The sequence below is a fragment of the Alcanivorax profundi genome (genome assembly GCF_003597125.1).
Lineage (GTDB): Bacteria > Pseudomonadota > Gammaproteobacteria > Pseudomonadales > Alcanivoracaceae > Alcanivorax > Alcanivorax profundi.
On the sequence record NZ_QYYA01000005.1, the window covers coordinates 169427 to 225170 of the forward strand.

General features: G+C 58.3%; 54 protein-coding genes and 1 tRNA gene (1 of these 55 only partly in view). 35 read left to right on the forward strand and 20 right to left on the reverse strand.

From position 1 onward, the window contains the following. The 8 genes in view from waaF to D4A39_RS14760 are tightly spaced (at most 4 nt apart) and all read left to right on the forward strand, a layout consistent with a single transcriptional unit that may run on beyond the window. Positions 1–406: the final stretch of a lipopolysaccharide heptosyltransferase II gene (gene waaF, locus D4A39_RS14725; RefSeq protein ID WP_022984751.1), read on the forward strand. It extends 638 nt beyond the left edge of the window; 406 of the gene's 1044 nt are visible here — the last part of the coding sequence; its start codon lies beyond the left edge, outside the window; its stop codon occupies positions 404–406. A 4-nt stretch (positions 407–410) separates the two neighbouring features. Next, positions 411–1181: a lipopolysaccharide kinase InaA family protein gene (locus D4A39_RS14730; RefSeq protein ID WP_022984752.1), complete on the forward strand. Its 771-nt coding sequence runs from the start codon at positions 411–413 to the stop codon at positions 1179–1181. A 3-nt stretch (positions 1182–1184) separates the two neighbouring features. After that, positions 1185–2210 (forward strand): lipopolysaccharide heptosyltransferase I, encoded by a 1026-nt coding sequence (gene waaC, locus D4A39_RS14735; RefSeq protein ID WP_022984753.1) that lies wholly within the window; start codon positions 1185–1187, stop codon positions 2208–2210. Further along, positions 2207–3298, forward strand: coding sequence for a glycosyltransferase family 4 protein (locus D4A39_RS14740; protein WP_031226177.1), 1092 nt, complete (start codon positions 2207–2209; stop codon positions 3296–3298). Before waaC ends, D4A39_RS14740 begins: the two co-directional genes overlap by 4 nt. Next, on the forward strand, positions 3295–4140 hold the full coding sequence (gene rfaP, locus D4A39_RS14745) for a lipopolysaccharide core heptose(I) kinase RfaP (RefSeq protein ID WP_022984755.1): 846 nt from the start codon (positions 3295–3297) through the stop codon (positions 4138–4140). The genes D4A39_RS14740 and rfaP overlap by 4 nt, the downstream gene beginning before the upstream one ends. Next, on the forward strand, positions 4140–5501 hold the full coding sequence (locus D4A39_RS14750; protein WP_022984756.1) for a lipopolysaccharide kinase InaA family protein: 1362 nt from the start codon (positions 4140–4142) through the stop codon (positions 5499–5501). The genes rfaP and D4A39_RS14750 overlap by 1 nt, the downstream gene beginning before the upstream one ends. A gap of 3 nt (positions 5502–5504) precedes the next feature. Beyond that, entirely contained in the window at positions 5505–6272 is a 768-nt protein-coding gene (locus D4A39_RS14755) for a polysaccharide pyruvyl transferase family protein (protein ID WP_022984757.1), read from the forward strand. Next, complete coding sequence (locus D4A39_RS14760) at positions 6247–7773, forward strand: hypothetical protein (protein WP_147393929.1); 1527 nt, start codon at positions 6247–6249, stop codon at positions 7771–7773. Before D4A39_RS14755 ends, D4A39_RS14760 begins: the two co-directional genes overlap by 26 nt. On the opposite strand, the gene lpxL is transcribed toward D4A39_RS14760, so the two are convergent. Together lpxL and D4A39_RS14770 are read right to left on the reverse strand one after the other, a co-directional pair. Beyond that, on the reverse strand, positions 7767–8681 hold the full coding sequence (gene lpxL / locus D4A39_RS14765) for an LpxL/LpxP family Kdo(2)-lipid IV(A) lauroyl/palmitoleoyl acyltransferase (RefSeq protein ID WP_022984759.1): 915 nt from the start codon (positions 8679–8681) through the stop codon (positions 7767–7769). The two genes, D4A39_RS14760 and lpxL, sit on opposite strands and share 7 nt — an antisense overlap. A gap of 15 nt (positions 8682–8696) precedes the next feature. After that, entirely contained in the window at positions 8697–9863 is a 1167-nt protein-coding gene (locus tag D4A39_RS14770) for a hypothetical protein (protein ID WP_022984760.1), read from the reverse strand. Between the two features lie 190 nt (positions 9864–10053). On the opposite strand from D4A39_RS14770, the gene hldE reads away from it, so the two are divergent. Continuing rightward, the gene (gene hldE, locus D4A39_RS14775) at positions 10054–11487 is read left to right on the forward strand and encodes a bifunctional D-glycero-beta-D-manno-heptose-7-phosphate kinase/D-glycero-beta-D-manno-heptose 1-phosphate adenylyltransferase HldE (RefSeq protein WP_119918476.1); all 1434 of its coding nucleotides are present in this window, start codon (positions 10054–10056) and stop codon (positions 11485–11487) included. A 146-nt stretch (positions 11488–11633) separates the two neighbouring features. On the opposite strand, the gene D4A39_RS14780 is transcribed toward hldE, so the two are convergent. After that, complete coding sequence (locus D4A39_RS14780; RefSeq protein ID WP_119918477.1) at positions 11634–12641, reverse strand: AraC family transcriptional regulator; 1008 nt, start codon at positions 12639–12641, stop codon at positions 11634–11636. Between the two features lie 150 nt (positions 12642–12791). On the opposite strand from D4A39_RS14780, the gene D4A39_RS14785 reads away from it, so the two are divergent. Continuing rightward, a complete protein-coding gene (locus tag D4A39_RS14785; protein WP_119918478.1) occupies positions 12792–14321 on the forward strand; it encodes a flavin-containing monooxygenase in 1530 nt (509 codons plus the stop codon). 75 nt (positions 14322–14396) lie between these two features. Here D4A39_RS14785 and D4A39_RS14790 read toward each other — a convergent pair whose 3' ends face one another. From D4A39_RS14790 to D4A39_RS14810, 5 genes are all read right to left on the reverse strand, one after another. Further along, positions 14397–15188 (reverse strand): M48 family metallopeptidase, encoded by a 792-nt coding sequence (locus tag D4A39_RS14790; protein WP_022984764.1) that lies wholly within the window; start codon positions 15186–15188, stop codon positions 14397–14399. A gap of 120 nt (positions 15189–15308) precedes the next feature. Then, positions 15309–15384, reverse strand: a tRNA-Phe gene (locus tag D4A39_RS14795). A gap of 53 nt (positions 15385–15437) precedes the next feature. Beyond that, a complete protein-coding gene (locus D4A39_RS14800; RefSeq protein ID WP_022984765.1) occupies positions 15438–15722 on the reverse strand; it encodes an oxidative damage protection protein in 285 nt (94 codons plus the stop codon). A 33-nt stretch (positions 15723–15755) separates the two neighbouring features. Beyond that, the gene (gene mutY / locus D4A39_RS14805; RefSeq protein ID WP_119918504.1) at positions 15756–16844 is read right to left on the reverse strand and encodes an A/G-specific adenine glycosylase; all 1089 of its coding nucleotides are present in this window, start codon (positions 16842–16844) and stop codon (positions 15756–15758) included. 91 nt (positions 16845–16935) lie between these two features. Beyond that, a complete protein-coding gene (locus D4A39_RS14810; RefSeq protein WP_022984767.1) occupies positions 16936–19149 on the reverse strand; it encodes an AsmA family protein in 2214 nt (737 codons plus the stop codon). A gap of 250 nt (positions 19150–19399) precedes the next feature. Between D4A39_RS14810 and D4A39_RS14815 the strand changes: the two genes are divergently transcribed. Continuing rightward, entirely contained in the window at positions 19400–21244 is a 1845-nt protein-coding gene (locus tag D4A39_RS14815) for a sensor histidine kinase (RefSeq protein ID WP_022984768.1), read from the forward strand. Positions 21245–21322: 78 nt separating this feature from the next. Here D4A39_RS14815 and D4A39_RS14820 read toward each other — a convergent pair whose 3' ends face one another. After that, complete coding sequence (locus D4A39_RS14820) at positions 21323–21634, reverse strand: GNAT family N-acetyltransferase (protein ID WP_022984769.1); 312 nt, start codon at positions 21632–21634, stop codon at positions 21323–21325. 153 nt (positions 21635–21787) lie between these two features. Between D4A39_RS14820 and hisB the strand changes: the two genes are divergently transcribed. The 5 genes from hisB to D4A39_RS14845 all read left to right on the forward strand — a co-directional run bounded on the left by hisB (position 21788) and on the right by D4A39_RS14845 (position 25916). Further along, positions 21788–22396: an imidazoleglycerol-phosphate dehydratase HisB gene (gene hisB, locus D4A39_RS14825; protein ID WP_022984770.1), complete on the forward strand. Its 609-nt coding sequence runs from the start codon at positions 21788–21790 to the stop codon at positions 22394–22396. Beyond that, entirely contained in the window at positions 22389–23030 is a 642-nt protein-coding gene (gene hisH, locus D4A39_RS14830) for an imidazole glycerol phosphate synthase subunit HisH (protein ID WP_022984771.1), read from the forward strand. Before hisB ends, hisH begins: the two co-directional genes overlap by 8 nt. An 86-nt stretch (positions 23031–23116) precedes the next feature. After that, entirely contained in the window at positions 23117–23857 is a 741-nt protein-coding gene (gene hisA / locus D4A39_RS14835; RefSeq protein WP_022984772.1) for a 1-(5-phosphoribosyl)-5-[(5-phosphoribosylamino)methylideneamino]imidazole-4-carboxamide isomerase, read from the forward strand. Between the two features lie 15 nt (positions 23858–23872). Further along, positions 23873–24649, forward strand: a complete 777-nt coding sequence (gene hisF / locus D4A39_RS14840) for an imidazole glycerol phosphate synthase subunit HisF (RefSeq protein WP_022984773.1) — start codon at positions 23873–23875, stop codon at positions 24647–24649. 385 nt (positions 24650–25034) lie between these two features. Then, positions 25035–25916, forward strand: coding sequence for a bile acid:sodium symporter family protein (locus tag D4A39_RS14845; protein ID WP_102792637.1), 882 nt, complete (start codon positions 25035–25037; stop codon positions 25914–25916). Here the strand turns inward: D4A39_RS14845 and D4A39_RS14850 are convergent. From D4A39_RS14850 to D4A39_RS14860, 3 genes are all read right to left on the reverse strand, one after another. Then, on the reverse strand, positions 25901–26668 hold the full coding sequence (locus D4A39_RS14850; RefSeq protein ID WP_031226521.1) for a divergent polysaccharide deacetylase family protein: 768 nt from the start codon (positions 26666–26668) through the stop codon (positions 25901–25903). The genes D4A39_RS14845 and D4A39_RS14850 overlap by 16 nt on opposite strands. After that, positions 26665–27990, reverse strand: coding sequence for a S41 family peptidase (locus D4A39_RS14855; protein WP_119918479.1), 1326 nt, complete (start codon positions 27988–27990; stop codon positions 26665–26667). Before D4A39_RS14855 ends, D4A39_RS14850 begins: the two co-directional genes overlap by 4 nt. A 69-nt stretch (positions 27991–28059) precedes the next feature. Next, the gene (locus tag D4A39_RS14860; protein ID WP_022985563.1) at positions 28060–29211 is read right to left on the reverse strand and encodes a murein hydrolase activator EnvC family protein; all 1152 of its coding nucleotides are present in this window, start codon (positions 29209–29211) and stop codon (positions 28060–28062) included. A gap of 112 nt (positions 29212–29323) precedes the next feature. On the opposite strand from D4A39_RS14860, the gene D4A39_RS14865 reads away from it, so the two are divergent. Genes D4A39_RS14865 through secB form a run of 3 tightly spaced genes read left to right on the forward strand, consistent with a single transcriptional unit; the run spans position 29324 to position 30490 of the window. Continuing rightward, entirely contained in the window at positions 29324–29740 is a 417-nt protein-coding gene (locus D4A39_RS14865; RefSeq protein WP_022985564.1) for a rhodanese-like domain-containing protein, read from the forward strand. Continuing rightward, entirely contained in the window at positions 29740–30006 is a 267-nt protein-coding gene (grxC, locus tag D4A39_RS14870; protein ID WP_022985565.1) for a glutaredoxin 3, read from the forward strand. The genes D4A39_RS14865 and grxC overlap by 1 nt, the downstream gene beginning before the upstream one ends. A gap of 10 nt (positions 30007–30016) precedes the next feature. Next, on the forward strand, positions 30017–30490 hold the full coding sequence (secB, locus tag D4A39_RS14875; RefSeq protein ID WP_119918480.1) for a protein-export chaperone SecB: 474 nt from the start codon (positions 30017–30019) through the stop codon (positions 30488–30490). 137 nt (positions 30491–30627) lie between these two features. On the opposite strand, the gene trmL is transcribed toward secB, so the two are convergent. Next, positions 30628–31098 carry a tRNA (uridine(34)/cytosine(34)/5-carboxymethylaminomethyluridine(34)-2'-O)-methyltransferase TrmL gene (trmL, locus tag D4A39_RS14880; protein WP_022984386.1) on the reverse strand — a complete coding sequence of 157 codons (471 nt, stop codon included), beginning with the start codon at positions 31096–31098 and terminating at the stop codon, positions 30628–30630. 60 nt (positions 31099–31158) lie between these two features. Between trmL and D4A39_RS14885 the strand changes: the two genes are divergently transcribed. Both D4A39_RS14885 and D4A39_RS14890 read left to right on the forward strand, forming a co-directional pair. Continuing rightward, on the forward strand, positions 31159–31479 hold the full coding sequence (locus D4A39_RS14885) for a DUF4377 domain-containing protein (protein WP_022984387.1): 321 nt from the start codon (positions 31159–31161) through the stop codon (positions 31477–31479). Positions 31480–31517: 38 nt separating this feature from the next. Further along, the gene (locus D4A39_RS14890) at positions 31518–32504 is read left to right on the forward strand and encodes a putative signal transducing protein (RefSeq protein WP_233552494.1); all 987 of its coding nucleotides are present in this window, start codon (positions 31518–31520) and stop codon (positions 32502–32504) included. Here the strand turns inward: D4A39_RS14890 and typA are convergent. Continuing rightward, positions 32501–34309: a translational GTPase TypA gene (gene typA, locus D4A39_RS14895; protein WP_022984389.1), complete on the reverse strand. Its 1809-nt coding sequence runs from the start codon at positions 34307–34309 to the stop codon at positions 32501–32503. The genes D4A39_RS14890 and typA overlap by 4 nt on opposite strands. 281 nt (positions 34310–34590) lie before the next feature. Between typA and D4A39_RS14900 the strand changes: the two genes are divergently transcribed. From D4A39_RS14900 to D4A39_RS14910, 3 genes are read left to right on the forward strand one after another with little or no spacing between them, the layout of a single operon-like run. After that, positions 34591–35187 (forward strand): ATP-dependent zinc protease family protein, encoded by a 597-nt coding sequence (locus tag D4A39_RS14900; RefSeq protein ID WP_022984390.1) that lies wholly within the window; start codon positions 34591–34593, stop codon positions 35185–35187. Beyond that, positions 35187–36722 carry an inactive transglutaminase family protein gene (locus D4A39_RS14905; RefSeq protein WP_022984391.1) on the forward strand — a complete coding sequence of 512 codons (1536 nt, stop codon included), beginning with the start codon at positions 35187–35189 and terminating at the stop codon, positions 36720–36722. The genes D4A39_RS14900 and D4A39_RS14905 overlap by 1 nt, the downstream gene beginning before the upstream one ends. Continuing rightward, a complete protein-coding gene (locus D4A39_RS14910; RefSeq protein WP_022984392.1) occupies positions 36722–37717 on the forward strand; it encodes an alpha-L-glutamate ligase-like protein in 996 nt (331 codons plus the stop codon). The genes D4A39_RS14905 and D4A39_RS14910 overlap by 1 nt, the downstream gene beginning before the upstream one ends. A 3-nt stretch (positions 37718–37720) precedes the next feature. On the opposite strand, the gene D4A39_RS14915 is transcribed toward D4A39_RS14910, so the two are convergent. Beyond that, positions 37721–38668 carry a metallophosphoesterase gene (locus D4A39_RS14915; protein ID WP_119918482.1) on the reverse strand — a complete coding sequence of 316 codons (948 nt, stop codon included), beginning with the start codon at positions 38666–38668 and terminating at the stop codon, positions 37721–37723. Between the two features lie 173 nt (positions 38669–38841). On the opposite strand from D4A39_RS14915, the gene D4A39_RS14920 reads away from it, so the two are divergent. From D4A39_RS14920 to glnG, 6 genes are all read left to right on the forward strand, one after another. Beyond that, positions 38842–39927: a tRNA (5-methylaminomethyl-2-thiouridylate)-methyltransferase gene (locus D4A39_RS14920; RefSeq protein ID WP_119918483.1), complete on the forward strand. Its 1086-nt coding sequence runs from the start codon at positions 38842–38844 to the stop codon at positions 39925–39927. A 4-nt stretch (positions 39928–39931) separates the two neighbouring features. Next, complete coding sequence (locus tag D4A39_RS14925; RefSeq protein WP_022984395.1) at positions 39932–40183, forward strand: sulfurtransferase TusA family protein; 252 nt, start codon at positions 39932–39934, stop codon at positions 40181–40183. 229 nt (positions 40184–40412) lie between these two features. Further along, positions 40413–41819 carry a glutamate--ammonia ligase gene (gene glnA / locus D4A39_RS14930; RefSeq protein ID WP_022984396.1) on the forward strand — a complete coding sequence of 469 codons (1407 nt, stop codon included), beginning with the start codon at positions 40413–40415 and terminating at the stop codon, positions 41817–41819. Positions 41820–41998: 179 nt separating this feature from the next. Next, positions 41999–42733, forward strand: coding sequence for a DUF4124 domain-containing protein (locus D4A39_RS14935; RefSeq protein WP_022984397.1), 735 nt, complete (start codon positions 41999–42001; stop codon positions 42731–42733). 168 nt (positions 42734–42901) lie between these two features. Further along, the gene (glnL, locus tag D4A39_RS14940) at positions 42902–43981 is read left to right on the forward strand and encodes a nitrogen regulation protein NR(II) (protein WP_199699472.1); all 1080 of its coding nucleotides are present in this window, start codon (positions 42902–42904) and stop codon (positions 43979–43981) included. Positions 43982–44015: 34 nt separating this feature from the next. Further along, entirely contained in the window at positions 44016–45449 is a 1434-nt protein-coding gene (gene glnG / locus D4A39_RS14945; protein WP_022984399.1) for a nitrogen regulation protein NR(I), read from the forward strand. Positions 45450–45781: 332 nt separating this feature from the next. Here glnG and D4A39_RS14950 read toward each other — a convergent pair whose 3' ends face one another. Beyond that, complete coding sequence (locus tag D4A39_RS14950; RefSeq protein WP_022986176.1) at positions 45782–46240, reverse strand: nuclear transport factor 2 family protein; 459 nt, start codon at positions 46238–46240, stop codon at positions 45782–45784. On the opposite strand from D4A39_RS14950, the gene pip reads away from it, so the two are divergent. From pip to D4A39_RS14975, 5 genes are all read left to right on the forward strand, one after another. Further along, complete coding sequence (pip, locus tag D4A39_RS14955) at positions 46239–47162, forward strand: prolyl aminopeptidase (RefSeq protein WP_022986175.1); 924 nt, start codon at positions 46239–46241, stop codon at positions 47160–47162. The genes D4A39_RS14950 and pip overlap by 2 nt on opposite strands. Then, on the forward strand, positions 47159–47596 hold the full coding sequence (dtd, locus tag D4A39_RS14960) for a D-aminoacyl-tRNA deacylase (RefSeq protein WP_022986174.1): 438 nt from the start codon (positions 47159–47161) through the stop codon (positions 47594–47596). The genes pip and dtd overlap by 4 nt, the downstream gene beginning before the upstream one ends. Positions 47597–47771: 175 nt before the next feature. Then, on the forward strand, positions 47772–48254 hold the full coding sequence (locus D4A39_RS14965) for a DUF3015 domain-containing protein (RefSeq protein WP_022986173.1): 483 nt from the start codon (positions 47772–47774) through the stop codon (positions 48252–48254). Between the two features lie 94 nt (positions 48255–48348). Continuing rightward, positions 48349–50187, forward strand: a complete 1839-nt coding sequence (locus D4A39_RS14970; protein ID WP_022986172.1) for an Lnb N-terminal periplasmic domain-containing protein — start codon at positions 48349–48351, stop codon at positions 50185–50187. Next, on the forward strand, positions 50166–51113 hold the full coding sequence (locus tag D4A39_RS14975; RefSeq protein WP_022986171.1) for an alpha/beta hydrolase: 948 nt from the start codon (positions 50166–50168) through the stop codon (positions 51111–51113). Before D4A39_RS14970 ends, D4A39_RS14975 begins: the two co-directional genes overlap by 22 nt. Positions 51114–51213: 100 nt before the next feature. Here the strand turns inward: D4A39_RS14975 and acs are convergent, their stop codons facing one another. From acs to panB, 4 genes are all read right to left on the reverse strand, one after another. Beyond that, positions 51214–53151 carry an acetate--CoA ligase gene (gene acs / locus D4A39_RS14980; RefSeq protein WP_022986170.1) on the reverse strand — a complete coding sequence of 646 codons (1938 nt, stop codon included), beginning with the start codon at positions 53149–53151 and terminating at the stop codon, positions 51214–51216. Positions 53152–53495: 344 nt separating this feature from the next. Next, the gene (gene panD, locus D4A39_RS14985) at positions 53496–53876 is read right to left on the reverse strand and encodes an aspartate 1-decarboxylase (RefSeq protein WP_022986169.1); all 381 of its coding nucleotides are present in this window, start codon (positions 53874–53876) and stop codon (positions 53496–53498) included. Positions 53877–53963: 87 nt separating this feature from the next. Further along, a complete protein-coding gene (gene panC / locus D4A39_RS14990; protein WP_119918484.1) occupies positions 53964–54821 on the reverse strand; it encodes a pantoate--beta-alanine ligase in 858 nt (285 codons plus the stop codon). 94 nt (positions 54822–54915) lie between these two features. Continuing rightward, positions 54916–55704 carry a 3-methyl-2-oxobutanoate hydroxymethyltransferase gene (gene panB, locus D4A39_RS14995; RefSeq protein WP_022986167.1) on the reverse strand — a complete coding sequence of 263 codons (789 nt, stop codon included), beginning with the start codon at positions 55702–55704 and terminating at the stop codon, positions 54916–54918. Between the last annotated feature and the right edge of the window lie 40 nt (positions 55705–55744).

The following is a 55744-nucleotide window of genomic DNA, read 5'->3' on the forward strand; positions in this document are numbered from 1 at the left end:
CGGTGGTCAGGTGTGGATCTTCGGTTCTGCCAAGGATAAGCCGGTGGCTGAGACCATCGTCAATTCCCTGACCGAGGAGAGCCGTGAACGGGCCGCGGTGCTGGCGGGTAATACCTCCCTGGAAGAGGCGGTAGACCTGCTCTCGGCCACAGCCTCCGTGGTCAGTAATGACTCGGGCCTGATGCACATAGCCGCAGCCCTTAAGCGACCGCTGGTGTCGGTGTACGGATCCACGTCGCCGGGATTTACACCGCCTTTGGGAGAGCGCGTTGCTGCAGTTCGTCTGGGGCTGGAATGCAGTCCTTGTTTCAAACGTGAGTGCCCATTGGGGCATCTGGATTGTTTGCGCAAATTGCCTCCTCAACAGGTTGTTGATGCATTAGGGCAGCTGACAGGAGATGAGTAATCAAATGGAATTGAATGCCAGTTATGTGCACCCTCACTGGCGGGTGACGCTGCAGGATAGCGGGCTCAATGCAATGTCGGACTGGTTGGCGCTGGATCGGACACTGGTTGATGAGCCAAACCGTCGAGGCAAGGGTATCAGTGAGGTATTCCAGGCCAACATTACGGGGCCAGATCATCACGAAGTGACGGTGTATATCAAGTATCAGCGCAATTATCAGCGCCGGAGCCTGCTGCATCCGTTGGTGGGTCAGTCCACGCTGTATCAGGAATACAAGGCGCTGATGCGTTGTTGGCAGGCCGGCGTGCCGGTGGCAGAACCGCTTTTTTTTGCCGCCAGCACGGAAGGGGAGGATCGACAGGCCATGTTGGTCAGCCTTGATCTCAAGGGCTTTGAGAGCCTTGATCGGATTGATCCGGGGAGTCTCGAGGAGGGGCGCCGCCAGGTCTTGATTCATGACGTTGCAGCGACTGTGCGCTTGCTGCATGAAAAAGGTCTGGTGCACCAGAATCTCTACCCCAAACACATTTTCACCGCTTGGCACGAACAGCAGCAGCGCTATGATGTCCGATTTATCGATATGGAGCGTTGCCGTCCCCACTACCAGCGCTGGCGGCCAAGGTTACGGGATCTGGATACTCTTGCAAGGCGCGCGAAGCACTTTTCGGCCCTTGACCGGGCGCGGTTTCTTCGCACTTATCTGGGGTCCCCACTGAGTCAGGGTAAGGGCCGTTTTGTGGTGAGCCGCCTGAGTCGTCATCTCAAGAGTGCCTGATTAATGCATGTGCTTTTGGTAAAAACTTCCTCGATGGGTGACGTGATCCATACCCTCCCTGCCCTCACTGATGCCCGGGCTGCGATTCCCGGGCTGCGCGTTGACTGGGTTGTGGAAGAGGCATTTGCCGAGCTTGCTGCGCGACACCCCGCTGTGGCCAACGTTTTCCCCTGCGCACTGCGTCGCTGGCGCAAGCATCCAATCAAAGCCCGCCGCACAGGCGAATGGGCTGACTTCAAGTCAGCGATGCAAGCGGTTAACTATGATGCGGTCATCGATGCTCAGGGGCTGATCAAAAGTGCCTTTGTCACTCGCCTGGCTCGTGGCCCGAAGTTTGGTCTGGACAAGCATTCCGCTCGTGAGGGGCTGTCTGCAAGAGTGTTGGATCATCCCCTGTCGGTGGTGCGCGGGCAGCACGCCATACAACGTGTGCGCCAGCTGTTTTCGCAGGCGCTAAATTACCCCTTGCCTGACTCCGCTCCGGATTATGGATTGCCTCGCGCCCATGTCCCGGCCCCGCTCAGTCAGCCGGGGGAGCTGGTGTTTTGCCATGGCACCACCTGGCCGACCAAGCATTACCCCGAAGCGTTCTGGCGGCAGCTGCTGGAACTGGCCACGGCAGAGGGCCATCGGGTGCACCTGCCCTGGGGCAATGACGCGGAGAAAGCCCGGGCCGAGCGCCTCGCTGCGGGGCTGGAGAGGGTGGAGGTGCTGCCGAAAATGGGGCTGGATTCCCTGACCGACAAGCTGCTTGGATGGGATGCCTTCATTGCTGTCGACACGGGCCTTGCGCACCTCGCTGCAGCCGCCGGCTTGCCCGGGGTCGCACTGTACGGTCCCACCGACCCGGTGCTGACCGGTGTGCAGGGGGTCCGGGCGTCGTCATTGGCGGCGGACTTCCCCTGTGCCCCCTGTGTGCAGGAGAGTTGCACCTATCGGGGGGAGTTGGGCAAAGGGGTGGAGCCGCCCTGCTTCAGTACCCTCAAGCCGGAAACCGTTTGGCGGGCGTTGCGGAGGCAGAGCCCGTGAAGTGCGTGATGGTGCTTTACCACTATTTCCCCTGGGGCGGGCTGCAACGGGACTTTGCCCGTATCGCCCGTGAGGCCGTTGCCCGTGGACATCAGGTCCAGGCGCTGGTGAGCGAATGGCAGGGCGAGCCCCTGCAGGGCGTCACCATCACAACGGTGCCCGTACGGGGGCAAAGTAACCATGCACGGATGGCCCGTTTTGCCGCAGGCGTACAGCAGTATCTCGCCGAGACCCCCCATGATCGGGTGCTGGGCTTCAATCGTTTGCCGGGTCTGGATGTTTATTTCGCTGCGGACAGCTGTTTTGCCGAACACGTGGCAGGCAAACCTGGTGTGGTTCGCTGGTTGCCCCGTTATGCCACCTACCTGAAACTGGAGCATCAGGTGGTCGCAGAGTCGGGGCCGCGGCTGTTGTTTCTGAACGAACACCAGCGAGATCAGTACCGGGCGCATTATGCCTTGCCGGAAAGTCGCTACCAGGTATTGCCGCCGGGCGTGGAAGCGGATCGTCGTCGCCCGGCTAATCATGCGGCGTTGCGCGAACAGATTCGCACGGAACTGGGGGTCGGTTCGGGGGTGCCTTTGCTGTTGTTTTTGGGCTCCGGGTTCAAGGTCAAGGGACTCGACCGCGCGCTGGCGGCTTTCGCAACGTTGCCGTCGCAGGCGCATTTGATGATTGTTGGCAATGACGAGGCCGCACCTTACCTGCGTGATCTGCAGGTGGCCACCCGTGAGCGAATTCATGTACTGGGTCCCCGTGATGACGTGCCCGCGCTGATGCAAGGGGCGGATCTGTTGCTGCATCCGGCCTATCGGGAGTCGGCGGGTATGGTGTTGCTGGAGGCAACGGTGGCTGGGTTACCGGTGTTGACCACCGATACCTGTGGTTATGCCCGCTATGTGCAGGAGGCAGGGTCTGGAGAGGTGATTGCCACGCCGTTCAAGCAGACCGCATTGAATGCGATGCTGCAGACCATGGTCGAACGTGTGCCGGGTGAATGGCAGGCAAATGCGTTGCGTTATGCCGAGTCTCCGCTGTTATATCAGCTTGCTCAGAATGTAGTGGATGCGGTGGAGGCCGGGCGATGAAACTGTTCCTTCGCGATGATATGTCGACCCTGTGGGGCGAACGCGATCCCTTCGCACAGGCCGCCGCCCAGCAGGGTGAGATTTTCCGTGCCCGGGAAGGCCGGCGTACGCTACGATTTGAGGGGAATGGACGCAGTTACTTTCTCAAGTATCACGCGGGTATCGGCTGGAAAGAAATCTTCAAGAATCTGACCCAGGGAAAGCTGCCGGTGCTTGGGGCCATGGATGAAGTCAGGGCGATCGAAGCGGTAAGAAATGCCGGGCTGGACACCATGACGGTGGCGGCCTTCGGCAGCCGTGGCGTTAATCCGGCCGGGGTCGAATCCTTTATCGTTACCGATGATCTGAGCGGCACCCTGAGCCTGGAAGACGTCGGCGAAGAATGGGTGTCGAGTGGGCACACTCCTGTGCTGTTCAAACGCGCCTTGATTTTGCGGGTCGCACAGATCGCTCGCGATATGCATCGCGCCGGGATCAATCACCGGGATTTCTATCTGGCGCATTTCTTGATGTCGGAACAGGATGTGCGACGGGAAAACAGCGATGCACCCCTGTTCCTGATTGATTTGCACCGTTCCCAGGTGCGCCGGTCGGTGCCTCGTCGCTGGCAGGTGAAAGACCTGGGAGGGCTGTATTTCTCGACGGCTCGCTTTGGCATGACACGCCGTGATCTGCTGAGGTTCATCCGAGCCTATAGCGGCAAGCCATTGCGTGAGGCTCTGTCTGATGCGGGCCTTTGGCAGTCTGCCCGTCGCGAGGCAGAAAAAATCTATCGCCGTTATTTCGAAGTTGAGCCGCAATTACCGCTGCAGTTCAACGAACATCCAGGCAAGGATATCTGATGGCATTGCTTCAGTATCTACAGCATGGCATTGATGAGAAGGACCTGCCGCAGACGGCTGCAGGTTTAACGATCACAGCTGTATTGCGTTGGTTGCCTGGAAGCCGCTTGGTGGTTGATGGTTACTGGAATGGGCAGCCTGTCGTTGCCAAGCTGTTTTGTCCCGGAAGCAAGGGGAAGCGCGCACAGCGAAAAGAGGTTCGGGGTCTGCAGGCAATTGCCAAATGCAACGTCCATTGTCCAGCGATTAAGGACGTACTGACCCTGGATGAGGGCATCCATTTGCTGGTGATGGAAAAACTGGAAGGGGAAACTGCCCTCCGCTATTGCCTGCAAGGTTCCAGAGCCCAGAGGCGCTCGCGCATTCACCGTCTGGCCTGCTGGGTGCGGGAAGTACAGCAGAAGGGCGTTGTTCAGACCGATATCCATCCGGGCAATTTTTTCTTTACTGCCGGTGGCTGGGCGCTGCTGGATGCAGCAGAGTGCCGCTTTGGTTCGCCGACACCAGTGCGTGCAAAAGCCAACCTGGCCGCCTTGTTGGCACAGTTTCCGCCGCTGGATCTTCCGGATGTGAGGGATTGCTTTGCTGAGCTTGGGGAGTATCAGGGTGCCTTGCGCGTTGCCAGGCGCCGGCGCTACCAGATGATCCTGAAGAAAGCCTTGCGCCCATGCACTGAATTTGCGGCGTTCAGGCAGGGCGATGTTCGCGGTATGTGCCGTAGAGAACTGCTGCCTCAGGTGGAAGCGCTTCTTGCTCGAGGGTTGGATGATGTGATGCAAACCACGGACAGTCTCAAACTCGGAGGGGCTTCCACCGTAGTACGGGATGGGCAATCCGGTTGGGTTATCAAGCGTTACAACATCAAGTCATTCGTTCACCGGATTAAACGACAATGGGGGGCAACCCGTGCCCAAAAGGCCTGGCTTGGTGGCGTCTTTCTGCGTGAAGTCGGCGTACAGACCCCTTTGCCGGTGGCCTATTTGGAAGAGCGTCGCCACGGGTTAAGGCATCGAGCCTGGATTATTAATGCTTATCAATCGGGTAGGGGGCTGGATGAGCTGTCACCTGAGCAAGCGCCACCTGAACCGGTTGTGCTGTCCCTGCAGGATTACTTCTTGCTGATGGCCCAGCTTGGGTTTCAGCATGGAGATATGAAATCTACGAATATTCTGGTTTGCAATGACAGGATTTCTGTTATCGATCTTGATGCGTTCAACCCTTTTCCCCGAGATCCTGAAGCAAGTTACCGCAAGGATTACAACCGGTTCATGAGGAATTGGCCAAAAGGGTCAGTGTTACGGACAAGTCTGGAAAGGGCGATAGCTGAAGCCGGACTGAGTGATCATAACCAAGGTGTTTAGCCAATGAGTACTGCCATTCGGTTGCACTGGGCTCGTTCAAAGCCAAATTTTGGTGACTGGCTCTCTCCACAAATCGTTGAATGCGTGTCTGGCCGGCCAGTGAAGTATGCCAAAATAGATCAGTGTGATCTGGTTGCTATCGGCAGCTTGCTGCAAAGAGTGAAAAATCGTTTCTGGACACGCCCCGTGCATATCTGGGGGGCGGGCTTCATTGAGCAGGGGAAGGGGGTAAAAACCCGACACCATATCCATGCGGTCCGTGGGCCCGCTTCCTTGGCTCGCCTCGGCAAGACGCGGGAGGGGGTGGCCTTTGGCGATCCCGGATTGCTGGCGGACCGGTTATTGGATGGTACGGTCATAGCCAAGCGGCACCGGCTTAGTGTTATTGCTCATTACAAGGATAAAACGTCAGAAGGGCTGAAACGATTTTGCCAATCTAACCCGGACGTCAATGTCATTGACGTGTTTTCTGATACGAATACCGTGCTGCGAGAAATAGCGGCATCCCATTGTGTGGTGTCTTCTGCGATGCATGGGCTCATCGCTTCTGATGCGATGGGTGTGCCTAACTGCCGGGTAGTGTTTAGCGGAGACTTGAGGGGTGGGGAGTTCAAGTTTGATGATTACTATAAAGGAACAGGGTTTCAGCCATTTCTCTGTCAGCCGGAGAGCTTTGACAAGACGCAGTATGAAACTTTGCTCAATCATTACCGCCGGCCTGGGCTGCCCGGGGTAAAAGCCGCGCTTGAAGCCGCGTTTCCGGACATGTAGATCATGGCGAATACAGGGGAAAGGGGTGTCTGCTAGTAAGGAAAACGCATCTTTGAATTTGCTGTCAAAGATGTCTCCGGTCTGGGTCGTCATCGTGGGCAGCGTGGTGCTGTCTTTTATTGCGCAGAGTTTTGAGCCTGTGCTTGGACGGGATTCTGCATTTTATGTGGATAACGCCCAGGCCTTTGTGGAAGACGGTGCACAATCATTATTGGATCGATTTAGCTGGCCCTGGTTTTCAGCAATGATCGGGGTGGTGCATCGCTTGTTAGGCCTGTCTTATGAGACGAGCGCCTATGTACTGGTGTTTGCGCTGAGCGCTGGCACCTGTGCCTGCCTGGTCCGTACCGTTCAGGAAATTAGCCCCCGTGCCGCTTGGCTGGGGGTGTTGGTGGTCTTGTCGATCCCCGCGTTCAATGAATATCGGAGTGCCTTGCTGAGAGAGCATGGTTACTGGTTCTTCTCTTCGCTGTGTGTGCTTTTGATGGCGCGCTACCAACTGGCTAGAGGGCGTTATCAGGTTGCTGGAGCCGTGGTTGCTGTGTTCGCTGCAGGGTTGTTTCGGCTTGAAGCATTGTATCTCCTTGCTCCGATTGGTGGCTGTGTCGTCTGGATGCATCGGCAGAAATTAAAGGAGAATTCGCTGCCGGTTGTCCTTTCGATTATTGCTCTTCTACTGGCTGGGGTTGCCTTGTTATGGGCGCTGGATGCCTTGGAAATGTCCAGGGCAGAACGGTATCTGGGTTACATCAATCCGATCCGGTTCTGGCATGCTCTTGACGGTATTGCGGCAACGCTGGCGGATTCGACGCTGCGCTACTCTTCCCGGGAGCTGGCGCCGTTGATTATTGCATCGGGTTTCCTGGCTGCCATTCTTGTCAATGTGCTGAAGTTAATGGGGGTCTATCTGGTGCCGTTTGTATGGGCGTTGCACCGTGAGAGACGGGAAACGATTTTTGGCAGCAATGTCTTTGGGGTTATTGCTGCATCAGCGTACATTCTTGTTCTTCTCGTTTTCTTTATCCAGAGCCGCTTTACGCTTGACCGTTATACCGCGTTAATCCATATCTTGTTACTGCCTTCGCTGGTGCTCGCACTGGCACGCTTCAGGACTGCCTACCCTGGCATGACACGCTGGATCTTGTTGGTGGCTGTGTTGATGGGGGTTGGCAATGTCATGTCCTCATCCCCAAAGCGTACCCATTTCTTTATCGCTGCTGAGTGGGTTAAGGAGCATGGAATTGGGCTGGAGCGAACCTATTTTCATGATGCCCGAATCCCCTATTACAGTGGGCTGGGGTATCGAGAGGAGGATGTGGACAGTAAGGCTGCATTGACGACGGACATGGACCGCTACGATGTCTTTGTTGTCAGTTTGACGGCCGCACATCCTTTGGTGAAAACAAAGCTGGCTTCCGGGGAGCTGGTGCTATTGGCCGAGTTTGATAATGGCCATGACCGGCATATGATGATTCTGGCCCGGCCAGACTGGAATCAGTAACGCTTTGCCTGCCCAGCAGGTTGATGCTTGAAACGTTTGTGCACCCAAAGATATTGCTCGGGGCACTTTCGGACATAGTATTCAATGGTTTGGTTGATTCTGGCGGTATCCTGTTCGTCGTCGCTAGAGGGAAAGTCTTCCAGCGCTGGGCCAAATTCAATCACGTATCGCCCCCCGGGAAGACGGTAGTGGGCGCAGGGAATAACGGCAGCCTTTCCCATACGCGCGATACGAGAGGTGGCGGTAATGGTTGCGGCAGGGATGCCAAAAAAGGGAACGAATACCGCGTGAGCAACGCCGTAGTCCTGATCCGGGGCGTACCAGAGCACTTCTCCATTCTTCAGCAGCCGCACCATCTGGCGAATGTCTGAGCGCTGAACGGATCCTTTCATGTAATTGCAGCGCCCCTTGTCGATAAGGCGGTCTATCACCGGATTGTCATTGGGGCGATAGACACCATAAAAATCCAGCACATATCCGAGCAGGCGAGACCCTACATCAAGGCTGTTAAAGTGCATGCCAAGTAGCAGCACTCCCAACCCTTGGGCACGGGCATGCTGGATATGCTCCATGCCTTCAATGGTTAGCCGCTTGTCCAGGTCGATACGGTGATTATTGAAGCTTCCGGCCATCTCCAGAATGGCTTCCCCCGTACTTACGACACTGCGCTTGGCCAAGGCCACCTGCTGTTCCGCGGTGAGCTCGGGAAAGCACAGTTGGATATTGGTCAGAGCAACATGGCGGCGCTTTTTGACAAGATGCCAGCCAAGATGTCCTACCCCGCGGCCAATGGCCAACAGTGCATTCCAGGGCAGCTGGCCGACCAGCCAGAACAGCCCGGCGCCTACCCAGCTGGGAATAAGCCGGGGGTCAGACAGTCGGGTGGGGCGCTGTTTTCGTTTTCCCATGCATCACTCGGTTGGCTAGCGTAAGGCTGGCTGGGCGGAAGGTCGCTCACAAAGGCGGGCGAAAAGGAGTGCCAGGGGAAGCCACAGGCTTAGCCAGCTGGCATGAAACGGTGCCACCAGATATGACCCTGCGGCGAAGGTCACGCACAACCCGGGGATTGCCGCGATAGTGTAGGCATTACCACCGCTCCAGAATTCCCGACGCTGGAGGAGACCGATAATTGGGCTGGCCCAGCTGGCAACAAACAGGATCAGTCCGATCAGGCCCAAATTGTGAACCAGCAGGAGAAAGATATTGCGCGGATGAGCCAGGTTTTCGAGCTTGCCATTATGATGGGCAAGTACGCCGTTGAGATATTCCTGATTCAGTCCCGTACCGATCAAGGGGTTCAGAAAATATTTACTTAGCGTGACATCCTTGCTGCCTTCAACCATCAGGTAGAGCGCGGCCAGGAGCGGGATAACAACCAGCCAGGGTCGAGAGCTTCTGGCGCTGATCCAGGCGACTACCAGGAACAGGCTCATCAACCCCAGCGGCAATGAGACAAGGCCGAGAAACAGCATACCGACTGCAGCACCCACCAGGCGACGTGCACCTTTGCCGTTGACGCCTTCATCAATACCTTGGGCGACCAGGATAAAGGTGGGGGTCACCATGGCCATCAACGCGAGTGACGGATCCAGCGAGGGCATTCTGAATATCAGGTTGGCCGGTTCACTGAACAACGGACTGTTGAGGGGTTGGGTCGTGTAGTAGCTGATTATCACCATGAAGGCGATCACCATGGCGCAGAGGGCGCCGTTGGCCATGGCCTGCCGGAAGGTGTTGCGAAAATACATATGTAGCCAGCGGAAGATGCCCACCATCACAATAATCTGAACTACCCCGCGTACGGTTCTGGAGGTATTGGGCTCTTCTGCCCAGGCCATACTCAACAGTGCCCAGCCCAGCAGCAGGTAAAGCGGTACCAGTAATGGGGATACCATCAACCGGTAATCCCCGCTGACAATGGCCCGGGTCAGCAAGGTAAGGGACGGCAGGAAGAACAGCACGTCCAGTACGTTGAGCAGACCAATGCGGGAATTGAACAAAAAGGTGCCGCTGAACATGACGGCGAAGGACAGGGTCAACCACCAACGTAACCAGCGACCTTGCATGATGTTGGGGGGTAAAGGTGGCATAGGGGCCTGTCGCTCCTTGGTAGTGGTTAGCCGCATGATACCCCGTGAACCAGGGTGTTGGCATGTTGCGGTGCGCAAGTTTAATGGCTCGGCTTGCGGGCATCCAGCTCTGTGCCGGTTGGGCGCCTGATGTTGTGCCCGCTATGCTACACTGCGCCGAAATCCGGCTCTGTTGTGTTTTGGAGACCCTATGCACAATCCGCACATTCCTGCTCTTGCGAAGGCCCGTGTTCTGGTGGCCGGTGACGTCATGCTTGATCGCTATTGGCATGGCCCCACGGGACGGATTTCGCCGGAAGCGCCCGTACCGGTGGTGCGGGTTACCGAGCTGGAAGACCGCCCGGGCGGGGCGGCGAACGTGGCCTTGAACATGGCCGCGCTGGGCGCGCGTGCCGAGCTGGTGGGGGTCACTGGGGACGACGAAGCCGCAACCATCCTGGAAGAACGACTGAACGCCGCCGACGTGGGATGCCATTTCCAGAAGGTGGCCGGGCTGCCGACCATTACCAAGCTGCGGGTGATCAGTCGCCAGCAGCAATTGTTGCGGCTGGATTTCGAAGAAGCGTTTCACGACCAGGACCCCGCGCCCTTTGCCGAGAAGGTCAAAGCCCAGCTGGCCCATTGTGGCGCACTGGTGTTGTCGGACTATGCCAAGGGTGCCCTGCGTGATTGTCAGGGGCTGATTGCACTTGCCCGCGAGGCCGGCGTGCCGGTGCTGGTAGACCCGAAGGGGACGGATTTCAGTCGCTACCGCGGGGCCACCCTGCTAACTCCTAATTTGAGCGAGTTTGAAGCTGTTACCGGGCCGGTGAAAGACGAGCAGGACCTGATCAACAAGGGGCAACAACTGATCCGGGAGTTCGATCTGCAGGCGCTGCTGGTGACCCGCAGCGAGAAGGGCATGACCCTGCTGCGCGACGGCAAGCCGGAACTGCATTTGCCGGCCCGGGCCCGAGAGGTGTTCGATGTCACCGGCGCCGGTGACACGGTGATTTCCGTACTGGCGGCCTCGCTGGCGGCGGGGGCACCCATGGAAGATGCTGTGGCGCTGGCCAATATTGCTGCCGGTATTGTGGTCGGCAAGCTGGGCACGGCGGTGGTCTCTGCGCCTGAGTTGCGCCGTGCGGTGCACCAGGAGGGTGGCCTTGGTCGTGGGGTCATGAGTGAAGAGCAACTGTTGATTGCCATTGAGGATGCGCGTGCCCAGGGGGAGAAGATCGTGTTCACCAATGGCTGCTTCGACATCATCCATGCCGGCCACGTGGGCTATCTGGATTCCGCCCGCCGCCAGGGCGACCGTCTGGTGCTGGCGGTGAACGGAGATGACTCCATCCGCCGCCTGAAAGGCCCGGGCCGCCCCATCAACCCTCTGGATCGCCGCATGGCCGTCCTCGCTGCGCTGGAAGCGGTGGACTGGGTGGTCGCCTTCGATACCGATACCCCTGAGCCACTGCTGGAAGCCATCAAGCCGGACGTGCTGGTGAAAGGCGGCGACTACAGTGTGGAAGAAGTGGTCGGCCATGAGTTTGTGAAGGGCTACGGCGGAGAGGTGAAGGTGCTCGACTTTATTGATGACATCTCGACGACGAAAATCGTGGAACGAATCAAGAAAGACAGTGAATAGTTAATAGTGAACAGTTAACAGCGACGCGTGCTCGCGCTCTGCATGTTGAAACGTAAGAGGCCGCGCCCACCCTTGGGCGCGGCCTCTTACGTTTGAAAAATCAAAAACGGCTGCTCGCGCAGCTGTTAACTGTTCACTATTAACTGTTAACTGCCTTTCCTGTGTTTTGCCGGTGTCACCCCCGTCCACCGTTCAAACGCTCGCACGAATGCTGCGGATTCACTGTAGCCCAGTAGTTCTGCGATGTCGGCGATGCTTCGGTCGGAGTCGGCCAGATAACGTTTCGCCTTGTCTTCACGGACCTTGTCCATGATGCCCTGGTACGGGTGGCCTTCCTTGCTGAGTTGTCGGCGAAAGCTGCGTTCCGGGATGCTGAAGGCCTGGGCGACCTGTTCGGCAGTGGGGAAGCGGCGGGCGAACAGGTTCAGATAGGCACCAACCCGGGCCGCCAGGTCATCAGTGGGGGCTTCGCGGCGGGCGAGCATGGCGTCGCACTGTTCGCGGTACATGTCCTGTGCCATGCGGTTATAACCTGGCAGGCGGATGGCCATGTCCTCGTTGCGGATTACTGCCTTGCAGTGGGGCTGGTCATAGCGGATCGGGCAGCCAAAATAGGCCTCGAAGCGGTCGGCACAGCGCGGGCGCGGGTAGGGCATCCACACTTCGACGGGTTTCAGGTTCAGGTTAAGTTGGGTCTGTATGTCGTTGACCAGCTTGAAGGTGCCGACCATGTCCCGGTCAATCAGGGTGCGCGACACTTCCGGCGGCAGCGGGATCGGGTAAAGCTCCAGGGCGGTGGTGTGTTCGCCGGGGATCAGGGCGATTTCGCCGTAGAGGTAGGTCAGGGCCTGATATTGCACCCCGAACTGAAACCCCTGAAAGGCGGTTTCGCTGGTCATCAGCAGCATGGCCAGTTGTCCGTAACCGGCAAACCCGAAGCGGCTGCCCATTTCGAACCCCAGCATGGGGTCGTCGACCTGGGGTAGTAGCTCGGTGAGGATCAGCAGTTCCCGGTCACGGCCGATCTCACTGCTTGGGTCCAACTTGTCCTTATCCAGCCCATGACGGGCCAGCACCGGGCCACAGTCGATCCCCTTCTCGGTCTCGAGCAGTTCGATGGTGTAGATGAGGGCAAGAATGGAGCGTGCTGACATTGGCCGAAATTATCAATTTTTGGTCAGGTTAACACGTATTCACAGGGGGCTGGCAAGGCTAGAGTGCTGCCATCAAAGGGAACCGCTGAGCATGCAAGGCGTTATTCAGCGGTTCCCAAGGAGCCCGTGAGCGTCCCGAGGAGAATACCAATGACAAGTCAGGCCCGTATCAACGTTAAAACCCGTCGCGTCAAAGTCGCCATTGTTGGTGGCGGCTTCGGCGGCCTGTGCATGGCGATCAAGCTGCGTGAGGCCGGCATCGATGATTTTGTGATTCTGGAAAAAGGCGATGGCCTGGGGGGGACCTGGTACCACAACAGCTACCCGGGCGCGGCCTGTGATGTGCAGTCGCACATGTATTCCTTCTCGTTTGAAGCGAACCCGGACTGGAGCCATCGCTACAGCGAGCAGCAGGAGATTCACGATTACATTCAGGGAGTGACCGACAAGCACAACATTCGTCAGTTCACCCGCTTCAATGCCGAGGTGACCGGTGCCCATTTTGATGACCAGGCCGCCCTGTGGACCCTGAATCTGGCCGACGGCAGCCAGCTGATCTGTCAGCATTGGGTGCTGGCCAGCGGGCCGCTGCATGTGCCGTCCTTCCCCAACTTCAAGGGCATGGAGAACTTCAAGGGCAAGATCATTCACTCCGCCCAGTGGGATCACGATTACGACATGAGCGGCAAGAAGGTCGTGTCCATCGGTACCGGTGCCAGTGCGATCCAGTATGTACCCCATGTGGCGCAAGAGGCCGGTCATCTGACGGTGGTGCAACGGACCCCGCCGTGGATCATCCCCCGCGATGAGCGTGCCTACTCTGGCATGAGCAAGTGGTTGTTCCGTCGGGTGCCAGCCCTGCGCCAGCTGCATCGTTTGCGCCTGTATCTGAGTAATGAAGCCCGGGTAATGCCGATCTTCAACCCGCGCATTGCGCGGCTGGCCGAGCCCGCTCTGAAGGCCTTTATCCACTATCAGGTGAAAGACAAGGAAACCGCTCGCAAGCTGGTGCCCAATTACACCCTGGGGTGTAAGCGCATTCTGATCTCCAATGCCTATTACCCGACCTTTAACCGCGATAACGTGGCGTTGGTGACTGAAGGGGTGAAGGAAATCCGTGAGCACAGCGTGGTGTTCAGCGATGGTTCCGAGCAGCAGGCGGATTGTCTGGTGCTGGGCACCGGCTTTGTGGTGGACCCGCGGATCTACATGAAGGATTTCGAGATTACCGGGCTGCCCGGGCGCCGTTTGCAGGACGACTGGAAAGACGCGGCCCAAGCCTATCTCGGCACGACCGTGAGCGGTTACCCGAACATGTTCCAGCTGGTGGGGCCGAATACCGGCCTGGGCCACAACTCCATTATCTTCATGATCGAAAGCCAGGTGCGGTACATCATGGATGCCATCGGCAAGCTGGATGCCCGTGGTGATGCCTGGCTGGATGTGAAGCAGGAAGTGCAGGATCGCTACAACGACAAGCTGCAGGACGAGCTGAAAGGCACCGTATGGCAGAACGGCGGTTGCACCAGCTGGTACCAGCAGGCGGATGGCCGCAATACAGCCCTGTGGCCCCATGCAACGTTCCAGTTCATGGCTCGCACCTGGAATGTGAACATGAAAGATTACCGTTGGCAGCCGGCGGTTAAAAACTCTGCTGCGGTGGGTGCCGCCAGAGCATAGTGGCCGGTTCGCCTTGTGAACCGGGCTCCAACGGTGGTTTTCGTACTGCTGGAGCCTGGCTTGCAAGGCCCGGATTTACGGGTTGCAGGACACTGGCGAGCTTTGTTGATAAAGCCGAAGCGCGGCGTCCATCTTTTCTCCCAGCATTTCAATGCGCGATTCGTGATTGGGGTGAGTAGACAGAAACTCCAGCGGTTGTGCGCCGCTGGCGGCGGCCATGTTGCGCCATAGCTGGGTGCTGTGTCGGGGATCAAAACCGGCGCTTGCCATTAACTCCAGTCCCATCACATCGGCTTCTTCCTCGTGAGCGCGGCTGAACGGCAGGGCAATGCCCAGCCAGGCGCCGACGCCCAATGCCTGCAGGATATTCTCGGTATCCGCGTCCCCTTCACTGAACAGCCCGATCAGAAACAAGACAGCCTTGATACCCAGTTCCTGGGTCAGGCGCTCGTTGCCGTGGCGTGCCAGAACATGGGCAATCTCATGGCCGATCACGGCGGCCAATTGCGCATCGTTATTGGCGACCTGAAGCAGCCCTTCATTGACGCCGATCTTGCCGCCAGGCAATGCGAAGGCGTTAGGGGTGGCATCGGCAAAGACCACGATCTCCCAGCTGTCTGGCAACGGCGAGCCCGGAAACCGTGCCGGGATGCGGCTTATCAGATGCTCAGCGACACACTGAACCTGGCTGTTGGCGTTGTCATCCTGACTGGCAGGCAGTTGCTGCTGCATTTGCACGAAGGCTTGCCGGCCAAAGTCGGCCATCAGGGTGTCCGGTACCAGAGCCAGTTGTTCACGGCCGGTGGGGGTGTTGTCGCAGCCGGATAAAGCCAGAAGCGAGAGTAGTAGAAGCCAGGGTCGTTGCACGGCGCATTGCCAGGTTGTGGGTCGAACATTCACGGTAACGTAGCGCGACAGGCTTGGGTAGCCGGTGGTGGTGGGGAACGGAAACGAAAAAGGCCTCGCGAAGCGAGGCCTTTTCGAAGATGGTGCCCGGAGGCGGAATCGAACCACCGACACGGGGATTTTCAATCCCCTGCTCTACCGACTGAGCTATCCGGGCAATCAGGGCGCGTATTAAAGCCGCTGGAGACGGGTGCGTCAAGCCATGCGGGTTTATTTGTTCGCATCGTGAGCAACGGGGGTGTAACCCTCGGCTTTTTCGTAGCTCTCGTTGTTCAGAAAACGATCACGTTGTTCGTCGAGAAAGGTCTTGGCCTGTGGGTCCATCACGTTCAGGTGCTTCTCGTTGATCAGCATGGTCTGCTCGTGGAGCCATTCCTGCCAGGCTTTCTTCGACACGTTATCGAAAATGTCCTGCCCCTTCGGGCCGGGGAAGGGCGGGCGATCGAGTCCTTCCAGTTCGCTCTGGTATTTGCGGCACAGTACCGTGCGGCTCATGGCAACTCCGTGGCTGTGTGAGTGTGTTGGGGACTATACCATGCGTGGCTGACGCGGGGCGTCCAGCGTGGCCAGCAGCTTTTTCACCGGTGCGGCCAGCCCGAGCTTGCCGGGGGCCCGTGGATCCACCCAGCGACCGTCTCCGAGGCTCGTCGTGTCGCGGGTGCCTGCCGCCTGCACGGTCACTTCCAGTGGTGAAATATCCAGGTGGTAGTGGCTGAAGGTGTGACGAAACGACGCGAGCGGTTGCGGCGCGTCTACCGCGGAAAAGGCGCGGGCGCTGAGGGCCTCGGCCAGTGGGTGTTCCGTCTCGGTCTGGGGGAAACACCAGAGCCCGCCCCAGATGCCTTGCTGCGGGCGTTGCTCCAGCCAGACCCGTCCTGTCGGGTCTCGCAGAATGAGCATGGTGGTGGCACGGACGGGCAGGGCTTTTTTCGGTTTCTTGCCGGGGTAATCCTGCGGATTACCGTTGGCATGGGCCTGGCATCCGCGCTGGAGGGGGCAGGCGCCGCAGTCCGGGGTGCCTCGGCGGCACAGGGTGGCGCCCAGATCCATGATTGCCTGGGTGTAATCCGCCAGCCGGGTATCGGGGGTGTAATGCTCGGACAGCTCCCATAACCGGGTTTCTACCGGTTTCTTGCCGGGCCAGCCGGGCACGGCGTGATAGCGGGCCAGCACCCGTTTCACATTGCCATCGAGGATGGCGGCGCGCACCCCGCGGCTCTGGGCAAGGATGGCACCGGCGGTGGAGCGGCCAATGCCGGGCAGGGTGGCCATCTCGTCCACGGTGTTGGGGAACTCTCCCTGATAATTTTCCAGCAGCTGCCTGGCGCACTTGTGCAGATTGCGCGCGCGCGCGTAGTAGCCCAGCCCGGTCCACAGGTGCAGCACTTCATCCTGCTCGGCCAGGGCCAGGGTCTGTACATCCGGGAAGCGTTCCATGAAGCGCTCGAAGTACGGGATCACCGTGGCGACCTGGGTCTGCTGCAGCATGATTTCAGAGATCCACACCTGGTAGGGCGTGCGCGGATGCTGCCAGGGCAGGTCCTGGCGACCGTGCTGGTCGTACCAGGCCAGCAGTGCCTGACTGAAACGTTTTGGGCTAAGAGATTCGATGGGCATCAGGTTCTGGATGGTCATGGCGGAGATGGGCTTTCGCCCATTTCCGCCCTACGCGTGATTTTGGTTTTTGGCGTGCAGTGTGCCGCCTCTTTTATTTAAACAGCTTTTTCAGGCCATCCTGGAGTTGTTTGTTGACCTCTTCCCTGGCTTTCTTCTGGGCGGCATCCTTGATGACTTCTTCGGCGGTATCGCCTTCGCCTTCAATGCCGAGCTTTTCCTTCAGTTTGTCCTGGGTGGCCTTGGCGGCGACCTGTTTGCCGATGTCCTTGAAGCCATCCTTGTCGGGGCCGCACCACTTGGCAGGGCTGCCCGCCAGATTGCCTTCGCAGCGCAGAGGCCAGGTGGTGCCCTCCAGATACTTGGATTTGCCGAGTTCCGGGGACTGCATGCCAATCTTCAGATCGAAATCCTGATTGAGGATATTCATCCAGCCGTTGCCGCTAATCTCGCCTTTGCTGAGGGTCGCGTTGAGGCTGTCCAGGTAGGCGACATTCTTGTCCAGCCGCGCTTTGGAGGCGAGATCAAGGATCTTGGTATCTTCGGACAGGGCGGAGGGCAGTTTACCGGATTCCTGCCCGGGGATGAGCGCGGTGGCAAGCCCCTGGAACTGGCCAAGCATGTCGTTCACGCCGCCGACCAGAGTGTGGTACAGGTTCAGGCCGCGCACAGTGGCATCGGTCAGATTCAGGTCGATATTGCCCTTGGCGGAGTTCATCAGTGCTTTCTCGCTGTTGCCGCTGGCGCTGTAGTTGCCCGACATGGAGAAAATGCCTTTGGCCAGATCGTCTTCCAGGGCCATCTGGGCAATGGGCTGGATTTGCACGGTGCGGATCGTGTTGCTGGCGGACAGTTTCGGGGTGCTGCCGGAGGCGTCCAGGGTGGCGTTGGCACTGAAGTTGCCGCCGAGAGTGCTGCCGGTGGCCTGGGTCAGTTTGAGGACACCGTTTTTCGCGGTGACCGCAAATTTCATGTCGCTGGCATTGATGCCGTCGTAGCTGAGTTGGCCAATGGCCAGCTTGCCGTCCAGCAGCAGCGGACGCAGGGTGTCCACCGGAATCAGCTCTTCCTCGCTGAGGCTGTTGGTGCCGCCGGTCTTGCCGCCGCCGGCGGCAGCGGTGACGGGTTCTTCGGTGTTGCTGGCCGGCGGCATGTAGCCATCCAGTGCAATCTTGTCGAGGATCAGATCGAAGACGATCTTGCCGCTCTCCAGGCTGGCCAGACCGGCGCTGCCGCTGAGCGTGCTGTCGTCCAGGGTGATCTGCAACGGGCTGACCATGATGCTGCCGGGCTCGCCGCCAAGGGTGGCATCCAGAGCGACTTTGCTCAGGGCCTTGTCATCGCTGGTCTCGATGGGCGCTTCGCCAATGGCTTCCAGTGCCTTGTTGGCATCGAACGGCTCGGTGGTGAGCTTGCCGCTGAGCTGGAGATCGCCGGTCAGGGCTTTGACGTCCACATTGCCGCGGGTTTGCGTGCCCGCGGCGGTTAGCAGCAGATCCTTGATGCTGAGGGTGTCTTCATTGAGGTTTACATCCAGATTCTGCTCCAGATGCACCTCCACCGGCATGGTGGTGGCGCCGGCAATGTTGGCGTCCAGCTTCATCGGGTTAAGAACAAAGTGGCTGTTGTCGATATCTGCTGCCAGCACGGTGTCCAGGTTCAGGTCCACGCGCATATCGCTCTGGTCCTGATAGCGCAGGGACATCTGCAGCGGAAACGGCGCGTCCAGGTTCACGTCCTGGGCGTTCAGATTGAAATGCTCTACCACGATGTCGGTGCCATCGGCGGTGTTGCGATAGCGGACCTTGCCATCGGTGACGGCCACACTGGGAATGGTCAGCGGGATATCCATGCTGCCGCTGCTTGTGTCGTCTTCAGCTGGGCTTTCTTCAGCGGCGGTTTCTGCCTCGGTTTGCGGGCCAATTTGTTCCCAGTTGGCACCTTCCGGGCTATCGACCAGGTTCACTTCGACACCGCTGATGCTGATGCCATCCATTTCTACTTGCCCATAGAACAGGGGGAGCACGGCCACGCTGAGGCTGGCGTCATTGAGGGCGGCGAACAGGTCGTCCTCGTCAGCAATGCGTGCTTCGGTGCGACCGATGCTGACGCCGAGCGAAGGCCAGAACTGCCAGGCGAGATCTCCCTGGATATCCAGGGTCAGGTTGGCCTGTTCGCGGGCCTGTTTTTCGATCTCGGGTTTGAATTCATTGGGATCAATGACCTGGGTGATCACAAAAATGGCAATCGCTAATAGCAGGATGATGGCAAAAACCGTGATCAGCAAAATTTTTAGCAGGCGTCCCATGTAGCTCTCCTTGCGCGTTGGCCAGATGACACGGATTATAGCAGTCGGAAGTGACAGACTATACGACGCAGCTGTAAAACTCCCTGTGCATTCCCGGGCTGCCTGGGTAAGAACGGCGTTATACAGCGGCGCAGTTAAAATAATTATCGATGTGATGTTAGGGGAAGGGCGCTTGCGAAAGTTCCACACGCTATTGCTGTTGTTGCTGGTTTTTTTGTCACGGGCAGCTTGGGGGGTACAGGTATCACCTGTGTCTCTCGCAGAAGCCGGTGAGCGCGTTTCGCTGGGCGAGAAGATGCAGATACTGGAGGACCCGGAAGGGAACTGGTCCCTGGATCAGGTGCGAACCCATTTTGCCAGCCGGTTTCGCAACAACGATAGCAGTGCGCTGAATTTTGGTTTTACGCAAAGCACCATCTGGTTGCGCTTTGCGGTAGATGCTTCGCAGGCGCAGGGGAGCTGGTTTCTGGTAGAACGCTATCCCATTCTGGATGAAATCACCCTTTTTGTACCGGATGGTGAGGGGGGCTTTCAGGAGTATGCAGTGGGGGATACCCGTGCGTTCTCTCTACGCCCGATGAATCATCGTTCTTTCGTGTTCGCGTTGGAGACAGACTCAGGAGGGGTTACCGAGTATTACATCAAGATCCGGGGCAAGGGGGCGCTCAACATGCTGCCCATGCTCTATAGCGCCAAGGGGTTGGTAGAGTTTACCTATCTGGAGCAGTTGCTTCAGGGCCTTTTTTACGGCTCGCTGGTGATCATGCTGGTCTACAACCTTCTGTTATACCTGTCGTTACGAGATAACGTGCACTTGCATTTCGTGATGTTTCTCGGTGGTGTGATTTATTTCAATATTTGTGTCAGTGGTTTCGGGTTGCAGTACCTGTGGCCGGAATGGCCCAAGGTCAATGAGTACTTCTGGTTGGCCACCTACATCATCGCCCTGTCTCTGTCGCTTTATTCCCGGCAATTTTTGCAACTTGCCCAACGTTTCCCCCGCTATGAGCGTCTGTTACAGCGCTATCAAATTCTGATTGGCGTGGCCTTCCTGTTGCAGTGGTTGCTTGAGCCGCCGTATTCCTACCACCTTTCGACCATTGTCGCGCTGATAACAGTGGTGCTGTTCAGCTGGCTGGGCTGGACCGTGTGGCGGCAGGGGTTCCGGGTGGCCCGCTTGTATGTGTTGGCCTGGTCTGTCTTTTTGCTCACGATTTTCCTGTTTGCGCTGGGCAACCTTGGGCTGATGCCTTACAGCGTCGTGGTGCCTTACTTGCCTCACTTCGGGGCCCTGTGGGTGGTAGTCATGCTGTCTCTGGCGCTGGGAGACCGGATCCGTTTTCTTGAAAATGAGCGCAAGCAACTCGCACAGGAGGCGCAACATACACTGGAGCGCCACCTTGCGGATATCGAGCAGATGAACCAGGACAAATCCATGTTCCTGCAGTACATCAGCCACGAGCTGAATACCCCGATCAACTGGATCGGAGCGGCGGATACCCTGGGGCAGGGCAGTCAGGGTGAAAGTGAAGCAGATGTATGGGCCATGGTACGCAAGGGGCAAAAGCGCTTGACCGGTATTGTCGGTACGTCGCTGCGCTATTTTGACTTGTCTGACCGAAATCAGCCTCCCCTGATGGGGGCGTGCCAGCCTATGTGGGTGCTGGATGCGCTGATTCGGGATCTTGATGAACAGATTGAGCGTGCCGGGCTGACAGTGAGGAACAGGGTGTCACCGAACTTGCGGGTCCGGGCCTGCGAAAGCGAGCTGAAAGAAGTGTTTGCCATGGCGTTGGATAATGCCCTGCGTTTCAGTGCGGAGGGGGGGAGTGTTGAAATTACCTCTGACGTGGATGTGCCGGCAGGGCATGCGGATATCTGCATTCGCGATGAAGGGAAGGGTGCGACCAGTGAGCAGCTGGAACATATCCTGGAGCCCTTCTTTGTGATGGGCTCGCGCCATCATGAGGAGGGCTTCGGGCTATCGCTGGCCATGGGCAGGGTCATGATCGAGCAGGTCGGCGGGCAGCTTTGGGCGGAGAGTGCCGGGCCGGGCCGGGGCTTTACTCTGCACTTGCGATTGCCACTGGCCTAGGGAACCTATGAATAACGCCTTGCAGGATGAGCACGCCAGGCGTTGCCAAACGGCCCCCCTGCTGAGCGAGTAACCCTGTCAGCCGGTGCAGTGGTCCGGCAGCGTCAGTGGCTCGCCCAGGGCCTTGCCGATCAGACGAACGAAATCCTTGCCAACGCCCCGGCCGCGAGTGGCCGGATGAACCACCATCCAGTCCAGACACGGTTGGTTTTCTTCTATCAGGGCGATAGCCACCCGCTGGCCGTTGAAGTGGGCCACAAACAGCCTGCGATCGCCTGTAGACAGCGCGGATGCCAGCTTTTCACGGTATTGCGGGTCTTCGCGAAGCACCTTGTCAAAGGTGTCACATTCTTGCTGGGTCAGGGGGTGGGCCTGAACGCTGATCGGCATGGGGGCTCCTTCGCTGGTTCGGGGCTGTCGGGCTGCGTATAATAGCCGCCCCTGGATCTTCTGAATAACCCCTTTGTGTATTCCGGGCACCGTTGTTGGTGCGTTGGGCGGGTGGGATGACGATGCAGAGGCTCTTCAAACCGGGAGAAAGAGATGAGCAAGCGAAGCGCTACTGTTGAGCGCAACACCCTGGAAACCCAGATTCAGGTCACGATCAATCTGGATGGCACTGGCCAGTGCAAGCTGGACACCGGCCTGCCGTTTCTCGAGCACATGCTGGATCAGGTGGCTCGCCATGGTCTGGTCGATCTGGAGATCAAGGCCAAAGGGGATTTGCACATCGATGCCCACCACACGGTGGAAGATATCGGCATCACCCTGGGGCAGGCCTTTGCCAAGGCGATCGGTGACAAGAAAGGTGTTCGCCGCTATGGGCATGCCTATGTGCCGCTGGACGAAGCCCTGTCGCGCGTGGTGATCGACCTGTCGGGCCGCCCCGGTCTGGAAATGTTCGTGGATTTCACCCGCGGCAGCATTGGCGGCTTTGATGTGGACCTGTTCTACGAGTTCTTTCAGGGGCTGGTCAACCACGCCATGGTGACCCTGCACATCGATAACCTGCGTGGCAAGAATGCCCACCACCAGGCCGAGACGGTCTTCAAGGCTTTCGGGCGCGCCCTGCGCATGGCGGTGGAGCCTGATCCGCGCATGGACGGCATTACCCCTTCCACCAAAGGTACGTTGAGCGAAAAAGATGACTGAAGTGGTTGCCGTCATCGACTACGGCATGGGTAATTTGCACTCTGCGAGCAAGGCGCTGGAGAAAGTGGCCAGCGGCCAGACGATTTTGATTACCAGCGACCCGGACCAGGTTCGCGCGGCGGACCGGGTGGTGTTTCCCGGTGTCGGCGCGATCCGGGACTGTATCGCAGTGCTGCGCGACACCGGGCTCGATCAGGCCATCCACGATGTGGTGGCGGCGGGCAAGCCATTGCTGGGCATCTGTGTCGGCATGCAGGCCTTGCTGGCCCGCAGTGAAGAAAACAACGGTATTGACTGTCTGGGCGTGTTCAGTGGTCAGGTGAGTTTTTTCGGTGAGATGCTGGGTGAAACCGGTAACAAGCTGAAAGTGCCCCACATGGGCTGGAACCAGGTCCAGCAGGGCATGGCTCACCCCATGTGGGCAGGCATTGCCGATAATGCCCGTTTCTACTTTGTCCACAGCTACTGCGCCACCGACGTGCCGGAGTCTGACGTGGCGGGCTACTGTGACTATGGTCGCCGTTTTGCCGCTGCGGTCACGCGCGATAATGTCTTTGCGGTGCAGTTCCACCCGGAGAAAAGCGCAGATGCCGGCCTGACCCTGCTGGAAAATTTCCTGCGCTGGCAGCCTTGAGATCCATTGATAGTGGACAGTTGACAGCGATAACCCCGTTTCATCCGTTGCCTTCCTGTAGGGCAACCCAGTTTTGAGAAATCACGATGCTTTTGATTCCTGCCATTGATTTGAAAGACGGTAAATGTGTTCGCCTCAAGCAGGGGCGTATGGAAGACGACACGGTATTTTCCGACGATCCTGTGGCGGTGGCCACCCACTGGGTAGAGCAGGGGGCTCGCCGTTTGCACCTGGTGGACCTGAATGGGGCGTTTGCCGGTGAGCCGGTGAATGGCGATATCGTCAAGGCGATTGCCCAGAAGCATCCGGATCTGCCGATTCAGATTGGTGGGGGGATCCGCAGCCCGGAGATTATCCAGGCGTATCTGGATGCCGGTGTGCAGTGGGTGATCATCGGTACCAAGGCGGTGAACGAACCCGAGTTTGTGCGTGACATGTGCAAGCAGTTCCCCGGCCACATTATCGTCGGACTGGACGCCAAAGACGGCAAGGTGGCGACCGATGGCTGGGCGAATGTTACTGATGTTGATGTGATCGACCTGGCCCGGCAGTTTCAGGATGATGGTGTGTCTGCCATCGTCTACACCGATATCAGCCGTGACGGCATGCTGCAGGGGGTGAATGTGGAAGCCACCTTGCGCCTGGCCGAATCCATTTCCATTCCGGTGATTGCTTCTGGTGGTATCACCAATCTGGAAGATGTGCGTAACCTGTGCGCGGTGTCAGAACTGGGTATCAGTGGTGCTATCACCGGCCGAGCTATCTACGAGAAAACGCTGGATTTCGCTGAAGGCCAGGCGCTTTCCGACGAGCTGATCGGTGCCTGATCGGAGGATATTGTCATGGGCTTAGCCAAACGGATTATCCCCTGTCTGGATGTGGACGACGGGCGAGTGGTCAAGGGAGTCCAGTTCGTGGATATCCGCGATGCGGGGGACCCGGTGGAAGTGGCCAAGCGTTATAACGACGCCGGTGCCGATGAAATTACCTTTCTGGATATCACCGCCAGCCATGAAGGGCGTGATACCACCCTGCACACGGTGGAGCAGATCGCCAGCCAGGTGTTTATCCCGCTGACGGTGGGAGGCGGCGTTCGCACCCTTGAAGATATCCGTAACCTGCTTAACGCGGGGGCGGATAAGGTAGGCATCAACTCCGCTGCGGTGCACAACCCGGAGTTTGTTCGCGAAGCCGCTGAGCGCTTTGGCTCACAGTGCATTGTGGTGGCCATCGACGCCAAGAAAGTCAGTGCGGAAAGCGAGCCTAACCGCTGGGAAATTTTCACTCATGGTGGCCGCAAGCCCACCGGGCTGGATGCGGTCGAGTGGGCAAAGCGCATGACGGATTACGGAGCTGGCGAGATCCTGCTGACCAGTATGGATCGCGATGGCACCAAAAACGGGTTTGATATTGCCCTGACCCGTGCCATTTCCGATGCGGTGCCGGTGCCGGTGATTGCCTCCGGTGGGGTGGGTAACCTTCAGCACCTGGTGGATGGTGTGATTCAGGGCGGGGCGGATGCAGTGCTGGCGGCCTCGATTTTCCACTTTGCCGAGTACACCGTGGCAGATGCCAAGCGTTACATGCAGAACGCCGGTGTGGAAATGCGATTGGATTGAGGTGATTCGCGTCAGCCGTCGCGGTCTGTAGCCGTGAGGGAGCCCCTGAATAACTCCTTGCACGCTCAGCGTGACCTGGAGCGTGCAGCTTTTGTGTCTTGTCTCGACGGTAAGGGTGGTTCCCTTTCCTAGAGGCAAGGCGCAGCAGATGTGCGCTCCAGGCCGCGCCCTTTGGGTCTTTCAGGCTGGCCCACACTCGTTGTTGCGCTTTCTCGATGGATGGACATACACCTTCAAAACCGCGCCTAGATTGTGAGCCAGCCTGAAAGACTGAGCGTGCAAGGAGTTATTCAGGGGCTCCCTAATACTGGCCATAAATGGAACCCTGTTTTACTCTCGATGTTTTGCGACAACAAAACATAAGAAGACCACGGGAGAGTAAAACATGGGTTCCAGCGCATTGATTGATATCGGGTTGCCGATATCCCTGTTTCTGATCATGGTGGGGATGGGGATGACCCTCACCCCGCGCGACTTCCGGGAAGTCGCCATCGCCCCGCGAGGTACCGCCTACGGGCTGGTTTGCCAAATCCTCCTGCTTCCCTTGATTGCTCTGGGCGTGGCCCATGCCATGGATTTGTCTCCGGCATTGGCGGTTGGCCTGATCGTGATTGCGGCCTGCCCGGGGGGAACCACGTCCAACCTGTTCGTCTATCTGGGGCGCGGGGATGTGGCGCTGTCCATCGTGCTGACGGTGCTTGCCAGTCTGATCACGGTGTTGACCTTGCCCGCGTTCACCGGCTGGGCACTGGAGCGCTTTCAGGACTCGTCACAAAGCTTCGAGTTGCCGGTGCTGCGCACCATCATCACCCTGATCGTCATCATTCTCCTGCCTGTCGCGATCGGCATGGCCATTCGGCATTTTCGTCAGTCCTGGGCGGAAAAAGGAGAGAAAGCCGTCGGTCTGCTCGGGTTGCTGGTGTTGGTGGCCGTGATTGCGTTGCTGTTGATCGAGCTGGGCGAAGAGGCGCTGGATCTGTTCAAGAAGGCGGGTGTGTCTGCCATCATTCTCAATGTGGCCGGCATCGTGCTCGGTATGGTCGGCGGGCGTCTGATTGGCCTCAGCCGTGATCAGGCTTTTACCGTGGCTATCGAGCTTGGCATCAAGAATGGCACGCTGGGGTTGATGGTGACACTGACGTTACTGCAATCCGAGGCGATGTCAGTGCCGTCAGCGGTGTATGGGGTGCTGATGTTTGTGTTCGGCTTCCTGATGATTGGCTATGCGCGCCTGACCGGGATTGGCCGGGCTCAGGATTCTGCCTGAGCCTGTGGGGAGGCATCGGCGGTGTTCACTGCCGGCGCCTCCAGCAGGTCCGAGACCGGCACGACTTCAATGCCCGCTTGCTCCATCAGGGGCAACACTTGCTGCAGGTAGTGCACGGTTTCCGGGTAGGGGTGGCCTATGGCGATTGCCTGCCCGCGCTGTCGTGCCAGCTGGAGCAGCTTGTTGAACTGACGATTGATGCTGGCGAGATCGCGCTGATTATCCAGGAAGATATCTCGCCCTGCGCTGGCGATGCCGACACGCTGGGCGGTGCGCTGCGCTACAGAGCGGCCGCTGGTGCGGCTGTCCACAAAGAATAGCTGGTGCGCTTTCAGTTCGCCCATCAACCAGCCCATGGGTTCGGCTTGCTCTGTCAGGGCGCTGCCCATGTGATTATTGAGCCCGCGGGCCTGGGGAACCTGCCCTAGCGCCTCGCGCACTGCCTGCAATATCTCCGTCTGCTGCATGCCCAGCGTCAGCCCGCCCCGGTCGAGTCTGGCCTGTTGTTGGGCGGCCATGGGCATGTGCACGATGACCTCCTTGCCAGCCAGACTGGCGCGTTCTGCCAGCCGTGATCCATGGGGAGAGAACGGAATAACGGCACAGGTCACATCCGCAGGAAGATCCGTGATGGCTTTACCCCGGGAATAGCTGTAGCCGAGGTCATCAATGATGATCGCGATCCGTGGAGAGGCCTGGCTGTGCTGGCTGAGGGCCAGCACAGCCAGGGTTATCAGGAGCGGAAGCCTCATTCTGTGTCGGTGTCAGGATTGCTGTCGGAGTGATCGGCTTGAGCAAGTACGACGCCTTTCAGGACGGATAGCGCTTGCGCAAGGGCGTAGTCTTCCTGAGCCAGAGAGCGGGTTTTCTTGCTGTTTTTCTGCTCATTGTTTTCATTGTTCAAGTGGCGGGGAAGATCCGATTCCCGGACATGTTGGTCTTCACGCACCTCGAGCCGGGTGACCACGTCGACACTGATGTCCGGTTCGATACCTTCCGCCTGGATCGAGCGACCATTCGGAGTGTAGTAACGAGCCGTCGTCAGTTTGAGGGCCCGGTCCTTACTGAGTGGCAGTACCGTTTGTACGGAGCCTTTACCGAAGGTGCGGTTGCCAACCACGATGGCCCGGTGTTGGTCTTGCAGGGCGCCAGCCACAATTTCAGAAGCGGAGGCGCTGCCACCATTGACCAGAACGACCAGTGGGACGCCAGCCAGCTGGTCACCCGGTGTTGCCTTGAATTCGCTGCGACTGCCTGGCTGGCGGCCTTCGGTATAGACTACCAGGCCTTTATCCAGGAACAGGTCGGCCACTTCTACTGCGCCCCCCAGTACGCCGCCTGGGTTGTTACGCATGTCCAGAACCAGTCCTTGTAATTCCCCTTTGGCGGACAGTTTCTCCAGGGCTTTTGCAGTATCGCTGCCGGTATTGTTCTGGAACTGGGAAATGCGGACATAGCCCAGACCGGGCTCCAGCAGGCGTGATTTGACGCTGTGCATCTGGATCTTGTCGCGCTTCAGTGTGACCTGGCGGGGGTTTTCTTTCCCTTCGCTCAGCACCATGAGCTCGATTTCGGAGCCCACTTCGCCGCGCATCAGTTCCACGGCTTCACTCAGTGACAGCCCTTTCACAAAGGTGTCGTCAATTTTCAGGATCAGGTCGCCGGCCTGGATGCCGGCTTTGCTGGCAGGGGAGTCATCCACGGGAGTGACCACTTTGACGAAACCATCTTCCATGGTGACTTCGATGCCCAAGCCACCAAATTCACCTGTGGTGGTGATCTGAAGGTCGTCAAACTGGTCAGGGGTCAGGTAGCTGGAGTGAGGGTCGAGTTCGTACAGCATGCCGCGGATGGCCGATTCGAGCAGCTCGCGATCATCGATCTGCTCGATGTAGGCACCGCGGATCCGTTCCATGACTTCGGCGAAGGCGCGCAACTCGTCCACGGGGACACCCTGCTGGCGAGCCTGCTGGTCCAGGGCAGGATCCTCGGCATGAGCGAAGCCGAAAGGCAAAGCGGATAGAATCCCCGCCAGCATGGCGGAGCGCAGGGCTGTCAGCGTGAATTCAGGCATTCATTATCCCCGGATGGCCAGCCATTCCTGTGGCCGGCACGATGTTGTTTGTGAGCTGCGGCGCATGAATTAAAGGCGTCCCAGCGTAGGCAGTGTAACACGGCGGTCGCACCAGCGGGCCGGGTTCTGGGCTTTGCCTCGATGACGAATTTCGAAGTACAAACCGCTGCCCTGGTTGCTACCGGTGTTGCCGGCAAGGGCCAACGGGTCACCCGTGGCCACCCACTCTCCCACTTCGCGCAGCAGTGATTGATTGTGTCCGTACAGGGTGAGGTAGCCATCACCATGGTCGACGATGGTAAGTAGACCATAGCCGCGTAACCAATCAGCGTAGACCACGCGGCCAGGATGAATGGCCCGTATCGGGGTGCCGGCAGGTGCAGACAGAATCACCCCTTGCCAACGGAGCGCCCCCTCACGACGACTGTTGTAGCTGGTAGCAATACGGCCTTCCACAGGCCAGGGCAGTTTACCGTTGAGTTTGCCAAAGGGTTTGCCGCCGATCTCGGCAGGGATGTCGTCAAGGCTGCGTTGCATGTCTGCCAGCAGCTTTTCAAGCCGATTCTGGTCCGACTTCAGCCTGTCGATACTGCCGCCCCGTTCCTTGAGTGACTGGTTGAGGGTGGCGAGAGTCTGCTGCCGTGCGGTTTGCGCTTGTTGCAGCTTCTGCGCGTGCCGCTGCACGTCGCTGCGTTGATCCAGCAGGGCGCTGCGGGCCTGATTGACTCTGACGCTGATCGCCTGAAGATCCGAAAGTTCGCGGCTGAGGGTCTGGACTCGCTCGGCTCGGGCGCGTTGATAATATTCCTGGTAGCGCATCAATCGGGCAATCTGATCCGGCTGCTCCTGATTGAGTAGCAGTTTGAGCCGTTCCTGCCGGCCAGTTTGGTAGCTGGCGCGCACCGTTTTTGCCAGCCAGGCCAGTTGGGACTGTTTGTCCCTGGCGAGACGAGCCTGATCTGCACGAAGTGCATCCAGGCGTTGCTGGGATTCGCTGACCTTGCGTTCCAGTTGGCGGCGTTCTTTTGACAGCCGGCTGATGCGCAGGTCTGCTTCACGAAGCTCTGCCTGCAAGGCATCTCGTTCCCGCAGTTCCTTGCCCTGGGCGTCACTGAGGGCGCGTATTTGCGATTTCAGCTCTTCCAGATCGGCCTTGGTCGGCGTGCCTGCCGCCAGACCAAGAGCGGGAAGCAGGAGCAATAACAGGATATGCAACCGCATGGTTTTACCTTACCCCCCCGGGGATGTGTATACTTGGCGCCGCTTTTATCTTGCAGCAGGGGGCGATGACGGCGGTCCCGGCTGTGGCTGTATACCTTGATCCGGGGTTCTCATGAGTCAGCTTTTCGAGTTTGCCAGTAACCATTATCTTCTGGTGTCCGCTTTTTTCCTGCTATGGGCAGTCTTTTTTGTGCTTGAATCCCGCCGCGGCGGCAAGCCCCTGACCCCACAAATGGCCACCAATCTGGTCAATCAGCAGGAGGCAGTGATCATCGACTTGCGTGAGGGCGATGAATTTCGCGCCGGCCACATTGCTGGCAGCCTCAATATTCCTGCCGGTCAGGCCCTAGAGCGTATTGCAGAACTGGAAAAATACAAGGAGAAACCATTGATTCTCACTTGTGATATGGGAAGCAAGGCCTCACATCTTGGCAGACAGCTTCGCACCAAGGGCTTCGCGGATCTCTATCGGATCCAGGGCGGAATCAACGCCTGGCGGTCTGCTTCTTTGCCTGTGGTGAAGGGCTGATGGCACGGGTCGAGCTGTATACCACGGCCTGGTGCCCGTTCTGCATTCGCGCCAAGCGTTTGCTGGACAGCAAGAATGTGTCCTATGAGGACACCGATGTGGACCGCGATCCGCAGCAGCGGTTGGTAATGCAGCAGCGCGGCGGGGCACGCACGGTGCCGCAGATATTTATAAATGGCCACCCCATCGGTGGTTGCGATGAACTGTATGCTCTGGAGCGCGCGGGCGAGCTGGATAGCCTGCTCAGCGCTGATTCGGGGGAGTAAGGAGAGAGACATGGCTGACGAACAACAACAGGTTTTCCAACTGCAGCGCCTTTATCTGAAGGATGCTTCCTTCGAGTGCCCAGGGGCGCCGGATGTGTTTCTGCAGGAATGGAAACCCAAGGTAAATGTACAACTGAATAACGGTGCTCGCCGCATTGGTGAAGGTGATGAGTTCGAGGTTGAACTCACTGTTACCGTAACCGCCAAAGACGAGAGGGAAGAAAAGACCTTCTATCTGGTGGAAGTGAAGCAAGCGGGAATCTTTACCGTGAAGGGTATCGACGGGGAGGAGCGAGCCCAACTGCTCGGCGCCTACTGCCCGAACATGTTGTTCCCCTATGTCCGTGAGGTGGTCTCCGATCTGGTCGCCAAAGCGTCCTTCCCGCAAATGGTGCTACAGCCGATCAACTTCGACGCGCTGTACCAGCAACAGCGTCAGCAGCAAGCTGCGCAGGCTGAGGCGGCAGGCGAAACGGTGCAGTGAACAGTTAACAGTGAATAGCGTCGCGAAGCGTCGTTGACCTGTTTTTAAACGCAAGAGGCCGCGCCCAGGCAATGGGCGCGGCCTCTTGCGTTTAAGGCTAAAACAAACCTGCCTCGCGCGCTGTTCACTATTCACTGTTAACTGTTCACTGCCCCTGCGTATCCCAGCTGCCGCCAAGCCTCATACAGTGTGACCGCAACGGCATTGCTGAGGTTGAGGCTGCGGCTGTCGGCGACCATGGGCAGGCGCAGGCGCTGTTCGGCAGGGAGCGACTCAATGACAGACTTGGGAAGCCCGCGGGTTTCCGGTCCGAACAAAAGGATGTCCCCGTCCTGGAAATTCGCTGTGCTGTGGGGGCGGCTGGCTTTTGTGGTTAGCGCAAACAGGCGTTGGCCGATGGTTTGGTCCAGAAAATGGGGAAAGTTATCGTGTAGCTGCAGGTTGGCAAACTCACGGTAATCGAGCCCCGCTCGACGTAGTTTCTTTTCCTCCAGGGAAAAACCCAGAGGCTGGATCAGGTGCAGTTGAGCGCCGGTGTTGGCGGCTAGCCGAATGATGTTGCCTGTATTGGGAGGGATTTCGGGTTCGAAAAGGGCGATATGCAGCATGGGTTTTGCCGTGGTGGGGTGTCCGTGATATTGATTGGAACAAAGAATAACAGGACTCGGATGATGAAACCCGGATGGATGTGTCTGTTGTTGATGCTGGTTGCCTGCAGTGAGCCGGGGTCGGAGGGTGAACTGCTTTATGTCGCACCTTATACCACCGCCTGTATCGGCGTTGGGCCGATGGATTGCATGCGGGTTCGGCACTCCCGGGAGGAGAACTACCAACTGTTCTATGATGCCATTGAAGGCTTCCGTTTTGAGCAAGGTTACCGGTATACCTTGCGGGTGGAGGTGAGCGAATTGGAGACCCCTCCTGCCGATGGAAGTCGTCTTCGCTACCGTTTGCTGGAGGTGATCGACAAGGAAGCGGTTGAGCCGTGAAATGTGTTTATCAAGCTGGAGAGGGCCTCGAGGCTCACATGGTTGCAGGGCTGCTGGAGCAGGTTGGTATCGCCGCCCAGGTACGAGGCGATCTTCTTCAGGGCGGAGTGGGAGAGCTGCCTGCTGCGGGGCTGGCTTCGGTGTGGGTGGATGACGAGGATGTCTGCCGGGCTCGGGATGTTATCGCTGAGTATGAACAGCAACAGAGCCAAGACAGTTTGCTGCCGGGGCGGGCTGTAGAGAAGGCGTCAGGGGCAGGGGCTTTCCGGAGTGGGCTGATACTGGGGGTGGTGCTGGGACTGGTGTTGGGATTGTTGGCCGGTCACGTCAGAGCAGAAAGCCCTCCCCGGTCTCTGGTCGGCAGTGTTGCGCACATACCCGGTCTCGCCAATCTCGATCAGAGTGGTCCTTTCATCGAATTATTACGAGCAATGGATGACGTATTGCCTGCGGTGTCGGTGAAGATTCGGGTGTCCCCTTTCATTCGCTCGATACACGATGCCTCAACGGGGGTCGCAGACTTTCATATGCCAATGATTCGAAATCCAGCACTGGATCTTCCGTCGTTGCCCTGGCGATATGTGGAGCGCCCGATGGGGGAGGTCTGCATGGTGCTGTATTCTTCTGCCAGGCAGCGGCTCACTGGGCAGCAGGCGATCTCAGGAGCACAACAGGGGGGACTGCGACTGGCGACCTTGAGGGCCAATCTCGATTTGTTTGCCTTGCCGCTAGAAGGGGTAACCGAATTGCGCCAGGGGCTGGCGTTGGTCGCGCGTGGAAGACTGGACGGTTTTATCGGTGCCCAGGAAGAAACAGACAATATGCTGCGCAGCAGCGGGCTCGAAAATATCCACCGTAGCCTGTTTCGCTGCTATGACGATGTGTTAATTGTGCCGAAGGGCGCTGCGGGTGACCGGACTGCGGCATTGTTGGAGGAGGCGCTGGATGCCCTGGAGGCCCAGGGCAGGCTGGCGCCCCTGCATGGCAGGGTGCACCAGCCTTATCAGGACTGGCAGCCTTATTAGCGACCGGCGCGCTTGCGTTCGGTCTCGGTAAGCAGCTTCTTGCGCAGACGCAGATGGTTGGGGGTGACCTCAACCAGCTCGTCATCTTCAATGAAGTCCAGTGCCTGCTCCAGGCTGAAGCGGATCGGCGGGGTGAGAACGATGTTCTCATCGGTGCCGGAGGCGCGCATGTTGGTCAGCTGTTTGCCCTTGGTGGGGTTCACGACCAGGTCGTTGCCACGGCTGTGAATGCCGATGATCTGGCCTTCGTAGACGTCCACGTTCGGGTCGATCAGCATGCGGCCACGTTCCTGCAGGTTGAACAGGGCGAAGCCCAGCACCTTGCCCTTGACCATGGATACCAGCACACCGTTGATGCGCTTGGCCATGTCACCCGCCTTGAACTCGCCATAGTGGCTGAACGTGCTGTTGAGAATACCGGTGCCGGATGTCAGGGTCAGGAACTGGCTGCGGAAACCGATCAGGCCACGGCTCGGCACCAGGAATTCCAGGCGGACACGGCCCTTGCCGTCCGGTTCCATGTTGGTCATCTCGGCCTTGCGCAGACCCAGCTGCTCCATGATGGAGCCCTGGTGCTGCTCTTCCACATCGGCCACCACGGTTTCGTAGGGCTCCTGCTTCACGCCATCTTCTTCACGAATGATCACCTGCGGACGGCCCACGGCCAGTTCGAAGCCTTCACGGCGCATGTTCTCGATCAGTACCGAGAGATGCAGTTCACCACGGCCGGAGACGCGGAACTGGTCGGCGCTGCCGGTTTCTTCCACGCGCAGGGCCACGTTGTGCTTGAGCTCGGCTTCCAGGCGCTCGCGAATCTGGCGGCTGGTGACGAACTTGCCGTCCTGGCCCGCGAATGGCGAGGTGTTCACGTGGAAGAACATGCTCACGGTAGGCTCGTCCACGCTCAGCGGGGGCAGGGCCTCCACATTGGCCGGATCACAGAGGGTGTCGGAGATGTTCAGCGGGTCCAGGCCGGTAATGCAGACGATCTCGCCAGCAGAGGCAGTAGGGGCGTCCACTCGCTCCAGACCGTGATAACCCATAATGGTCAGAATCTTGCCGCTGCGGACTTCGCCGTCAGCGCCGATTACTTTCACCGGGCTGTTGGCCTTGATCTGACCACGCTTGACGCGGCCGATACCGATGATGCCCAGGTAGCTGTTGTAGTCCAGGGAAGAAATCTGCATCTGGAAGGGGCCATCGGCGTCCACATCCGGATAGGCCACTTTCTCGACAATGGCTTCCAGCAGCGGGGTCATGTCGTCGGCCAGGTTGTCGGCTTCCATGCCGGCGATGCCGTTCAGGGCGGAGGCATAGATTACCGGGAAATCCAGCTGCTCGTCGGTGGCACCCAGGTTATCGAACAGGTCAAAGACCTGGTCCATGACCCAGTCAGGGCGCGCGCCGGGACGGTCGATCTTGTTGATCACCACGATCGGCTTGAGGCCAGCGGCAAATGCCTTCTGGGTAACAAAGCGAGTTTGCGGCATGGGGCCGTCTACTGCGTCTACCAGCAGTAGTACGGAATCCACCATGGACATGACGCGCTCTACCTCACCGCCGAAGTCGGCGTGTCCGGGGGTGTCCACGATGTTGATGCGATAGTCGTTCCACTGGATAGCAGTGTTCTTGGAGAGGATGGTAATGCCCCGTTCCTTCTCCAGATCATTGGAGTCCATGACCCGCTCGATATCGCCAGCGCGATCTCCCAGGGTGCCGGACTGTTGCAGCAGCTTGTCCACCAGGGTGGTCTTGCCGTGGTCAACGTGGGCGATGATGGCGATATTGCGCAGGCGTTCAATCACGAGTGTAGCTCCAGTGAAAAATGAGCAGGCCGGTTATCACCAGCCCGCAGGGGCGCGCATTATAACAGCGCTTTGGGCTGGTGATAGCCCATCGGTCGGGCTTTGTCGTAAGATTGCGCACTGTGAAGCAGTTCACGATTTTACGGTTGTTCCTGCGCGGGCCAGATTGTTGTCCTAGAATGGCGCAACCATTTGCCCCGGGCCGGGTCATAGGGGGGCCTGAGGGGCCTCCTTTCCAGGGAGTCCGGGGGCAGTAACGCTTTTGATATCAGGTTGTTAAGATGCGAATTCCTTTCTGGCTGATGTTGCTCGGGATGTCCTGGGAGGCCAGTGCCGAAGCATCGGCAAGCAAGATGATCTATGGTTTGCATGAGCAGGTATTTATCGAAGAGCTGGGGGTCACCGTGCCTGCCAAGCTGGATACTGGAGCGGACAGCGCCTCATTGAGCGCCCGTTACATAAAGACCTTTACCCGTGATGGTCAGCAAATGGTGGAGTTTGACCTGGCGATTGATCGGGATGATCGTGAGGAGCTGGGAATCACGCAGTCCCAGTGGGACGACATCGAGCTGCCGTTGGCGGGGCACGTGAGAATCAAGCAGCGTGCCGAGAGCCTGGACGGTGATGAACGTGAATATCGCAGCCGGCCAGTGGTCATGCTGACGGTGTGTATGGGTAAGCGCCAGCAGCAGATTGAGGTGAATCTGACCGATCGCAGTGAATTCAGTTACCCCATGCTGATGGGTTCACACGCACTGCAGAAACTGGCAGCAGTGGTGGACCCTTCCATGCAGCATGCTGCCGGCGCTCCGAGATGTGAGTCGTCGGCGAAAGACGTAAACAATGATGAAATGACGGAGGCTGCCGAGGCGCAATAATGGGTTCAGTCAAGTTTCAGGCGCGTTTGCTCGCTTTCTTCCTGTTATTGCTGGGAGTAGGCAGTGTTCTGTATCAGGTATTTGTGCAGCACGTTCCGCTCAGCCAGGATGAAACCGATCAGGTGTGGGTGGTGGATGCTGAGGTGGGGTTTAATGCCCGGCCCAACAAGCCGGTCAAGGTGCGGATGTTTGTGCCGCCCCAGAACAATGCTTACACCACGCTGAATGAAAGCTTTATCTCCAATAATTATGGCGTCAACGTCAACACGGAGAAGGGCAATCGCCAGGTGACCTGGTCGTCCCGGCGAGCCGAGGGCAATCAATATCTGTATTACCGGCTGATGTTGACCCAGCGCTACGCTGAGTCCCCTGAAAATGAACCCGGCCCCCAGTTTCGTCCTGCGCCTGCCCTCAAGGGGCCGGAGCGTCTTGCTGCCGAGGCGCTGCTGGAGCCAATCCGTCAGCATTCTGCGGATGTGGAAACCTTCATTAGTGAGACAATCAAGCGCGTCAATGAGCTGGAAAACGACAATGTCCAGCTGCTGCTGGGTAGCGATTTAAGTCCGGAAAACCGGGCCAAGGTGGTCGACCTGTTGCTGGCGATGTCCCACATTCCTGCCGAACCGGTCCATACCTTGCGTCTTGCTGAGAGTCAGGGGCAGCAGCCCGAGTTATGGCTGCGTAGCTACAACGGCAAACAGTGGCTTTACTTCAACCCGGTGAATGGTCAGCAGGGGCTCCCGGAAGATCGTCTGGTCTGGTGGCGTGGGGCGGAGTCGTTGCTCAAGCTCGATGGGGGTAAATCCGGAAATGTCTCCTTCAGTGTTCACCGTAATGAAATGAGTGCGCTGCAGCTGGCCCAGTCCCTGCGGATGAAGGATGCCGAGAGCTTTATCGATTTCTCGCTCTACGAGTTGCCGCTGCCGGCACAGCAGTTGTACCGCATTCTGATCATGATCCCGGTTGGGGTGATTCTTGTGCTGCTGATGCGCTCGCTGGTGGGCATGGAAACACTGGGTACCTTTACTCCGGTGCTGGTGGCCTTGGCCTTCCGGGAAACCCAGGTGTTGTACGGTGTGTTGCTGTTCACCTTTATTACTGCCATTGGCTTGTCGGTGAGATCGTATCTGGAACACTTGAAGTTGCAGTTGCTGCCGCGATTGTCAGTGGTGCTGACCTTTGTAGTGATCACCATGGCATTGCTCAGCCTGTTGGGCTACAAGCTGGGAATGGGCTCCGGGTTGTCTGTTGGCCTGTTCCCGATGGTGGTGCTCACCATGGTAATTGAGCGCACCTCCATTGTCTGGGAGGAACGGGGGGGCAGTCAGTCACTCAAGGTGGCGCTGGGCACCCTGTTCACCGCGATCCTGTGTCACTTGCTGATGGTATGGCAGCCGCTGGTGTACTTCGTCTTTACCTTCCCTGGCGTGTTGCTTTGCCTGGCCTCATTCATGGTGCTGATGGGGCACTACCGCGGTTACCGACTGACTGAGCTGGTGCGTTTTCGCGCCATGGTCGAGGGAGACAAGCACTGATGCTGTGGTCCAAGACCCGCAAGGCCCTGCGTGCCCGTGGTGTCATGGGTATTAACCAGCGCAATGGGGACTACATTCTGCGTTATAACAAGCGCAGCTTGTATCCGCTGGTCGATGACAAGATCAAGACCAAGAAAATGGCGCTGGATGCCGGTATCAGGGTGCCGGAGTTGTACGGCACCATTGCCACCGAGCAGGGTATCAGCACCCTGCGCAAGGTGGTGGATACGCACCGGGATTTTGTTATCAAGCCCGCGGAGGGGGCTGGCGGGGATGGCATCATGGTGATCGCCGATCGCTTTGAAGACTATTTCCGCTCTGCGTCCGGCCGCATCATTACCCTCGAGGAACTGGAACACCATATTTCCGGCATCATTTCCGGTATTTATTCGCTGGGTGGGCATCGCGATCAGGCACTGATCGAGTATCGGGTGACGTCTACCGAATTGTTCAAGCGCATCAGCTATGAGGGTGTGCCGGACATTCGCATCATCGTGCTCAAGGGCTACCCTGTGGCAGCCATGCTGCGCCTGCCTACCCGGCAGTCCCAGGGTAAGGCAAACCTGCACCAGGGTGCGATTGGTGTCGGCCTGGATCTGTCCACCGGTGTGACGCTGGATGGTACCTGGCTCAATAGGAAGATCCAGCGGCATCCGGACACGGCCAACGCGGTGGCGGGATTGACCGTGCCTGATTGGGAGGATTGTCTGTCTCTGGCGGCCCGTTGTTATGACCTGACAGGGCTCGGCTATCTGGGGGTTGATCTGGTCATGGACCGCGACCACGGTCCCATGATGCTTGAGCTCAATGCCCGCCCGGGGCTGAATATCCAGATTGCCATGGACGACGGTCTGTTGCGTCGTTGCCGGATTATCGAGGATTACCTCGAGTCTGTGGGCGACAAGGATCTGCCCGCCGCTGAGCGTATTGCGTTTTCCAAGTCAAAATTTGCCGTCGCCGGCCCGGTGGCGGTGGAGCCCCAGGAACCTTCCTGATCGCTAGCGGATTCCCTGCCCGTTCTGGTCACCCTGCCACAGCAGGGTGATCAGCGGATCCTGCGGATTGCCGAGCACACTGTAAAAGCGGTAGTCGACGCGCAGGCCTGCGTCGGTCTTTTCAAAATCCAGAGTTATCAGGCCGTGGGTGGCGCGCGTGAAGTGCTGTGCGTTGCTGGCAGGGCCAAGATCATTGGTGATGCTGGCGGAACCGGATATCAGCTGCCGGGTGTCCTGGTACTCCCCTTCATCAGACAGGATGTGGTCGTGGCCGCCGACCAGCAAGTCCAGATGACCGATCAGTTTCTGTTTCAGGCCAAGGTTAATCATTTCATGGGCGTTGCCATGGGAGCCGGTACTGAACATGGGGTGATGGGCAAACCCCAGGCTGAATTGGCAGCCATGTGCGTGAGCCATCTGTTGGCTGGCCGTGAGCCAATTGATTTGCCGGTGAAAGTAATACCACTTTTCGAACCAGGTTGTCTCCAGACTGAACGCACAGGCGTCTGGCCACTGTTCAAAGTAGTAAAAGTGGGGAAGGTGGATCAGCGGGTGGCGGCGTGCCACCTCAAGCCAGGCCTCTCCGTTCTGTTTCCAGTCATGGTTACCCAGCACCATATAGACAGGAATACCAGCATCCACCGCTGGCTGCAGGGGTGGCAGGAAGCGGCTGTCGATGAGCGGATCATTGGCGTCCAGGATGCCATCAGGATAGACCAGGTCGCCCAGATAGCGGATCTGGTCGCAGCCCAGTGTCACCAGGGCCTGACCGACGGCCAGTGACGCCGGATTCCCCCAGCCACCATCACCGATGGCGCACACCCGCTGTCCGGCCAGTGGGCGGTCATGTACCAGCCAGGGGCCGTGGGGGGTATGGAACCACCAGCCAAGGCCTGCGGCAGTGAATGCGATTGCCACAAAAAGGGCTGCGTAGCTAAGCCAGCGTCTCATGCAGGACGCTCCATATACAGCGTGTGGAGCAGGAGTGTGCCGTCTTGGGATGACATTCAAGTGACAGGCGGCATGGGGGATGGATGCGTGCAGGTCCCGCCATTGCTATACTTCGCCGCCCAATTTTCGAGCCAGGGCGGCAGGCAGTGCGGCCCCCAGCACAGGTTTTTCACATGACACAGGCAACCCAACCCATCAAGCGGCGCGCGATCGCGCTGGTGTCCGGCGGACTGGATTCCATGCTGGCCGTGAAGGTCATGCAGGAGCAGGGCATCGAAGTGGAAGGGGTGAACTTTTTCACCGGCTTCTGTGTGGAAGGGCATACCCATGCCATTCGCAAGAAGGACAAGGACAAGGAAAAGCGCAATAACTCCCTGTGGGTGGCCGAACAGCTTGGTATCAAACTGCACATCATTGATATCTCTGAGGAGTACAAGGATGTGGTGCTGAACCCCAGGCACGGCTACGGCGCCAACCTGAACCCCTGCCTCGACTGCAAGATTTTCATGGTCAATCAGGCCACCTTGATGATCAACAAGGCGCGAGAGTTCGCTGGCGATCGCGGGTTTGACTTCATTGTGACAGGCGAAGTGATTGGCCAGCGGCCCAAGAGCCAGCGTAAGGAAACCATGCCGATCATCAGTCAGGAGTCCGGGGCGGACGATCGATTGTTGCGCCCGCTCTGTGCCAGGAATCTGCCCCCAACCTTGCCCGAGCGAGAGGGGTGGGTGAACCGCGATGAGCTGCACGATTTTTCTGGCCGCAACCGTAAACCGCAGATGGCGTTGGCGAAGAAATTTGGACTGGATGATTTTGCCCAGCCGGCCGGAGGGTGCTGTTTCCTCACCGACGAATCCTATTCCAACAAGCTGTCAGACCTTTGGAAAGCCCGCAATGAGCGACGCTACGAGCTTGATGACATTATGTTATTGAAGGTGGGGCGCCACCTGCGGCCGAAACCCCACTACAAGTTGATCATTAGCCGTGAGGAAGGCGAGAATCGCTTTCTGGAGGGCTACCGCTATATGTTCTCCAGTATCACCACGGTAAGCTGTCCGGGGCCTCTTGCCCTAGTGGATGGCAGCTTCGAATCTGACGAAGAGCTCCAGCAGGCTGCTGCGATTGTGGCCCGTTATTCCAAGGGGCGAGTGCTTGACGAGGTGACGTTGGAAATTCGCCAGCCGGATGGTGTGGCTCGCCAGGTGACGGTAAGGCCGGCGCAGCCTGATGATGTTTTGCCTGCCTGGAATGTGGGGTAGTGATATGACTGATGTGATTCACGACCTGGATACCCGCCGCCTACTGTGCCCGATGCCGGTCATCAAAACGCAGAACAAGGTGCGTACATTGTCCACCGGGGATTGTCTCAAGGTGGTCTGTACTGATCCGGGCGCGCTGAACGATATCCCGGCCTGGTGTCGGATTAACGGCCACGAAGTGCTGGAAACCGGCGAACAGGGCAATGAGTGTTTTGTGGTCTTGCGCGTCGGCGAGGATAATGGTGCACTATTTTAGTGCTTCATGCGGTCATTGCGCACCATTGGTGTGCATTATGGTGATGCGTGACGTGGTGAGCCCCCGGTAGCCGGGGGGTATGCGCTAAAAAAGGGCTGGCATGGTATTTGCCTCCCTATTGGCATTAGTGGCCCCTTGGCCGAGAATACCGGCTCTCTGTGTTGCTCCATGCCGGTGCAATATGTCGAGTCAGAGATAAACCCGCTGTTCCTTAGGAGGACGCACGACAATGTCTGAAAAGACCCTCAAGCTGATTAAAGAAAACGATGTGAAATGGGTGGACCTGCGCTTCACGGATAGCCGTGGCAAGGAGCAGCACGTTACTCTGCCGGTGGGTGAAATCGACGAAGATTTCTTCACCGACGGCAAGATGTTTGACGGTTCTTCCATCGCTGGCTGGAAAGGCATCAACGAGTCCGACATGGTGATGATGCCTGACGACTCTACTGCCGTTCTGGACCCGTTCACTGACGTAGCCACCCTGAACCTGCGTTGCGATATTCTCGAGCCGTCCACCATGACCGGTTACGAGCGTGACCCGCGTTCCGTTGCCAAGCGTGCCGAAGAGTACCTGAAGGCTACCGGTATCGCTGACACCGCCCTGTTCGGTCCTGAGCCGGAGTTCTTCGTATTTGATTCCGTGCAGTGGAAATCCGACATGCAGGGTTCCATGTACAACATTCACTCTGAAGAAGCTGCGTGGGTTTCCCACGAAGACTTCGAAGGTGGCAACATCGGTCACCGTCCGGGTGTGAAAGGTGGTTACTTCCCGGTTCCTCCGGTAGACAGCCTGCACGACCTGCGTGGTGCCATGTGTTCCGCCATGGAATCCATGGGTCTGAACATCGAAGTGCATCACCACGAAGTAGGTACTGCTGGTCAGTGTGAGATTGGTGTTGGCGCCAACACTCTGACCAACAAGGCTGACGAAGTTCAGATCCTCAAGTACTGCGTGCACAACGTGGCTCATGCCTACGGCAAAACCGCTACCTTCATGCCCAAGCCGCTGATCGGTGACAACGGTTCCGGTATGCACGTTCACGTGTCCCTGGGTAAAGATGGCAAGAACCTGTTCGCAGGCGAAGGCTATGCGGGTCTGTCCGACGAAGCGTTGTACTTCATCGGTGGTATCATCAAGCACGCCCGTGCCCTTAACGCTTTCACCAACGGTTCCACCAACTCTTACAAGCGTCTGGTGCCCGGTTTCGAAGCTCCGGTAATGTTGGCCTACTCTGCCCGTAACCGCTCTGCGTCCATCCGTATTCCGTTCGTGAGCAGCGCCAAGGCGCGTCGTATCGAAGCGCGCTTCCCTGATCCGTCTGCCAACCCCTACCTGTGCTTCGCTGCACTGCTGATGGCTGGTCTTGACGGTATCAAGAACAAGCTGCACCCCGGCGATGCCATGGATAAGGATCTGTACGATCTGCCGGCTGAAGAAGCTAAAGACATCCCCACCGTGGCTCATACCCTGACCATGGCGCTGGATTGCCTGGAAGCCGATATGGACTTCCTGACCGAAGGTGACGTGTTCACCAAGGACATGCTGGATGGCTACATCTCCCTGAAGCGTGGTGAGATTGAGCGTCTGAACATGACTCCGCATCCGGTTGAGTTCGACATGTACTACTCCTGCTAATCCCTTGGGATTGCAGTGAAAAAGCCCCCGCTGGTCGGGGGCTTTTTTTATGTCTGGCTGCAGTCACGGCGGGTCTTCACTTCCGTCGTTGCAGGCAAGGATGCGAATTTGTGCATTTTCTCCTTGTTTGAACAAAGTTTTCCGGGCCAGAATCAGGTAGATAAATGTGGAGAGTCAGAATGAAAAAGCTGTGGATGCTGATGATGTTGCCGCTCTGTTCCGGTGTGGTATACGCCGAGTCAGAGGATATGTCGGGAGCTGATGCGGCGGCATCATCCAAAATCTACCGGGTCGTCGATGAGAACGGCAACGTCGTTTTCACTGATCAGAAGCCGGGAGGTGCGGCTGCTACTGAAGAGGTGCAGTTGCGCAAAACCAATACCGTTCCAATCAAGCGCGTGGAGCTGCCGGTTGCTCCCGTTGAAGCGGTGTCTGGCACGGGGAGTGGCGAGGCTGAGTTTGCCGGGTACGATACGATTGCCATTACGGCGCCTGAGCCAGGCAGTACAATTCGCAACCCTCAGGAGCCGGTGAAGATCAGCGTGGATCTTGTTCCAGGCCTGCAGGAAGGCCATAAGCTGGTTGTCCTTGATAACGGGAATGAGCTGCCTGGTTTGCAGTTGCTGAACCCTGACAGGGGGGTCCACACTCTCACGGCCATGGTGGTGGATAGTGAGGGTGAGGTCGTAACCGAGTCGGCGTCTATCGAAATCTATATTCATCGCAGTACGGTAGGGTCGTACCGACCAGGGAATGGTCCTGCGGTGATTGGTCGCCAGGCAAGTACGGGGAGTTCTGCTTCGCAAGGAGCTTCTGCGCCCAGGGGTGGGGCAGCCACTCCGGGTGCTGGCGCATCCACGGGCACGGTAGCCAGGCCTGCATCACTCGGACGCCCCGCAATGAAAACCCCTTAATGCACCCATATGGTGCATTTCTTGTCTTTGGCGCGCTAAACTAACCACTCCTCACGGCTTTTTTCATGTCCCTTTGGCGTGATTTGCGCGTCTGACCCGTTTCTCTCAGGTGGCCTGATAATTGCTTATGCCCTGTTATGGGCCAATTAGTTGATAAGTGGTGTCGCCTTGCACAAACGGTTACTCGATCACCTGCGCACTGCAGTGGTCATGCTCGATAGTGAGCTGCACGTGCGTTATCTGAATCCGGCAGCAGAAATGTTGCTCGCGACCAGTGCCGTCCGCGCCATCGGTCAGCCATTGCCCGATTACTTCTTTGACGATGAAGAGGCACGGTCTGCCCTGCAGCAGTGCATCCGTGACGAGCACCCCTTTACGCGCCGGGAGGCGCGCTTGTCTGTGGCGCCGGGCAATGAGGTCACCGTGGATTATTCGGTCAGCCCCATCAATGAGCCCGGCCAGCCGCTGTGCCTCCTGTTGGAGCTTCAGGCGCTGGATCGGTTGCTGCGCATTACCCGTGAGGAGGCGTTGCTGCATGCCCACCAGGCAACCCGGGCGCTGGTGCGGGGTGTGGCGCACGAGATCAAGAACCCCTTGGGGGGCATTCGCGGCGCTGCACAGCTGCTGGAACGTGCCCTGCCAGACCCTGAGCTGACCGAGTACACCAAGGTCATTATTGATGAGGCGGATCGCTTGCGCTCTGTGGCAGATCGCATGCTGGGGCCTCGCAAGCCGCCAGAGTTTCGCCCGGTCAATGTGCATGAGTGCCTGGAGCATGTACGTCAGTTGTTACTGGCTGAGCATCCCCAGGGCGTCTCGATCTGGCGGGATTACGATATCAGCTTGCCGGATGTGGTGGCCGACCGGGACCAACTGATTCAGGTGCTGCTGAACCTGATCCGTAACGCCACCCAGGCGCTGCTGGAATCGTCAACGCCACAGGCGCGCATCGTGATGCGTACCCGGGTGCTGCGCCAGTTCACCATCGGGGTGCTGAGGCACCGGCTGGTGTTGCGCGTAGACATTATTGATAACGGGCCCGGCATCGACCCGGAAGTACAGGAAACCCTGTTCTATCCCATGGTCAGTGGCCGCGCCAGCGGCACAGGGCTGGGCCTTTCCATCGCCCAGTCGATCATCAGCCAGCATCATGGACTGATCGAATGCGAAAGTGTGCCGGGTGAAACCGTATTCAGCCTTTTGCTGCCCATGGAGCAGCCGGAGCTGATTGAGACAGAAGAGTCATGAAAGACACAGACACGATCCCTGGGAGAAGCAGGTCATGAGCGAAAGTATTTGGGTTGTAGACGATGACCGCTCCATTCGTTGGGTGCTGGAAAAAGCGCTGAGTCAGGAAAATTACGCCGTCACCTGCTTTGAAGATGCCGATGAAGCGCTCAATACCCTGGAAAATGGCGGCCAGGAACCGGACGTCCTGATCAGTGATGTGCGCATGCCGGGTACCGATGGCTTACGCATGCTCAAGATCCTGCAGCGCAAGAATCCGGATTTGCCGGTTATCATCATGACTGCGCATTCGGATCTGGACTCGGCAGTGGCGTCCTACCAGGGTGGGGCATTCGAATACCTGCCCAAACCCTTTGATGTGGACGAAGCGGTCGCACTGGTGCGCCGTGCGCTCAAGCACCGTGAAGAGTCTCGCGGCGAATTCCCGGCCGCGGTGGAAGAGGCCCCCACCGAGATCATTGGCGAAGCGCCGGCCATGCAGGAAGTCTTCCGGGCGATTGGCCGTCTCAGTCATTCCAATGTAACCGTGCTGATCAATGGTCAGTCCGGTACCGGTAAGGAGCTGGTGGCCCGTGCCCTGCACCGCCATTCCATGCGTCGGGAGAAAAACTTCGTGGCGCTGAACATGGCGGCTATCCCGAAGGACCTGATCGAATCCGAATTGTTCGGCCATGAAAAAGGGGCCTTTACCGGTGCCAACAATCAACGGGTTGGTCGATTTGAGCAGGCCAATGGCGGCACGCTGTTCCTGGACGAAATCGGGGACATGCCGCTGGAAGCGCAGACCCGGTTGCTGCGGGTGCTACAGGAAAGTGAATTCTACCGCGTTGGTGGCACCACGCCGATTCATGTAGATGTGCGGATTATTGCCGCGACCCACCAGGATCTGGAAAAGCTGGTGAAAGAAGGCGACTTCCGTGAGGATTTGTTTCATCGCCTCAATGTGATTCGCATCCATATTCCCCGCCTGTCCGAGCGCCGTGAAGATATCCCGCGGCTGGCCAATTATTTTCTGCAGCGGGCGGCCAATGAGTTGGGTGTTGAGCCCAAGGTGCTGCACAAGGATACCGAAAAGTATCTGTCCACCCAGTCCTGGCAGGGCAATGTGCGTCAGCTGGAAAATACCTGCCGCTGGCTAACCGTAATGGCCTCTGGCCGCGAAGTATTGGTGGATGATCTGCCGCCAGAACTGCGCGAGAGCACGGTCAGCAAGGGTGGGGATGTTAGCGGTGACTGGCTGAAATCCCTGCGCAACTGGGCCGATCGCGCCCTGTCGCAAGGCGAGCGAAGCATTCTTGATCAGGCGGTGCCGGGCTTCGAACGCACCATGATCGAGGTCGCCCTGCAGCATACCGGTGGCCGCAAACGCGATGCCGCTGCCCTGTTGGGTTGGGGGCGAAACACCCTGACTCGCAAGATCAAGGAGCTGGAAATGGAGAGTCAGTTGAGTGGGGCAGATGATGACTGACTTTTCAGTTAAGAGTGAATAGTGAACAGTTAACAGCGGCGCGTTCGCGCGTTATGTGATCTGAAAGGCATGAGGCCGCGTCCAAATTCTGGGCGCGGCCTCATGCCTTTAAACACAAAGAAAAAGCCTAATAAAGCTTGACAGGGTATGCTGCTCGGGCAGCCTTCACTGTTCACTGTTCACTGTTCACTGTTCACTGTTCACTGTTCACTGTTCACTGTTCACTGTTCACTGTTCACTGTTCACTGTTCACTGTTCACTGTTCACTGTTCACTGTTCACTGTTCACTGTTCCTGTTCACTGTTCACTGTTCACTGTTCACTGTTCACTGTTCACTGCCCGCTCGCATCCAGAGAGTCTATTTTCCAGTTGCCGTCATACACCCAGTGGCTGTCGACTTGATAGCTATCGCCATTTTCCGGTAAGAGATTGCGCCCACCCCAGACGATGGCGGTGAAGCGGACCCGGGCGGTTTTACGGGAGACTGGATCCACTTCGATGCGGATGCCGGCCAGCGTGACCTGTCGTTTGGGGTAGCGGAAAAATGCCGCTATCAGGGTTCGCTGCAGCTCCTTGCGATTCATGGGGTGCCCGCGGCTGACGTTGGCGTTGTCGGTCAGGCGGTCCATGATGGTGCCGGTGTCGCCGTCTTCAATGGCCTGTTCCAGTTCGTCGAGTGCGTGACGGATGGCCTCTTCCGGCGGTGACTGGCTACAACCGGCAATCATCAGTTGCAGCACCAAAAGCAGCAGGTATGCTGGAATTTTTCTGACTGGCAGTCCTGTGCCCATGGCGTTGTTTCCCCCTATTGAATGTTATCGGCAAGGCCATTTTTCCGTTGGCCAAGGCCACCAGTTGTACCTTGAAGAGAGCGGTAATCGCGACGGCATACCGGTCGTGGTGCTACATGGCGGTCCCGGTGGAGGCTGCTCTCCCGTGCTGCGGCGCTTCTTCGACCCGCAGCGGTTTCGCATCATTGTGTTTGATCAGCGAGGCGCAGGGCAAAGCCGACCGCTTGCCAGCATCCATGACAATACCACAGCAGATCTGGTGACAGATCTGGAATCTATCCGGGCGCATCTGGGGCTGGATCAGTGGATGGTCTTTGGCGGTTCATGGGGCGCTACGCTGGCGCTGGCGTATCTGGCAGAACATCCTCAGCGTGTCTCGGGCATGGTGTTGCGTGGTGTTTTTCTCTGCCGGCAACAGGACAGGGACTGGCTATACACAGAGGGCGGCGCCGCCCGGCTCTTTCCACAGGCCTGGCAGCGATTGTTGGCGGCGGCCCCGGAAGGAGAGGGTGGCCTTCTTGAGCGATATCGTCGTGGGCTCGAGACTCCCAAGGCGCGTCACTACGCTCGAGCCTGGTGTAACTGGGAGGCGACGCTGGCGTTGATGCCAACCCTGGCGGACGGGGCTGGCAGTGATGATGAGCTATGTATGGCAACGCAGGAAATCCACTATTTCCTGCATCAGGGGTTCTTGCCGTCTCCCCTGCTTGAGCGATGTGCGGGTAGCCAGGTTCCCACGGAAATCATTCAGGGTGATCGGGATTTTGTGTGCCCGGCGGATCAGGCTCTGGCGTTACACAAGGTGCTCCCCAACAGCGTACTTCACTGGGTTGAGGGCGGTTCTCACTCGTCGTCGCACCCCGCGATTGCCGAAGCGCTTGTGCAGGCCGTACGGCGGATGGAAACAAGGATAAGCGTGTGAAGGTATTGATGCAGCGGGTGCAGTCCGCCAGCGTGCAAGTGGACGGGCAGACCGTAGGGGCGATTGGCCACGGCCTGCTGTTGCTGGTCGGGATTGAGAAGCATGACGATGAAGCGCTGGTGGCAAAAATGGCGAAGAGAGTGGTTGGCTATCGGGTGTTTTCCGATGACGACGGAAAAATGAACCTGGACCTGCGCGATGTACAGGGCAGCGTGCTGGCGGTATCACAGTTCACCTTGGCTGCTGATACCCGCAAGGGGCGGCGTCCCAGCTTTAGTGGCGCTGCCGCGCCGGATGACGGGCGCAGGCTTTATGAGCACAGTGTAACTTGTCTGCGAGGGCTCGGGGTGCCGGTGGAAACTGGAGTGTTTGCTGCCGATATGAAGGTTTCACTGGTCAATGATGGGCCCGTGACCTTTATGCTCGAGTTGTGATGAATTTGGAATAAGCTTATTGCAAAGCCGTTGCCCTTGTTTATGATGAGTTGAGTTGCCTTGTAAAGGGGTGACGGGGAGAGCACCGCGAAGGGCACATTGGCTGTTTGCGGACAGCAGTGGTTGCTTGGCTGCATCCCCAGGGATGATTAATAAAAACTTGGAGGAATTCAGGATGAAAAAGACGCTGATTGCTGCCGCCATGTTGGGCGCATCAACTTCCGCCATGGCTGTTGCACCCGGTGGCCCGGGTTGTGGCTGGGGCAATATGCTCTTCGAAGGCCAGTCTGGTATGCCGATGCATCTGCTGGCAACCCTGGTGAACGGCACCACCGGTAACGCTACTTTTGGTATGACCACCGGTACCAATGGTTGTGACACCAGCGGCGCCCTGACCTACAGCGGCCAAAGCCTGCTGGGTATGACCGGTGTGATGGAAGAAGTTGCACAGGATATGGCCACTGGTGAAGGCGAAGCGCTGACCGCACTGTCTGTATCCATGGGCATTGAAGCGTCTGACCGTGCGCATTTCAACACGGTAATGCACGAAAACTTCGCTGCCATCTTCCCGCATCAGGACGTGACCGCCAAGCAGGTTATGGCCAGCATTAATGATGTGATGAAGAAAGATCAGAATCTGTCCAAGTACACTGTATAAGTACCCGGACAGGTGATCGCAGGCCCCGCCCATGGCGGGGCTTTTGTTTTATTGGGGAACGTGATTTCGTTTGACCCGCCTGATGGATTTTCCCATGCGCACTGGATTGCTGTGTGTGCTGCTGTGCTGGGCAGCAGTTTCTGTGGCGGTCACGCCACCCCGACCTGATGTTTCCATGGATGCCCTGGCGGCCAGTGACCGCTGGCAAGCGCTGTTGCACATCAATCCGGGGGCAACGCTACGCGACCGTCACCGCAGCTATGTGGATGATGATAACTTCTTCCTGTCGGAAACGGGCAAGGAGGATCCGCTTGCCGAGCTGCTGGCGACCCATGAGGCATTGCAGTCGCCCGGCGCGCAAGCTCGTTGCCGCTTTCCGGCCCGGTACCGTTTTCTGGCGCAGTCGCTGGGTTGGGAGCAGGCTGGCGCGTTTGATCATTGCGCGCAGTACCGTGAATGGCGGGCAGCGGTTACCGCTAGCCGAGCGGTATTGGTCTTTCCTGCCGCTTACCTGAATAGCCCCTCTTCCATGTTTGGTCATACGCTGCTGAGGCTGGACCAGGGCGAGGACTCGGCCGTCTGGTTATCCTGGGCGGTAAATTTTGGTGCCGTGTCCACGGCCCAGGACAATTCATTCTTCTATATTTATCGTGGGCTCGCCGGAGGGTATCCCGGGCGTTTTGCGCTGGTGCCCTATGTCCAGAAGATCCAGGAATACTCTCACATGGAAAATCGCGATATGTGGGAATACACCCTGGACCTGGACCAGCAGGAGCTCGACTGGTTGATTGAGCACCTTTGGGAGCTCAAGGATATCAATTTCGACTATTACTTTTTCGACGAGAATTGTTCGTTCCGGTTGCTGGAGTTGGTTGAGGTGGCCCGCCCTGGCTCGCAATTGCTCACGGAGCTGCGCTTTGCCGAAGTGCCGGTCAATACCGTGCGGGCACTGGATGACCGCGGCATCATCCGTGAGCGCCACTACCGGCCGTCCAAGGCGGTAGAGCTCAATAATTTGCGTGAGCAACTCAATGGTAATCAGCAGGCCCTGGCACGACGACTCGCCGATGATCCGTCGCTGCTGACCAGTGACGCCTTTCTGGCCGAGTCGGCATCGGACCGGGCGATCATGGCGTCGGTGGCTTACCGCTATTTGCGACTCAAATACCGAAAGGAAGAGCGTACCGATGCGGTGGCCAAGGACTCCTTTGCATTGCTCACGGCCATGAACCAGCTGCCGCCGGTAGCCGTGCCGGAGACCCTCGATCCGGAGCCGCCAGAAAAGGGCCATGGCACCCAGATGCTGGCGATCAGCGGCGGCCAGCGTGAAGGGAATCAGGATTTTGGCGAGCTCAGTTATCGCCTGACCTACCATGACTTGCTGGATAATCCTTATGGGTTTTTGCGTGGAGCAGAAATCGAAGGGTTGGATCTCACATTGCGCAGTACGGAATCAGGGGATGCCAAGCTGGAAGACCTGCAAGTGGTGAGTATTCGTTCGCTGGCCCCACGGAATCGGTTCATTCAGCCATTGAGCTGGTACGTGGACGGCGGTCTGGAGCGCGCCTGGGCTGGACGCAGGCGGTTGGTGCGTTATCTGCAAGGGGGGGCAGGAGGAAGCTGGCAGTGGGGGAATTGGCAGCCGTATCTGTTAACCAGCCTGCGGATGGAGAATAATAGCGAGTTCGACACCTTTGTGACCCCGGGGGCCGGGCTGGATGCAGGCATCCTGTATCGGCGGGGACGCTGGCAATGGCAGGCGGGCAGTGTCGGGCATTATTTCACCAACGATTTCTATCGCTATACCTCGCAACTGGCCGTGCAATGGGCGGTGACCCGTCAGCACGGTGTGCGTGCCTCTCTTGAACGTGAAGGCTGGCGAGGGGATGGCGATAACGAGTTTAAACTGCAATGGCGATGGTACTTCGACTGATAGCGCTGGGCTGGCTGCTTACCCTGATGGCAGGCTGCTCCAAACTGTATTTCTACCCCATGAAGCCCTGGGTGCAGAACCCGGAAAATCAGGGCCTGGCCTACGAGGATATTGTGCTGTTGCACCCTCGTGGCATGCGTATTCATGGCTGGTGGCTGCCTGCCCAGGAGGCTGCCGGAGTGAAGGGGACCGTCTATTTTCTGCACGGCAATGCCCAGAATATTTCGACTCATCTGGCCAATGTGCAGTGGTTGCCGGCACGGGGCTATAACGTTTTTCTGATCGACTACCGGGGTTACGGCCTCTCTGAAGGCAAACCAAGACTGCCAGAGGTCTATGACGACGTGCAGCTGGGGCTGGATTGGTTGCGGAGCGTGCACGACGACGCGGGGCCCTTGATTGTTTTCGGGCAAAGCCTGGGGGGCGCCATGGCGGCAACGGTGCTGGGTGAAGAGGAAAATGCCGGTGCGGCGGACTGTGTGGTGCTGGAGGCCGCGTTTGCCAGTTACCGGGATATCACTGATGACGTGATGAAGAAAAGCTGGCTGTTATGGCCGTTGCGCTGGATGGTGGTGCCCGGTATGCCTGCGCGTGAGCAGGATCCGGAGAACCGGATTGCCGGCATCGCGCCAACCCCGTTGCTGATACTGCATAGTGACGAGGATGAAGTGGTCCCTTATAGCCATGGAGAGCGGTTGTATGCCGCCGCTCAGGCGCCCAAGACCTTCCAGCCTCTGCATGGGGGGCACACCCAGAGTACCCGGGATCCGGACGTGCAGGACCGGCTGGTGGATTTCATGGAAACCTCTGGGTGTTCAGCCCGGGCTCCAGAACCGGTCAGCGACAAGCCTGCCCCACCGCCAATCCAGGGGCCAATCGTGCCCCCGCCGTCCCCGGACACCGGGAATGGGGCTTATCGGTTCTAGCAGGCTGTTGAACAGCCCCTTGCTGAAGGGGCGAGGCGTCTTGGCGACAGCGACAGGGGCGCAAGGAGGATGAGGGCCTTCTTGCGCCCGCCGCAGGCTGTTACTGATTCAGGCGGGTCTCAATCAGCTGATCAACGACGCCGGGGTCTGCCAGGGTGGAGGTATCCCCCAGGCTGTCCAGTTCATCAGCGGCAATCTTGCGCAGAATGCGTCGCATGATTTTGCCTGAGCGGGTTTTGGGCAGGCCTGGTGCAAAGTGGATCAGGTCCGGTTTGGCGATGGGGCCGATTTCCTGAGTGACCAGATCACGCAGCGCCTGTACCAGCTCATCACTGCCTTCCTTGCCGGCCATCAGCGAGACATAGGCATAGATGCCCTGACCCTTCACGTCGTGCTGGTAGCCCACCACGGCGGCTTCAGAAATGCTCGGGTGCAGCACCAGTGCCGACTCGATTTCCGCTGTGCCCAGACGGTGGCCGGAGACGTTCAGGACGTCGTCCACCCGGCCGGTAATCCAGTAGTAACCATCCTCGTCACGGCGGGCGCCGTCGCCAGTGAAGTAATAGCCTTTGTAGGTGCTGAAATAGGTATCGATCATGCGCTGGTGATCACCGTAAACCGTGCGGATCTGGCTTGGCCAGCTGGAGCGAATGGCCAGATTGCCGGAGGTGGCTCCCTCCAGCTCGTTGCCGTCGGGATCCATCAGTACCGGTTCAATACCGAACATGGGCAAGGTGGCAGAGCCTGCTTTCAGGTCCACAGCACCGGGCAACGGGGCGATCATGATGGCGCCGGTTTCGGTTTGCCACCAGGTGTCGACGATCGGGCAGCGCGATTCCCCCACGACCTTGTAGTACCACTCCCAGGCCTCGGGGTTGATGGGTTCACCTACGGTACCGAGCAGTTTCAGGCTGGCACGGGAGGTTTGTGTTACCGGTGCATCGCCCAGCCCCATGAGGGCGCGAATGGCGGTGGGGGCGGTGTAGAAGATGTTGACCTTGTGCTTGTCCACCACCTGCCAGCAACGTGAGGCATCCGGGTAGGTGGGTACCCCTTCGAACATCACGGTGGTGGCGCCGTTGGCCAGTGGGCCATAAACGATATAGCTATGGCCGGTAATCCAGCCCACATCGGCGGTGCACCAGTAGATGTCACCTTCCTTGTAGTCGAAGACGTACTTGTGAGTCAGTGCCGCATTGAGCAGGTAGCCGGCAGAGGTATGCAGCACACCTTTGGGTTTGCCGGTGGAGCCGGAGGTGTACAGGGTGAACAGCGGATCTTCTGCAGCGACCCATTCCGGTTCGCAGTCTGCCGAAGCATCGCCGATGGCGTCGTGGTACCAGACATCGCGAGCCTCCTGCCAGGCCACATCGCCGCCAGTGCGTTTCACGGTCACACAGGTGTGGACGCTGTCGATACCGTCCATGGCCTTGTCCGCATTGACCTTGAGGGGCACGATCTTGCCGCCGCGAACGCCTTCATCGGCGGTGATGACGGCGCAGGCGCCTGCATCAATGATGCGATCTTTCAGCGCTTCGGGAGAGAAGCCGCCAAACACAACTGAGTGGATGGCGCCGATACGGGCGCAGGCCAGCATGGCATAGGCGGCTTCGGGGATCATGGGCATGTAGATTACGACCCGGTCGCCTTTTTTGACGCCGCGCTGTTTGAGGACATTGCCGAACTTGCTGACTTCCTCGAACAGCTGCTGATAGGTGATGTGCTTGTCCTGGTCGGGCTCGTCGCCCTCCCAGATGATCGCGGTCTGGTTGGCCCGCTCGGGCAAATGACGGTCGACGCAGTTATAGCAGACATTCAGGGTCGCGCCCTGAAACCAGGCCGCGCGGCCCTCTGTGAAGTCCCAGTCACTGACCTTGTCCCAGGGGGTTTTCCAGTCCAGAAACTGATTGGCACGGTCTGCCCAGAAGGTCTCCGGGTCATTGATGGACTGTTGGTACCAGGCATCATATTGCTCGCGGGTCATCAGGGTCTGGGCTTTGAAATCGTCTGGAACAGGGTGAACGATGGGCTTGGACATCAGGGCCTCCTTGGAATACTGCCTGTAGAGAGCCGCGTACACCGCTCTCCGTTTTTCCTTCATTATTGTGGCTCGTTCCGCCTACGGGTATTCCACCATGGTCGTAGGGGAATCGGCGTGCCCCAAGAGTAAACAATGCGTAGAGGAATGGCCAAGTAGAAGAGCCGTGAATAGTGAATAGTTAACAGTGAATCGCGGGTTAGRGGGGCGGGGGGCTGTGCTTTGGGTGGGCACGAATCAGAGCTGGGGTGAAGCTGCTTTGGGGGCCTGTTGCCACGTAACGACATAAAAAAAACGCCGGCATGAGCCGGCGTTTCAGAATCCTGGCAGTAACGGATCGGGTATCAGGCAACCTGTACCGGGATCGCGTTGCTGGTGCCCTTAACTGCGTTGCCTTCATCCATGTAAATAAGGCTGGGCTTGAAGTTGACCAGTTCGGCGCTGGAGTAGCTGGCATAGGCGCAGATGATCACGCGGTCGCCGGGCTGGGCCTTATGGGCGGCAGCACCATTTACCGAAATGATCTTGGAACCGGCTTCGCCACGGATCGCGTAAGTTTCAAAACGCTCGCCGTTGTCGATGTTATAAATCTGGATTTGTTCGTACTCCAGGATACCAGCCATGTCCATCAGATCACCATCGATGGCGCAGGAGCCTTCGTACTCGAGTTCCGCGTGGGTGACACGAGCCTGATGGAGTTTTGCTTTCAGCATGGTGCACTGCATGTTGGTTACCTCTCACACTACCTGAAGCCTGCGATATACGTTGTTTCTACCAAGCAGGCGCTTCAAGGGGCCCGAAGTATGCACGAATCACTGGTTGTCTACAACGGCCAGTGAGACATTGTCTATCAATCGCGTTTGCCCCAGTTTGGCGGCTACGGCAATCACCAGATCGGTGTCGTTTTCGGCTGCGGGAGCGAGGCTTCGGGCGTTGGAAATGGTCAGGTAATCCACCGCAAATCCGGCTTCGTTCAAGGCATCTGAAAAGCGCGCCTCCAGGCTCCGGTAGTCGCGCTCGCCGGCCTCGACGGCCTGCTGGATCTGTTGCAGGTTGGCGTAGAGCTGCGGGGCAAGTTTGCGCTCACTTTCGCTGAGAAAGCCGTTGCGCGAGCTGCGCGCCAGGCCGTCTTCTTCGCGGCTGGTCGGCGCCCCGACAATTTTGACCGGAAACAGCAGCTCTTCGGTCATGCGGCGCAGGATGGCCAGCTGCTGAAAATCCTTTTCCCCGAAGACGGCGACATCCGGTTGGACGATATTGAACAGCCGCGACACGACTGTCGTCACGCCGCGAAAATGCCCTTCACGACTGGCGCCACACAGGTAGTCACCCAGGCCGTCTACGTCTACCCAGGTCTGGTTCTGGCCCAGCGGATACATTTCGTCGACGGAGGGGGCAAACAGCAAATCGGCTCCGGCATCGACCAGTGCGGCTGCATCGGCATCCAGCGTGCGCGGGTAGCGGTCGAAGTCTTCGTTAGGGCCAAACTGGGTCGGATTGACGAAGATCGAGACCACGACCACATCGCAGCGGGCCCGTGCTTCGCGCACCAGGCTGATGTGGCCATCATGGAGGTTGCCCATGGTGGGCACGAAGCCGACGGTGTGTCCCTTGCGGTGCCAGCCACGAACGTACTCACGAACCTGAGCGACAGAGTGAATAGTTTGCATCAGAAGCCCTCAGCAGTATGTTGGCGACAGCCGCCATGCCATTTGGCGTGATGGGGATGGTGCGCCGGGCCCGGGATGCCGGCCCCGGTCATGATCAGAAACAGTGCTCGTCGGCCGGGAAACTGACGTCCTTGACGGCCTTGTCATAGGCGGCAAAGGCGCCACGGATATCGCCAGCCTCGGCCATGAAGTTTTTCACAAAGCGGGCGGGTTTGCCGGGGCTGATGCCGAGCATATCGTGCATGACCAATACCTGGCCGTCGCATTCAGGCGCGGCGCCGATACCAATCACCGGTATGGCCACTTCCGCAGTGATGCGCGCGCTCAGTTCACGGGGGACGCATTCCAGCAGCAGCATGGCGGCGCCGGCTTGCTCCAGGGTGCGCGCCGCCTCCAACATTTCCAGCGCGCTGGCGTCGTCCTTGCCCTGCACCCGGTAACCGCCCAGAGCATTTACTGCCTGCGGTGTCAGGCCCATGTGGGCGCAGACAGGGATGCCATTGCGGTTGAGAATGTCAATGCTGTCGGCCAGCCAGGCGCTCCCTTCCAGCTTGACCATGTTGGCGCCCGCCTGCATCAGGGCGGTGGAGGCTTCCAGGGCCCGTTCTACGGTGGCGGCGCCCATAAAGGGAACATCGGCAATCATCAGGCTGCCGCGATTGCCTCTGGCAACGCACTCGGTGTGGTAGGCCATTTGTTCCAGTGTCACCGGCACGGTGCTGGTTTGCCCCTGGATCACATTGCCCAGGGAGTCGCCCACCAGAATGGCGTCTACACCGGCTTCGGAAACCAGCTGGGCGAAACAGGCGTCGTAAGCGGTGAGAACGGAGAATTTTTCGCCGTCCTGCTTGCGTTTCTGCAGGGTACGAATGGTCACGGACATGGGAAACCTCCCAGGGAAATTCAGATGAAAGTTGAAAGTT

What these genes read in the sequence shown, in the direction of transcription:
- glnG (WP_022984399.1), top strand. Translation starts at nt 44,016, where the DNA reads ATGAGCGAAAGTATTTGGGTTGTAGACGATGACCGCTCCATTCGTTGG.
- D4A39_RS14965 (WP_022986173.1), top strand. Translation starts at nt 47,772, where the DNA reads ATGAAAAAGACGCTGATTGCTGCCGCCATGTTGGGCGCATCAACTTCC.
- D4A39_RS14890 (WP_233552494.1), top strand. Translation starts at nt 31,518, where the DNA reads ATGGTTGCAGGGCTGCTGGAGCAGGTTGGTATCGCCGCCCAGGTACGA.
- D4A39_RS14920 (WP_119918483.1), top strand. Translation starts at nt 38,842, where the DNA reads ATGACACAGGCAACCCAACCCATCAAGCGGCGCGCGATCGCGCTGGTG.
- panC (WP_119918484.1), bottom strand. Translation starts at nt 54,821, where the DNA reads ATGCAAACTATTCACTCTGTCGCTCAGGTTCGTGAGTACGTTCGTGGC.
- D4A39_RS14755 (WP_022984757.1), top strand. Translation starts at nt 5,505, where the DNA reads ATGAGTACTGCCATTCGGTTGCACTGGGCTCGTTCAAAGCCAAATTTT.
- hldE (WP_119918476.1), top strand. Translation starts at nt 10,054, where the DNA reads ATGCACAATCCGCACATTCCTGCTCTTGCGAAGGCCCGTGTTCTGGTG.
- D4A39_RS14915 (WP_119918482.1), bottom strand. Translation starts at nt 38,668, where the DNA reads ATGAGACGCTGGCTTAGCTACGCAGCCCTTTTTGTGGCAATCGCATTC.
- lpxL (WP_022984759.1), bottom strand. Translation starts at nt 8,681, where the DNA reads ATGGGAAAACGAAAACAGCGCCCCACCCGACTGTCTGACCCCCGGCTT.
- pip (WP_022986175.1), top strand. Translation starts at nt 46,239, where the DNA reads ATGGCGTTGTTTCCCCCTATTGAATGTTATCGGCAAGGCCATTTTTCC.
- D4A39_RS14885 (WP_022984387.1), top strand. Translation starts at nt 31,159, where the DNA reads ATGATGAAACCCGGATGGATGTGTCTGTTGTTGATGCTGGTTGCCTGC.
- D4A39_RS14975 (WP_022986171.1), top strand. Translation starts at nt 50,166, where the DNA reads ATGGCGATGGTACTTCGACTGATAGCGCTGGGCTGGCTGCTTACCCTG.
- D4A39_RS14950 (WP_022986176.1), bottom strand. Translation starts at nt 46,240, where the DNA reads ATGGGCACAGGACTGCCAGTCAGAAAAATTCCAGCATACCTGCTGCTT.
- D4A39_RS14750 (WP_022984756.1), top strand. Translation starts at nt 4,140, where the DNA reads ATGGCATTGCTTCAGTATCTACAGCATGGCATTGATGAGAAGGACCTG.
- grxC (WP_022985565.1), top strand. Translation starts at nt 29,740, where the DNA reads ATGGCACGGGTCGAGCTGTATACCACGGCCTGGTGCCCGTTCTGCATT.
- D4A39_RS14905 (WP_022984391.1), top strand. Translation starts at nt 35,187, where the DNA reads ATGGGTTCAGTCAAGTTTCAGGCGCGTTTGCTCGCTTTCTTCCTGTTA.
- hisF (WP_022984773.1), top strand. Translation starts at nt 23,873, where the DNA reads ATGGGCTTAGCCAAACGGATTATCCCCTGTCTGGATGTGGACGACGGG.
- trmL (WP_022984386.1), bottom strand. Translation starts at nt 31,098, where the DNA reads ATGCTGCATATCGCCCTTTTCGAACCCGAAATCCCTCCCAATACAGGC.
- D4A39_RS14900 (WP_022984390.1), top strand. Translation starts at nt 34,591, where the DNA reads ATGCGAATTCCTTTCTGGCTGATGTTGCTCGGGATGTCCTGGGAGGCC.
- rfaP (WP_022984755.1), top strand. Translation starts at nt 3,295, where the DNA reads ATGAAACTGTTCCTTCGCGATGATATGTCGACCCTGTGGGGCGAACGC.
- acs (WP_022986170.1), bottom strand. Translation starts at nt 53,151, where the DNA reads ATGTCCAAGCCCATCGTTCACCCTGTTCCAGACGATTTCAAAGCCCAG.
- secB (WP_119918480.1), top strand. Translation starts at nt 30,017, where the DNA reads ATGGCTGACGAACAACAACAGGTTTTCCAACTGCAGCGCCTTTATCTG.
- waaC (WP_022984753.1), top strand. Translation starts at nt 1,185, where the DNA reads ATGCATGTGCTTTTGGTAAAAACTTCCTCGATGGGTGACGTGATCCAT.
- D4A39_RS14730 (WP_022984752.1), top strand. Translation starts at nt 411, where the DNA reads ATGGAATTGAATGCCAGTTATGTGCACCCTCACTGGCGGGTGACGCTG.
- hisA (WP_022984772.1), top strand. Translation starts at nt 23,117, where the DNA reads ATGCTTTTGATTCCTGCCATTGATTTGAAAGACGGTAAATGTGTTCGC.
- hisH (WP_022984771.1), top strand. Translation starts at nt 22,389, where the DNA reads ATGACTGAAGTGGTTGCCGTCATCGACTACGGCATGGGTAATTTGCAC.
- D4A39_RS14820 (WP_022984769.1), bottom strand. Translation starts at nt 21,634, where the DNA reads ATGCCGATCAGCGTTCAGGCCCACCCCCTGACCCAGCAAGAATGTGAC.
- D4A39_RS14860 (WP_022985563.1), bottom strand. Translation starts at nt 29,211, where the DNA reads ATGCGGTTGCATATCCTGTTATTGCTCCTGCTTCCCGCTCTTGGTCTG.
- glnA (WP_022984396.1), top strand. Translation starts at nt 40,413, where the DNA reads ATGTCTGAAAAGACCCTCAAGCTGATTAAAGAAAACGATGTGAAATGG.
- D4A39_RS14910 (WP_022984392.1), top strand. Translation starts at nt 36,722, where the DNA reads ATGCTGTGGTCCAAGACCCGCAAGGCCCTGCGTGCCCGTGGTGTCATG.
- D4A39_RS14970 (WP_022986172.1), top strand. Translation starts at nt 48,349, where the DNA reads ATGCGCACTGGATTGCTGTGTGTGCTGCTGTGCTGGGCAGCAGTTTCT.
- D4A39_RS14850 (WP_031226521.1), bottom strand. Translation starts at nt 26,668, where the DNA reads ATGAGGCTTCCGCTCCTGATAACCCTGGCTGTGCTGGCCCTCAGCCAG.
- D4A39_RS14925 (WP_022984395.1), top strand. Translation starts at nt 39,932, where the DNA reads ATGACTGATGTGATTCACGACCTGGATACCCGCCGCCTACTGTGCCCG.
- D4A39_RS14810 (WP_022984767.1), bottom strand. Translation starts at nt 19,149, where the DNA reads ATGGGACGCCTGCTAAAAATTTTGCTGATCACGGTTTTTGCCATCATC.
- panD (WP_022986169.1), bottom strand. Translation starts at nt 53,876, where the DNA reads ATGCAGTGCACCATGCTGAAAGCAAAACTCCATCAGGCTCGTGTCACC.
- D4A39_RS14865 (WP_022985564.1), top strand. Translation starts at nt 29,324, where the DNA reads ATGAGTCAGCTTTTCGAGTTTGCCAGTAACCATTATCTTCTGGTGTCC.
- D4A39_RS14785 (WP_119918478.1), top strand. Translation starts at nt 12,792, where the DNA reads ATGACAAGTCAGGCCCGTATCAACGTTAAAACCCGTCGCGTCAAAGTC.
- D4A39_RS14855 (WP_119918479.1), bottom strand. Translation starts at nt 27,990, where the DNA reads ATGCCTGAATTCACGCTGACAGCCCTGCGCTCCGCCATGCTGGCGGGG.
- mutY (WP_119918504.1), bottom strand. Translation starts at nt 16,844, where the DNA reads ATGCCCATCGAATCTCTTAGCCCAAAACGTTTCAGTCAGGCACTGCTG.
- panB (WP_022986167.1), bottom strand. Translation starts at nt 55,704, where the DNA reads ATGTCCGTGACCATTCGTACCCTGCAGAAACGCAAGCAGGACGGCGAA.
- D4A39_RS14935 (WP_022984397.1), top strand. Translation starts at nt 41,999, where the DNA reads ATGAAAAAGCTGTGGATGCTGATGATGTTGCCGCTCTGTTCCGGTGTG.
- D4A39_RS14800 (WP_022984765.1), bottom strand. Translation starts at nt 15,722, where the DNA reads ATGAGCCGCACGGTACTGTGCCGCAAATACCAGAGCGAACTGGAAGGA.
- D4A39_RS14780 (WP_119918477.1), bottom strand. Translation starts at nt 12,641, where the DNA reads ATGTCAGCACGCTCCATTCTTGCCCTCATCTACACCATCGAACTGCTC.
- D4A39_RS14845 (WP_102792637.1), top strand. Translation starts at nt 25,035, where the DNA reads ATGGGTTCCAGCGCATTGATTGATATCGGGTTGCCGATATCCCTGTTT.
- D4A39_RS14770 (WP_022984760.1), bottom strand. Translation starts at nt 9,863, where the DNA reads ATGCCACCTTTACCCCCCAACATCATGCAAGGTCGCTGGTTACGTTGG.
- hisB (WP_022984770.1), top strand. Translation starts at nt 21,788, where the DNA reads ATGAGCAAGCGAAGCGCTACTGTTGAGCGCAACACCCTGGAAACCCAG.